At 70.9% G+C, this 57,250-nt stretch carries 53 protein-coding genes and 5 tRNA genes (2 of these 58 only partly in view); 10 read left to right on the top strand and 48 right to left on the bottom strand.

The window, feature by feature from the left end; genetic code table 11:
- From FHS13_RS05080 to FHS13_RS05065, 4 genes are all read right to left on the bottom strand, one after another.
- Positions 1-644, bottom strand: the start of a protein-coding gene (locus FHS13_RS05080) for an ATP-dependent DNA helicase (protein ID WP_343064909.1). 1,420 nt of this gene lie to the left of the window's left edge; 644 of the gene's 2,064 nt are visible here — the first part of the coding sequence; the start codon lies at positions 642-644; the stop codon falls past the left edge of the window.
- A gap of 92 nt (positions 645-736) precedes the next feature.
- Entirely contained in the window at positions 737-1,210 is a 474-nt protein-coding gene (locus tag FHS13_RS05075; protein ID WP_184288279.1) for an SRPBCC family protein, read from the bottom strand.
- Positions 1,203-1,574, bottom strand: coding sequence for an ArsR/SmtB family transcription factor (locus FHS13_RS05070; protein WP_184288276.1), 372 nt, complete (start codon positions 1,572-1,574; stop codon positions 1,203-1,205). Before FHS13_RS05070 ends, FHS13_RS05075 begins: the two co-directional genes overlap by 8 nt.
- 298 nt (positions 1,575-1,872) lie before the next feature.
- Positions 1,873-1,945: transfer RNA gene (locus tag FHS13_RS05065), tRNA-Ala, on the bottom strand.
- Positions 1,946-2,059: 114 nt separating this feature from the next.
- Here FHS13_RS05065 and FHS13_RS05060 point away from each other — a divergent pair.
- Positions 2,060-2,254: a hypothetical protein gene (locus FHS13_RS05060; RefSeq protein ID WP_184288273.1), complete on the top strand. Its 195-nt coding sequence runs from the start codon at positions 2,060-2,062 to the stop codon at positions 2,252-2,254.
- A gap of 230 nt (positions 2,255-2,484) precedes the next feature.
- Here the strand turns inward: FHS13_RS05060 and FHS13_RS05055 are convergent.
- Positions 2,485-2,557 (bottom strand) — tRNA-Ala (locus FHS13_RS05055).
- A gap of 201 nt (positions 2,558-2,758) precedes the next feature.
- On the opposite strand from FHS13_RS05055, the gene FHS13_RS05050 reads away from it, so the two are divergent.
- Positions 2,759-3,052, top strand: a complete 294-nt coding sequence (locus FHS13_RS05050; RefSeq protein WP_184289152.1) for a GroES family chaperonin — start codon at positions 2,759-2,761, stop codon at positions 3,050-3,052.
- Positions 3,053-3,215: 163 nt separating this feature from the next.
- Here the strand turns inward: FHS13_RS05050 and FHS13_RS05045 are convergent, their stop codons facing one another.
- The 8 genes from FHS13_RS05045 to nadD all read right to left on the bottom strand — a co-directional run bounded on the left by FHS13_RS05045 (position 3,216) and on the right by nadD (position 8,927).
- Positions 3,216-4,130, bottom strand: coding sequence for a carbohydrate ABC transporter permease (locus FHS13_RS05045; protein ID WP_184288270.1), 915 nt, complete (start codon positions 4,128-4,130; stop codon positions 3,216-3,218).
- A complete protein-coding gene (locus tag FHS13_RS05040) occupies positions 4,127-4,975 on the bottom strand; it encodes a carbohydrate ABC transporter permease (RefSeq protein ID WP_184289149.1) in 849 nt (282 codons plus the stop codon). The genes FHS13_RS05045 and FHS13_RS05040 overlap by 4 nt, the downstream gene beginning before the upstream one ends.
- Before the next feature lie 72 nt (positions 4,976-5,047).
- Positions 5,048-6,337 carry an ABC transporter substrate-binding protein gene (locus FHS13_RS05035; protein WP_184288267.1) on the bottom strand — a complete coding sequence of 430 codons (1,290 nt, stop codon included), beginning with the start codon at positions 6,335-6,337 and terminating at the stop codon, positions 5,048-5,050.
- 147 nt (positions 6,338-6,484) lie between these two features.
- Positions 6,485-6,709 (bottom strand): helix-turn-helix domain-containing protein, encoded by a 225-nt coding sequence (locus FHS13_RS05030; RefSeq protein ID WP_184288266.1) that lies wholly within the window; start codon positions 6,707-6,709, stop codon positions 6,485-6,487.
- Between the two features lie 311 nt (positions 6,710-7,020).
- A tRNA-Ala gene (locus FHS13_RS05025) sits at positions 7,021-7,093 on the bottom strand.
- Between the two features lie 88 nt (positions 7,094-7,181).
- A complete protein-coding gene (locus FHS13_RS05020) occupies positions 7,182-7,805 on the bottom strand; it encodes a histidine phosphatase family protein (protein WP_184288263.1) in 624 nt (207 codons plus the stop codon).
- A 55-nt stretch (positions 7,806-7,860) separates the two neighbouring features.
- On the bottom strand, positions 7,861-8,256 hold the full coding sequence (rsfS, locus tag FHS13_RS05015; protein ID WP_184288260.1) for a ribosome silencing factor: 396 nt from the start codon (positions 8,254-8,256) through the stop codon (positions 7,861-7,863).
- 17 nt (positions 8,257-8,273) lie between these two features.
- The gene (gene nadD, locus FHS13_RS05010; protein WP_420222270.1) at positions 8,274-8,927 is read right to left on the bottom strand and encodes a nicotinate-nucleotide adenylyltransferase; all 654 of its coding nucleotides are present in this window, start codon (positions 8,925-8,927) and stop codon (positions 8,274-8,276) included.
- A 215-nt stretch (positions 8,928-9,142) separates the two neighbouring features.
- On the opposite strand from nadD, the gene FHS13_RS05005 reads away from it, so the two are divergent.
- Complete coding sequence (locus tag FHS13_RS05005; RefSeq protein WP_184288258.1) at positions 9,143-10,192, top strand: M48 family metallopeptidase; 1,050 nt, start codon at positions 9,143-9,145, stop codon at positions 10,190-10,192.
- A 72-nt stretch (positions 10,193-10,264) separates the two neighbouring features.
- Here FHS13_RS05005 and FHS13_RS05000 read toward each other — a convergent pair whose 3' ends face one another.
- From FHS13_RS05000 to FHS13_RS04915, 18 genes are all read right to left on the bottom strand, one after another.
- Positions 10,265-11,236 (bottom strand): hypothetical protein, encoded by a 972-nt coding sequence (locus FHS13_RS05000; RefSeq protein ID WP_184288255.1) that lies wholly within the window; start codon positions 11,234-11,236, stop codon positions 10,265-10,267.
- Positions 11,237-11,473: 237 nt separating this feature from the next.
- Complete coding sequence (locus FHS13_RS04995) at positions 11,474-12,748, bottom strand: glutamate-5-semialdehyde dehydrogenase (protein WP_184288252.1); 1,275 nt, start codon at positions 12,746-12,748, stop codon at positions 11,474-11,476.
- Between the two features lie 153 nt (positions 12,749-12,901).
- Positions 12,902-13,345 (bottom strand): type II toxin-antitoxin system PemK/MazF family toxin, encoded by a 444-nt coding sequence (locus FHS13_RS04990; RefSeq protein WP_343064907.1) that lies wholly within the window; start codon positions 13,343-13,345, stop codon positions 12,902-12,904.
- Positions 13,346-13,442: 97 nt separating this feature from the next.
- The gene (proB, locus tag FHS13_RS04985; protein ID WP_184288246.1) at positions 13,443-14,600 is read right to left on the bottom strand and encodes a glutamate 5-kinase; all 1,158 of its coding nucleotides are present in this window, start codon (positions 14,598-14,600) and stop codon (positions 13,443-13,445) included.
- Positions 14,601-14,675: 75 nt separating this feature from the next.
- Complete coding sequence (obgE, locus tag FHS13_RS04980) at positions 14,676-16,040, bottom strand: GTPase ObgE (protein WP_184288243.1); 1,365 nt, start codon at positions 16,038-16,040, stop codon at positions 14,676-14,678.
- Positions 16,041-16,173: 133 nt separating this feature from the next.
- Entirely contained in the window at positions 16,174-16,431 is a 258-nt protein-coding gene (rpmA, locus tag FHS13_RS04975) for a 50S ribosomal protein L27 (RefSeq protein WP_184288240.1), read from the bottom strand.
- 12 nt (positions 16,432-16,443) lie between these two features.
- Positions 16,444-16,755, bottom strand: coding sequence for a 50S ribosomal protein L21 (gene rplU, locus FHS13_RS04970; RefSeq protein WP_184289143.1), 312 nt, complete (start codon positions 16,753-16,755; stop codon positions 16,444-16,446).
- Between the two features lie 356 nt (positions 16,756-17,111).
- The gene (locus tag FHS13_RS04965) at positions 17,112-20,090 is read right to left on the bottom strand and encodes an Rne/Rng family ribonuclease (RefSeq protein WP_184288237.1); all 2,979 of its coding nucleotides are present in this window, start codon (positions 20,088-20,090) and stop codon (positions 17,112-17,114) included.
- Positions 20,091-20,249: 159 nt separating this feature from the next.
- The gene (locus FHS13_RS04960; RefSeq protein ID WP_246404571.1) at positions 20,250-20,993 is read right to left on the bottom strand and encodes a TIGR03936 family radical SAM-associated protein; all 744 of its coding nucleotides are present in this window, start codon (positions 20,991-20,993) and stop codon (positions 20,250-20,252) included.
- 516 nt (positions 20,994-21,509) lie between these two features.
- Positions 21,510-23,447 (bottom strand): TIGR03960 family B12-binding radical SAM protein, encoded by a 1,938-nt coding sequence (locus FHS13_RS04955; protein WP_184288235.1) that lies wholly within the window; start codon positions 23,445-23,447, stop codon positions 21,510-21,512.
- 142 nt (positions 23,448-23,589) lie between these two features.
- A complete protein-coding gene (gene rodA, locus FHS13_RS04950; protein ID WP_184288232.1) occupies positions 23,590-24,762 on the bottom strand; it encodes a rod shape-determining protein RodA in 1,173 nt (390 codons plus the stop codon).
- Complete coding sequence (gene mrdA, locus FHS13_RS04945) at positions 24,762-26,870, bottom strand: penicillin-binding protein 2 (RefSeq protein ID WP_184288229.1); 2,109 nt, start codon at positions 26,868-26,870, stop codon at positions 24,762-24,764. The genes rodA and mrdA overlap by 1 nt, the downstream gene beginning before the upstream one ends.
- Complete coding sequence (gene mreD / locus FHS13_RS04940; protein ID WP_184288226.1) at positions 26,867-27,424, bottom strand: rod shape-determining protein MreD; 558 nt, start codon at positions 27,422-27,424, stop codon at positions 26,867-26,869. The genes mrdA and mreD overlap by 4 nt, the downstream gene beginning before the upstream one ends.
- The gene (gene mreC, locus FHS13_RS04935) at positions 27,421-28,317 is read right to left on the bottom strand and encodes a rod shape-determining protein MreC (protein WP_184288223.1); all 897 of its coding nucleotides are present in this window, start codon (positions 28,315-28,317) and stop codon (positions 27,421-27,423) included. The genes mreD and mreC overlap by 4 nt, the downstream gene beginning before the upstream one ends.
- Position 28,318: 1 nt before the next feature.
- The gene (mreB, locus tag FHS13_RS04930; protein WP_184288220.1) at positions 28,319-29,353 is read right to left on the bottom strand and encodes a rod shape-determining protein; all 1,035 of its coding nucleotides are present in this window, start codon (positions 29,351-29,353) and stop codon (positions 28,319-28,321) included.
- Positions 29,354-29,574: 221 nt separating this feature from the next.
- On the bottom strand, positions 29,575-29,979 hold the full coding sequence (gene ndk, locus FHS13_RS04925; RefSeq protein ID WP_184288217.1) for a nucleoside-diphosphate kinase: 405 nt from the start codon (positions 29,977-29,979) through the stop codon (positions 29,575-29,577).
- Between the two features lie 228 nt (positions 29,980-30,207).
- On the bottom strand, positions 30,208-30,564 hold the full coding sequence (locus tag FHS13_RS04920; protein ID WP_184288214.1) for a DUF4233 domain-containing protein: 357 nt from the start codon (positions 30,562-30,564) through the stop codon (positions 30,208-30,210).
- 36 nt (positions 30,565-30,600) lie between these two features.
- The gene (locus FHS13_RS04915; protein WP_184288211.1) at positions 30,601-31,953 is read right to left on the bottom strand and encodes a glutamate ligase domain-containing protein; all 1,353 of its coding nucleotides are present in this window, start codon (positions 31,951-31,953) and stop codon (positions 30,601-30,603) included.
- Positions 31,954-32,059: 106 nt separating this feature from the next.
- On the opposite strand from FHS13_RS04915, the gene FHS13_RS04910 reads away from it, so the two are divergent.
- Positions 32,060-33,307, top strand: coding sequence for a folylpolyglutamate synthase/dihydrofolate synthase family protein (locus FHS13_RS04910; RefSeq protein ID WP_184288208.1), 1,248 nt, complete (start codon positions 32,060-32,062; stop codon positions 33,305-33,307).
- 45 nt (positions 33,308-33,352) lie between these two features.
- Here FHS13_RS04910 and FHS13_RS04905 read toward each other — a convergent pair whose 3' ends face one another.
- Positions 33,353-34,756 carry an LVIVD repeat-containing protein gene (locus tag FHS13_RS04905; RefSeq protein ID WP_184288205.1) on the bottom strand — a complete coding sequence of 468 codons (1,404 nt, stop codon included), beginning with the start codon at positions 34,754-34,756 and terminating at the stop codon, positions 33,353-33,355.
- 278 nt (positions 34,757-35,034) lie between these two features.
- On the opposite strand from FHS13_RS04905, the gene FHS13_RS04900 reads away from it, so the two are divergent.
- Positions 35,035-35,730 (top strand): DUF305 domain-containing protein, encoded by a 696-nt coding sequence (locus FHS13_RS04900; protein WP_184288202.1) that lies wholly within the window; start codon positions 35,035-35,037, stop codon positions 35,728-35,730.
- Between the two features lie 63 nt (positions 35,731-35,793).
- Here FHS13_RS04900 and clpX read toward each other — a convergent pair whose 3' ends face one another.
- From clpX to FHS13_RS04875, 5 genes are all read right to left on the bottom strand, one after another.
- Entirely contained in the window at positions 35,794-37,068 is a 1,275-nt protein-coding gene (gene clpX / locus FHS13_RS04895) for an ATP-dependent Clp protease ATP-binding subunit ClpX (protein ID WP_184288199.1), read from the bottom strand.
- Positions 37,069-37,297: 229 nt separating this feature from the next.
- A complete protein-coding gene (locus tag FHS13_RS04890; RefSeq protein WP_184288196.1) occupies positions 37,298-37,957 on the bottom strand; it encodes an ATP-dependent Clp protease proteolytic subunit in 660 nt (219 codons plus the stop codon).
- A 90-nt stretch (positions 37,958-38,047) separates the two neighbouring features.
- A complete protein-coding gene (locus FHS13_RS04885; RefSeq protein WP_246404623.1) occupies positions 38,048-38,584 on the bottom strand; it encodes a ClpP family protease in 537 nt (178 codons plus the stop codon).
- 365 nt (positions 38,585-38,949) lie between these two features.
- Positions 38,950-40,374, bottom strand: coding sequence for a trigger factor (tig, locus tag FHS13_RS04880; RefSeq protein ID WP_184288193.1), 1,425 nt, complete (start codon positions 40,372-40,374; stop codon positions 38,950-38,952).
- A 225-nt stretch (positions 40,375-40,599) separates the two neighbouring features.
- Positions 40,600-40,674, bottom strand: a tRNA-Pro gene (locus FHS13_RS04875).
- Positions 40,675-40,829: 155 nt separating this feature from the next.
- On the opposite strand from FHS13_RS04875, the gene FHS13_RS04870 reads away from it, so the two are divergent.
- The 3 genes from FHS13_RS04870 (at position 40,830) to FHS13_RS04860 (ending at position 43,499) form a co-directional block, all read left to right on the top strand.
- Positions 40,830-40,900: transfer RNA gene (locus FHS13_RS04870), tRNA-Gly, on the top strand.
- Between the two features lie 207 nt (positions 40,901-41,107).
- Positions 41,108-41,593 carry an adenylyltransferase/cytidyltransferase family protein gene (locus FHS13_RS04865; RefSeq protein ID WP_184288190.1) on the top strand — a complete coding sequence of 162 codons (486 nt, stop codon included), beginning with the start codon at positions 41,108-41,110 and terminating at the stop codon, positions 41,591-41,593.
- Between the two features lie 43 nt (positions 41,594-41,636).
- Positions 41,637-43,499, top strand: a complete 1,863-nt coding sequence (locus FHS13_RS04860; protein ID WP_184289133.1) for an ABC transporter ATP-binding protein — start codon at positions 41,637-41,639, stop codon at positions 43,497-43,499.
- 16 nt (positions 43,500-43,515) lie between these two features.
- On the opposite strand, the gene FHS13_RS04855 is transcribed toward FHS13_RS04860, so the two are convergent.
- The 10 genes from FHS13_RS04855 to FHS13_RS04810 form a co-directional block, all read right to left on the bottom strand.
- Positions 43,516-44,115 (bottom strand): (2Fe-2S) ferredoxin domain-containing protein, encoded by a 600-nt coding sequence (locus tag FHS13_RS04855; protein WP_343064906.1) that lies wholly within the window; start codon positions 44,113-44,115, stop codon positions 43,516-43,518.
- A gap of 120 nt (positions 44,116-44,235) precedes the next feature.
- Entirely contained in the window at positions 44,236-45,096 is an 861-nt protein-coding gene (locus FHS13_RS04850) for a M23 family metallopeptidase (protein WP_184288187.1), read from the bottom strand.
- Between the two features lie 39 nt (positions 45,097-45,135).
- Positions 45,136-45,357 carry an antitoxin gene (locus FHS13_RS04845; RefSeq protein ID WP_184288185.1) on the bottom strand — a complete coding sequence of 74 codons (222 nt, stop codon included), beginning with the start codon at positions 45,355-45,357 and terminating at the stop codon, positions 45,136-45,138.
- Between the two features lie 89 nt (positions 45,358-45,446).
- Positions 45,447-46,790, bottom strand: coding sequence for a magnesium transporter (gene mgtE, locus FHS13_RS04840; RefSeq protein WP_184288182.1), 1,344 nt, complete (start codon positions 46,788-46,790; stop codon positions 45,447-45,449).
- A gap of 307 nt (positions 46,791-47,097) precedes the next feature.
- Entirely contained in the window at positions 47,098-48,201 is a 1,104-nt protein-coding gene (locus FHS13_RS04835; RefSeq protein ID WP_184288179.1) for a PP2C family protein-serine/threonine phosphatase, read from the bottom strand.
- A gap of 405 nt (positions 48,202-48,606) precedes the next feature.
- Positions 48,607-49,074 carry a ribose-5-phosphate isomerase gene (locus FHS13_RS04830; RefSeq protein WP_184288176.1) on the bottom strand — a complete coding sequence of 156 codons (468 nt, stop codon included), beginning with the start codon at positions 49,072-49,074 and terminating at the stop codon, positions 48,607-48,609.
- A gap of 96 nt (positions 49,075-49,170) precedes the next feature.
- Entirely contained in the window at positions 49,171-49,308 is a 138-nt protein-coding gene (locus FHS13_RS04825; RefSeq protein WP_184288173.1) for a hypothetical protein, read from the bottom strand.
- Positions 49,309-49,461: 153 nt separating this feature from the next.
- Positions 49,462-50,883, bottom strand: a complete 1,422-nt coding sequence (locus FHS13_RS04820; protein WP_184288170.1) for an aldehyde dehydrogenase family protein — start codon at positions 50,881-50,883, stop codon at positions 49,462-49,464.
- Positions 50,884-50,971: 88 nt separating this feature from the next.
- The gene (locus FHS13_RS04815) at positions 50,972-51,130 is read right to left on the bottom strand and encodes a hypothetical protein (RefSeq protein WP_184288167.1); all 159 of its coding nucleotides are present in this window, start codon (positions 51,128-51,130) and stop codon (positions 50,972-50,974) included.
- Positions 51,131-51,261: 131 nt separating this feature from the next.
- Positions 51,262-51,897, bottom strand: a complete 636-nt coding sequence (locus FHS13_RS04810; protein WP_184288164.1) for a mycothiol-dependent nitroreductase Rv2466c family protein — start codon at positions 51,895-51,897, stop codon at positions 51,262-51,264.
- Between the two features lie 231 nt (positions 51,898-52,128).
- On the opposite strand from FHS13_RS04810, the gene pepN reads away from it, so the two are divergent.
- Positions 52,129-54,669 carry an aminopeptidase N gene (pepN, locus tag FHS13_RS04805; protein WP_184288148.1) on the top strand — a complete coding sequence of 847 codons (2,541 nt, stop codon included), beginning with the start codon at positions 52,129-52,131 and terminating at the stop codon, positions 54,667-54,669.
- Positions 54,670-54,742: 73 nt separating this feature from the next.
- Here pepN and malQ read toward each other — a convergent pair whose 3' ends face one another.
- Positions 54,743-56,773 (bottom strand): 4-alpha-glucanotransferase, encoded by a 2,031-nt coding sequence (gene malQ / locus FHS13_RS04800; RefSeq protein WP_184288145.1) that lies wholly within the window; start codon positions 56,771-56,773, stop codon positions 54,743-54,745.
- Positions 56,774-56,962: 189 nt separating this feature from the next.
- Between malQ and FHS13_RS04795 the strand changes: the two genes are divergently transcribed.
- On the top strand, positions 56,963-57,250 hold the 5' end (the start) of the coding sequence (locus FHS13_RS04795; RefSeq protein ID WP_184288142.1) for an MFS transporter. Its footprint extends 951 nt past the window's final position; only the first 288 of its 1,239 coding nucleotides appear in the window; its start codon is at positions 56,963-56,965; its stop codon lies off the right edge, out of view.

Genomic DNA, 57,250 nt, shown 5'->3' with positions numbered 1-57,250 from the left:
TGGTTGGTGACCACCACGTCGACGCCCTGGGCGGCCTCGCGGGCGAACTCGGCGAAGCACTCCTGGCCGAAGGCGCAGACCCGGGCCCCCACGCACTCGTTCGCGCCCACGGACACCTGCCGCCAGGCCAGGTCGCCGACGCCGGGGACGAGCTCGTCCCGGTCGCCGGTGACCGTCTCCTCCGCCCACTCGTGCAGGCGGGCGACCTGTTTGCCGAGGGAGGAGAGCTGGCGGGGGTCGAAGAGTTCGGCCTCGTCGTGCTCGTCGCCGGCGCTCTCCAACCGGTTGCGGCACAGGTAGTTGCGGCGGCCCTTGAGCACGGCGAACGTGGGTTCGCGGGGCAGCAGGGGCGCGAGTGCCTTGGCCAGGCGCGGCAGGTCGCGTTCGACGAGCTGGGTCTGGAGCGCGATGGTCGCGGTGGAGACGACGACGGTGGTCTCCTTGTCCAAGGCGTGTCGAATGGCGGGCACGAGGTAGGCCAGGGACTTCCCGGTGCCGGTACCGGCCTGGACGACGAGGTGTTCGCGCTTCTGGACTGCCTCCGCCACCGCCTCGGCCATGGCGGACTGTCCCTCGCGGCGGTTGCCGCCGAGGGCCTTCACGGCCGTGTCGAGCATGGTCGGGACATCGGGGAGATCTGCCACGGGATCGACAGTACCGGCCGCGGGGGACATCGCGGCCGCTGTCCACAGGACCGGTCGGCCGGACCCGGGGGCCCGGCCGACCGCGGCAACGCTCAGGTCAGCGACCCGGCGAGCTCCTCCAGGGCGTCCAGGGACTGCCTCAGCCCGGTCTCCATCCCCGACCGCACCATGCCGTCGCGGTCCTCGACGCTCTGGAACACCGAGACCGAGGTGTAGCGGGTACGGCCTCCGTCCTCCTCCAGGGCGTGGGTCTCCATGGCCACGTGCCCCGGCATGCCCTCGTACTCGAAGGTCTGCACGAAGCGCTCGGGCGCGACGACGTCGTGGAACACACCGCGGAAGGCGTCCTCCCGGCCGTCGGGGCCCTTCTCCACGAACCGCCAGGTTCCGCCGGGGCGCAGCTCGAGCCGGTCGACGACCGTCTCGGTCTCGGCCAGGCCCCACCACCTGGCGAGGTGCTCGGGCTCGGTCATCGCCCGGAAGACGACGTCCCGTGGGGCGTCGAAGGTGCGCCGGACGACGATGTCCTGCCGGCCGGGCTCGACGATCACTTCGAGGTCACTCATTCTCGGTCTCTCCCTCTGTGGTTCCGGTGCTGCTCCGCTGTCCCCGCTGGATACGGCTGATCACCTCGTCGAGCCGGCCGAGGCGGTCCTCCCACTGGCGGCGGTGGCGGCCGATCCACTCCGACGCCTCCTCCAGCGGCTGCGTCTCCAGGCGGCAGGGCCGCCACTGGGCCTCCCTGCCCCGGCTGACGAGTCCCGCGCGTTCGAGGACCTTCAGGTGCCGGGAGACCGCCTGGAGACTGATGGGGAACGGCTCCGCGAGCTCGTTGACCGTGGCCTCACCCCTCGCCAGCCGGGCGAGCAGCGCCCGTCGGGTCGGATCCGCCAACGCGGCGAAGACGAGGCTCAGCGAGTCATCCGCCATCTCCTTGTTCAACCTCCTGGTTAATCAACCGACATGTTGATCATGGACCGGCGAAGCTCCCGGCGCAAGACCTGGAAGGCAAAATTCGGGGACGGAGCAGAACGACCCCGCGAGCAGGCGCGGCCGGCGGACAGGGCCGCCTCCGCGGAGCCCGGGCCCCGGAGGAAACGAAACGACCCTGGCCGCGAGCGGAGCTTGCGAGCAGGGTCGTTCTCAAGGGGGCCCGGGGGTCTTCCCCTGGAAGAAACAGAACAACCCCGCGAGCAAGCGGAGCTTGCGAGCAGGGTTGTTCTCGAGGTGGAGCTATGGGGATTCGAACCCCAGACCTCCTCCATGCCATGGAGGCGCGCTACCAACTGCGCCATAGCCCCGAGTCCTTCGGTTTCCCGAAGTCGTGGGACCAGTCTATCGGACCTGCGGGGGTGACTCGGCCACGGTGGTTCGCCCCCTGGCGACAACACGCGCGAAGGCGTAGAAAAGGGGCCATGGGAGATACGGATCCGGCCGGCGCCCTCCGCCGCTGGGAGGACCACGGCGGGACGTGGCGCGTGGTGGGCCGCTCCGAGGGACAGGTGACGGTGTCCCTGCGGCGCTGCGACGGCGGCGAGGAGGTGGAGCGCCTGGTCTCCGGCGACGCGGCCCTCCTGGACCACATCGGCACCCGCACCGAGGGGCCCTGACCGCGCCGTTCCGGGGAGAAACGGAACAACCCCGCCCGCAAGCCGAGCTCGCGGGCGGGGCCGTTGTCGAGGAGGCCCGGGGGTCTTCCCCCGGAAGAAACAGAACGACCCCGCGAGCAAGCAGAACTTGCGAGCAGGGTCGTTCCCGAGGGGGCCCGGGGGTCTCCCCCCGGAAGAAACAGAACGACCCCGCGAGCAAGCGGAGCTTGCGAGCAGGGTCGTTCCCAGGGTGGAGCTATGGGGATTCGAACCCCAGACCTCCTCCATGCCATGGAGGCGCGCTACCAACTGCGCCATAGCCCCTGGATTGCCGGTCGGTTTCCCCGAACGGCGATGGAAATACTGTACCGGAGGTGAAGAGGCGGTGAAGCCAACAGGGCGTCCACAGGGCACCCACGGAGTGTGTTGCGCGTCACCGTCGAGACCGGGGGAGGATGCGGGCCCTGGGTCGCGGTCCGGACGCAATATCCTGGAGGCGTGGCCGAATCAAAGCTTGAAATCCAGATGCTCCACGACCGCCTGCTCGTGAAGACGGTCGTGGACAAGAGCGAACGGCGCAGCAGCGCCGGCCTGGTCATCCCGGACACGGTGAAGCTGGCCACCAGGCTCGCCTGGGGCGAGGTCGTGGGTGCCGGAACCGGCGCCCGGCACGTGAAGACCGGTGACCGTGTGCTCTTCGACCCGGAGGAACAGGGCGAGGTCGAGTTGAACGGCGAACGCTACGTCATCCTGCGCGAGCGCGACGTGCACGCCATCGCCAAGGAGGCTCCCGAGCGGGGCACCGGGCTCTACCTCTGACCCCTGTCCGTCCGACACCCGCCGACCCGCCGGGCCCCGTGCCCGGCGGGTTCCGTGTCTCCGAGCCCCTCGCGGTCGCACACCCCGGTCCGGCCGTTCCGCCTCGCGGTACCGCCGTTCCTCCCCGTCCGGCCCTCCCCGCCGCCCGGGCGGGACGCCCCGCTCAGCCCTTGACCGCACCGGAGGTCAGTCCGGCGACGATGCGGCGCTGCAGGATCAGCGCGAAGGCGATGAGCGGGATCGACACCAGGACCGACGCGGCCATGACCTGGCCGATGGGGTTCTCGTACCCCACGCGCTGGAACGTACCGATGAAGACCGGGACGGTCTGCACGTTCAGGTCGCGCGGCGCGAACGAGAACGCCAGCAGGAATTCGTTGGTCGCGTACACGAAGGTGAGGATCGCGGCCGCACCCACGCCCGGGGCGGCCAGCGGCACCACCACCCTCCAGAAGGCCTGGAAGGGCGTGGCGCCGTCCACCTTCGCCGACTCCTCGATCTCCTTGGGGATGCCCGCGAAGAACGTGGTGAGGATGAAGACGGCCAGCGGCAGGGTCAGCGCCACGTACGGGATGACCATGCCCGCGTAGGAGTTGAGCAGGCTGATCCCCGTCCACTCGTCGATCCTCAGGTACATCTGGTACAGCGGGTTGACCAGTGCCACCGGCGGGAAGAGCGTCGCCACCAGGGTGACGGACAGGATGAGGAACTTGCCCGCCAGCGGCAGCCGTGCGAGCGCGTACCCCGCCAGGGACGCCACGGGGATGCAGATCAGCGTCGTCAGCGCCGCCACGACCAGCGAGTTGCGCAGCGCGAAGTGGAAGCCGAGGTCGACGACCTGCCGGTAGTTGTCGAGGTTGAACGGCCCCCGCAGGATGTTCGGGTCGGTGAGCGCGTCCGCCCCGGTGCGCAGACTCGTCATCGCCATCCACAGGAACGGGAACAGGCACCACAGCAGGACCACGGCCAGGCCCGCGATCTTGAGTGCGTTCGCCAGAGCGGGCGGCACCTTGCGGCGCGGCCGTCGGGCCCGGCCCACCACCCGGGCGATCTCGTTCCTCTCCGTCCTGCTCGTCATCGCTCTCCCTCCCCTGCTGCGTCTCCGACCATGTGCCTGCCCATCCGGCTGATGAAGGCCAGGCCGACGAGCATGACGACAACGAACGTGAGCGTGGACAGCGCGTTCGCGTAGCCGAGCCGCGGCTCGGCGATCAGGAACCGCTGGGCGTACACCGACAGGGTGGCCAGCGAGTTCGAGTAGCCGGAGAACACGTACGCGAAGTCGAACATGCGCAGCGCGTCCACCGTGCGGAACAGCAGCGCGACGACGATCGCCGGCCGCAGGAGCGGCAGGGTGATGGACCAGAACCGCTGGATCGGTCCCGCACCGTCGACCTCGGCCGCCTCGTAGTAGTCCCCCGGAATCGTCTGCAGCCCGGCGAGCAGCAGCAGTGCCACGAACGGCGCGGTCTTCCAGACGTCGGCGCCGATGATGGCGACCATCGACCACGCCGGATCGCGCAGCCAGTTGATCTCGGCGCCCAGCACCGCGTTCGCGAAGCCGGGGTTGTGGTCGAACATGTACCGCCACACCTGCGCGGCGACGGCGGTGGGGATCACCCACGGCACCAGGATGACCGCGCGGGTCAGGCCGCGGCCCACGAACGCCTGGTGCATGATCAGCGCGAACCCCATCCCGATGACGAACTCCAGCGTCACCGACGCGACCGTGAACACCAGGGTGTTGAGGACCGCGTTGTAGAAGTCGGGGTCCGTCAGCGCCTGCGCGTAGTTGCCGAGCCCGACGAACTCGCTGTTGAAGCCGCGCACGCGGTAGAGGCTCACCACCACGGCGTAGAACACCGGGAAGAGGGCGATGACGGCCATGAAGGCGAAGGACGGGGTCAGGAAGATCCTGCCCATCGCCCTCTCTCCCAGGCCGCGCCGCACACGTCCCTCCCGGCTCGTGCCCCTCGAAATCGTCGCCATGGCCGCCTACTCCTGTCCGAGTGCTTCGCCGGCTGCCCGGTCCACCGCTTCCAGCGCCTTCCGAGGGTCCTCGTGCCCCAGGTAGGCGGGATACACGTTGTCCTGAACGGCCAGCGACAGCGAGTTGTAGCCGGGTACCGGCGGCCTGGGATGCGCCTCGGTGAGGATCTCCCCGAGCAGCTGCACGTTCGGGTCCTCCGCCTCCTCGTAGATGCTGAGCATGGTCGGCGCGATGCTGTGCTCGATGAGCGCCTCCTGGGCTCCCGGGTCCGTCGCCGCCCACAGAACGAACTCGCGGGCCAGCTCCTTGCTGTCGCTCAGTGTGCTGACGGCGTTGTTGAGCCCGCCCAGCGCGCTGGTGGAGCCCTCGCCGTCGAAGGTGGGCAGCGGAGCGACCCCGAACTTCCCGGCGACCGCGCTCTCCTCCCCCGCCTCGCCCTCGAGGAGCGGGATCGCGTAGGGCCAGTTGCGCATGTAGACGGCCTCGCCCGCCTGGAACAGGGCACGGGCGTCGTCCTCGACCATGGAGTCGAAGCCCTCGGCGAAGAGACCGCCCTCGTGCGCCCGGGACATGAAGTCCAGTGAGCGCTCGGCGGCGTCGCCCTCCAGGAAGGTGCTCCGGGTCTGGTCCTCGTCGAACAGCTCGCCGCCGGCGGACCAGAACAGTTCCAGGTAGGTGACGACGAAGCCCTCGTACTGGTCACCCTGGCCGACGTAGCCGGAGATCCCGGCCTCCTCGGCGGCCGCGGTCCCCGTCTCGTAGAGTTCCTCCCAGGTCCGGGGCGGCTCGTCCACCAGGTCGGTGCGGTAGTAGAGGAAGGCGCCGTTGGACGAGTAGGGCAGGGCGTAGAGCTCGTCCTGCCACTGGGCGCTGTCGAGGGCCCCGGGCAGGCTGACGCCCTCGACCTCGGGTCTCAGGTCCTCCAGGCTCTCGACGTAGCCGAAGTCGGCGAACTCACCGGTCCAGATGACGTCGAGGCCCAGGACGTCGAAGTCGCCGGCCCGGCTCTGCAGGTCCTGGAACAGGGCCCGGCGCTGCTCGTCGGCGGTCGGGGCGAGGAAGTAGACCTCGACCTGGCGGTCGGGATTGTTCTCGTTCCACAGCCGCGCGACGGCCTCGTGCGCGGGGCGGTCGGCGCCGGTGACCGCCCACACGAACTTCGGGTCGTCGGCGAGGCCGCCGCTCCCCTCCGCCTCACCGGGCGGCGGTCCGCACCCGGCGACCAGTACCAGGGCGGCGACGGCGGCAGCCGGCCCGCGCCACCCCCCTGCCCCGCGGTGCGGCGGTTCGGCCATGAGTTCCCCTCCCCTGACACCGACGGGGATGTCGCGTGTCGGCTCGGTCCTTCTTGTGCTCCCCTCTCCACCCCTGGCCATGACCGGGGATGAGCGGGTAATCACCCCCAGTACCCAGGTCCCCGGTTCGTCAAGCCCGCAGGTCCGTCAGCGCTCTCCCGGCGTCCGGCTTCTGCCGTACTTCTTGTGCACCGCCTGCTTGGAGACACCCAGCACCGTGGCGATGGCGGCCCAGGTGACGCCGTCGTTGCGGGCCCGGCGCACCAGGACGGCCTTTCTGCGCTCCAGGTCCGCACACAGCTCCGCCAGGGCGGCGAGCTCGGTGATCGGGTCGCGGTCCCCGCCGTCGGCGAGGTCGGTGAACTTGTCCATGCTGTCAACTATCGTTGACACCCCTGGAAGCGTCAACCATGGTTGACACTCAGGCCGTCCCGGGGCCTCGGGAAAGCGGGAACCCTGGGGCTCCCGGAAAAACAGAACGACCCCGCGAGCAAGCCGAGCTCGCGGGCGGGGCCGTTGTCGAGGAGGTCCGGGGGTCTCTCCCCGGAAGAAACAGAACGACCCCGCGAGCAAGCAGGGCTTGCGAGCAGGGTCGTTCTCAAGGGGGTCCGGGGGTCTCCCCCCGGGAGAAACGAAACGACCCCGCGAGCAAGCAGAGCTTGCGAGCAGGGTCGTTCTCAAAGTGGAGCTATGGGGATTCGAACCCCAGACCTCCTCCATGCCATGGAGGCGCGCTACCAACTGCGCCATAGCCCCGTGTCGGGAGCCGATCGGTGGAACCGGCCGACTCCCCCAACAATAGCGGAATCCGGAGCGGACGTCGAAACGGACCCGAGGCGGCCGGTCAGGCGTCGTCGCTGAGCACCACCGGTTCGGGCAGACTCGCCGCGTTGTGCTCCATCAGGCGCCACATCCCCCTGTGCTGCCTGAGCACCGACCAGCAGCAGTTGCTGAGCGGTCCCAGGATCTCGCGCTGTTCGTCGGGGATCCCCAGCATGCGGGAGATCGCGACGCGCAGGGCGGCGCCGTGGCTGACCACCACGAGCAGTCCGCCGTCGGGGGTCCTGGCCAGCGCCCGGTCGACAGCGGCCTGCATGCGGTCGCCCACCTCGGAGATGGACTCCCCGTCGGGGATGTCCATGCGCGCGTGCTCGACCGGCCAGCGTTCGGCCAGCTCGACGCCGGTGAGTCCTTCCCAGGAGCCGCCGAAGCGCTCGCGCAGCCCCTTGTCGAACTCGATCCGCAGGCCGGTGGCCCGGCCGAGGTAGCCCGCCGTGTCCGCGGCGCGCCTGAGGTCGGAGGCCACGATGGCGTCGGGTTCCATCGTGGCGAGGAGCCGTCCGGCCCGGTCCGCCTGGGCGTGACCGGTCCTGTCGAGCTCGATGTCGGTCTGGCCCTGGAAACGGTTCTCCACGTTCCAGGCCGTGCGTCCGTGCCGCCAGAACAGCACACGACGGGTGTCGCTCACGTGATGTGTCTCTCCGCTCGGGGTGTCGCTGGGTGGGAGACCGGGCGCGGGAGCGCTACTGGTCCAGCGGCGTGCGCTCGGCGCCGCGCGAGCCCTCGGGGAGCTCGATCTCGGGGCAGTCCTTCCACAGCCGTTCGAGGCCGTAGTAGCCGCGCTCCTCCTCGTGCTGGATGTGCACGACGATGTCGACGTAGTCGAGCAGGACCCAGCGCCCGTCGCGCTCGCCCTCGCGCCGGACCGGCTTGGCGCCGGCCTTGATCCGCAGCTGGTCCTCGACCTCGTCGATGATCGAGCGGACCTGGCGGTCGTTGGGTGCCGAGCACAGGACGAAGGCCTCGGTGATGGCCAGCTGCTCGCTGACGTCGTAGGCGATGATCTCCTGGGCGAGCTTGTCGGAGGCGGCCTCTGCCGCGACCCTGACCAGCTCCACTGCCCTGTCTGTGGCTGTCACGTTGTGCTTGCTGCCTTTCAGCTCTCTCGGTAGAGCCCGGTCTTGTTGATGTAGCGGACGATGCCGTCGGGGACCAGGTACCAGATGGGTTCGCCCTTGCGGACCCGTTCCCGGCACTCGGTCGAGGAGATGGCCAGCGCGGGGACCTCCACCAGGGAGACCTTGCCCTCGGGCAGCCCGGAATCACTCAGATGGTGCCCGGGGCGGTTACAGCCTACGAAATGCGCGAGCTCGAAGAGTTCGTCCGCGTTCTGCCAGCCCAGGATGGCGCCGAGCGCGTCGGCCCCGGTGATGAAGAACAGTTCGACCTCGGGGCCGTACCTGGCGCGCATCTCGCGCAGTGTGTCGATGGTGTAGGTGGGGCCGGAGCGGTCGATCTCCATGCGGTCCACGCGGAACTGCGGGTTCTCGGCCGTGGCGATGACCGTCATGAGGTAGCGGTCCTCCGACGGCGTGACCTTGGCGGGGTCCTTCTGCCAGGGCCGCCCGGTGGGGACGAAGACGACCTCGTCGAGCCCGAAGAGGTGAGCGACCTCACTGGCCGCGACGAGGTGGCCGTGGTGGATGGGGTCGAAGGTACCGCCCATGATGCCGACCCTGCTCGGCCCGGCGTCGTCGCGTCGGACGGCAGGAACGCCTTCCTGGGGGGCTTCGCTCGCTTCGTGCACCACTGTGCGCTCCGTTCCACCGTGTTCGGACATCGCCGGAATCAGCCAACCGAGACTAGCCGACGGCGGCCGCGTCCTCTGCCGCACGGTCTCCACGTCCCCGGGAACAGGAACAACGGCCGGGCGTCCGGCACCCTTCCCGGCAGGTCCGCACATCACGTCATATCTCGAAGGCGGAAACCATGGCCAAGGGGGGACCCGGCGCATAGCATGCCGGTATGTCCAACTCACCGGATCGCGTCCGTGTCAGGCTCTCCGAGATCTCTTCCCGCGCCTACGAGCATCCCGCCGACCGCGGCGCCCTGGTGGCCCTGCGGTCGCTGCGCGGCTTCGACGAGGTCTTCAAGCGGCTGTCCGGGCTGTTCAACGAGCGTGCGCTGAGACTGATGTTCCTCTCCAGCGCCGTCCGCGTCGGCCCCACCCAGTTCCCGCACGTGCACGACCAGGTACGTGACGCCGCCTACGTCTTGGACCTGGACGAGGTGCCCGAGCTCTACATCCAGATGAACCCCCGGCCCAACGCCATGGCGATCGGCAGCCACCGCCCGTTCATCGTCATGACCACGGGGCTGTTCGACCTGCTGGACGCCGAGGAGCAGCGCTTCGTCATCGGCCACGAGGTCGGCCACATCCTCAGCGGCCACGCCGTCTACCGCACCATGCTGCTGGCCCTGATCCGCCTCGCCACCCGGGTGGCCTGGGTGCCGCTGGGCTACATCGGACTGCAGGCGATCGTGGCCGCTCTCGAGGAGTGGTACCGCAAGTCCGAACTCTCCTGCGACCGCGCCGGGGTCCTGGCCGGCCAGGACCCCGAGGCGGCCAAGCGCGCGCTGATGAAGCTGGCGGGCGGATCCCGGCTCGGCGAGATGAACCCGGACGCCTTCCTGGAGCAGGCCCGCGAGTACGAGAGCGGCGGAGACGCCCGCGACAGCCTGATCAAGCTGATGAGCCTGTCCGGACAGACCCATCCGTTCGCGGTGATCCGCCTGGCGGAGCTGGACCGCTGGATCGAGGACGGGTCCTACCGCCGCATCCTCGGCGGCGACTACCCGCGCCGTGCCTCCGACCGCGAGGCGAAGATCGGTGAGGAGGCGCGCAGCGCCGCACGCTCGTACAAGGAGGCGTGGGAGCGCAGCGGAGACCCCCTGCTGGGCACTCTGCGCGACGTCGCGGGCAGTGCGGCCAGCGCGGGAGGCAAGATCTTCGACACCGTCGCCGATCGCTGGCGGGGCGGCTCCCGCGGCAGCAGGGACGACAGCGGCAGCTGAGAATCGCGGCGCCGCAGTGCCCGGGGGCACTGCGGCGCCGTCAGGTCCGTCCGCCGTGACCGGCGGTCGGTGTCAGAACGCGGGGCCGGCGGCCAGCGCGGCCTCGACGGTCTCGCTGCGGGTCTCCTCGACCGCCTCCTCCAGCTCCTCCCCGTGGACCTCGAACTCCTCCGCCACGGCGGCGGAGAAGGTGCGCAGGGCCACCTCCTGGGTGAGGATGTCGCCGCGGACCCGGTTGTTCTCACCGATCTGGGCCGTCGGGCTGTTGCCCGAGGCGGACAGGTCCCCGCCGACGATGTTGTTGTCGATGTAGACGCCGCCGGAGACCCCGGTGACGCTCAGGTCGCCGTCGACGTAGTTGAGGGACTCGCAGAAGCCCTCCTGTTCGCCGGCGCCCACCGCGACCGGTCCGGAGCCGCCCGCGTAGGAGGCGTCGCCGATGACCTCGCTGTCGCAGAGGATGCCGCCGCCGGCCGCGCCGGTGACGCTCAGCGCACCGCGCACGACCGAGTTGTAGACGTCGGCGTACTCGACGCCGTCGGCCTTGAGCGCTCCGCCAACACGGGAGCCCTCGAGGTAGAGGGCCCCGGTCTCGGCGTTGATGTTGCGGACGCTGGAGTCCACGAGGTAGGCGAAGCCGCTCTCGTTGCCGCCGTCCACCTGGACGCTGCGCAGTGCGGCCCCGGCGGAGCTGTCCTCCAGGTACGTGCCGTAGGAGCCGCGGTTGACGATCTTGCCGCCGACGGAGGTGGCGGAGGCGTCGAAGTAGCCGTCCTGCTGGACGGTCACCTGGCCCTGGATCTCACCGCCGATGATGTGCAGGTTGCCGCCCTTGCGCACGGTGACGTCCCCCTGGACGACCGTGCCGTCCAGGTAGCAGTCCTTGTCGGCGGGAACGACGAGGTCGGTGGGCAGCGTGACGGCGCCGCCGTGGCCCGAGCAGAGGGTGACCAGGTCCGCCTGGGCGGGGGCGACCGCAAGCGTGACGCCGCCGACGGCCAGGACGGCTGTCGCAACGGAAGCGACCGTGCTGCGGAGCTTCATTCGGGGGGTTCCTTTCGTCATGACTGGGGGGGAGGGTGCTCATGGTGTGACCGAGCGGGGGAGGGAGCACCTCAGGCACCTAGAAGAACGTACCGATCACCCATCGCTTTGGGAATACGTCGCGGAGGAAGATTCGCTTCTGTCCAGGTTTCGGTCCGGGAAACACCCCGTCTGGCAAAGGTGCGCGTCCATCGCAGCGGCAGGGGGCCGTCCGTGCGGACGGCCCCCTGCCCCGGATCACCTCACGTGGCCGTCGCCGGTGACGACGTACTTGGTCGAGGTCATCTCCGTGAGCCCCATCGGCCCTCTGGCGTGCAGCTTCTGGGTGGAGATGCCGATCTCGGCACCGAAGCCGAACTCACCGCCGTCGGTGAAGCGCGTGGAGGCGTTGACCATGACCGCGGCGGAGTCCACCCGGGACACGAAGTACCGGGAGGCCTTCAGCGAGTCGGTGACGATCGCCTCGGTGTGGCGGGTGGAGTAACGGCGGATGTGCGCGATGGCCTCGTCGATGTGGGGCACCACCCGCACCGACAGGTCCATCGCCAGGTACTCGGTGGCCCAGTCCTCCTCGGTGGCGGGAACGACCGTGGCCCCGGTGTCGCGGGCGGCGGCGATCTCCAGCACCCGCTCGTCCCCGTGGACCGTCACCCCGGCCTCGGCCAGGGCGGGCAGGAGCCGCGCCAGGAACTCCTCGGCGGCGGCCTCGTGCACCAGCAGGGTCTCGGCGGAGTTGCACACCGAGCAGCGCTGCGCCTTGGCGTTGACGGCGATGTCCACCGCCTTGCCGAGGTCGGCGTCGGCGTCCACGTAGACGTGGCACAGGCCCTCGCCGGTCTCGATCACCGGGACCGTGGAGTCGCGGACGACGGCCTGGATGAGCGACCTGCCGCCCCGCGGGATGAGGACGTCGACGAGCCCGTGCGCCCGCATGAGGGCCTTCGAGGACTCGCGGGTGCGGCCGGGCACCATCTGGATGGCGTCGACCGGGACCCCGGTGCCCTCCAGCGCGTCGCGCAGCACGCCGATGAGGGCGGTGTTGGAGGAGTAGGCCGAGGAGGAGCCGCGCAGGAGGGCGGCGTTGCCGCTCTTGAGGCACAGGGCGGCGGCGTCGGCGGTGACGTTGGGCCGACCCTCGTAGACGATGCCGATGACACCGAGCGGAACCCGGATCTGGCGCACGTCCAGGCCGTTGGGGAGTACGTAGCCGCGCACCGCCTCGCCGACCGGGTCGGGCAGCTCGGCGACCGCGCGGACCGCGTCCGCGATGTCCTCGATCCGCCGGGGCGTCAGCGTGAGGCGGTCGATCATGGCCGGGCCGGTACCGGCCTCGCGGGCCCGCTCCACGTCCTCCGCGTTGGCCGCGGTGATCTCGTCGGACCGCTTGACCAGGGCGTCGGCGAGGGCGGCCAGGGCCGCGTCCTTCACCGCACGGCCGAGCGGGGCCAGCTCGGCCGCCGCGTCCCTGGCACGTTCGGCCACCGCACGGACCTCGCGCTCGATGTCACTCATGGCGTTCTCTCTCGGTCGGGAGGCCGCCCCGGTGCACCGGCCCCCGTCGAGTGGCGGGCAGCGGTCCGGGACGATTGCCTTCCAGCGTATAACCCCGCACCGCGGCGGGGCCGGAGTTGTCCACAGGCCGGACGGCCGGCGCGCGCCCGCCCCTCAGCTCCAGCCGTAGCGGCTGCGCAGGACGTCCGCGACCAGCCAGAACCGCTCCTCATCCATGACGGCGGCCTCGCGGCGGATGTCGTCCTCCTCGAAGTCGAAGAGGCGGTCCACCCGGAGGTAGGAGTCGCGGCCCCGCCGATCCCAGGGGCCCGAGCCGATGGGAAGCCAGTCCTGCCGCTCCCAGTGCTCGGGCCGCTGGGAGGACAGCATCAGCCCCTGCAGGCGGTGGCCTCGGCGGCCGATCACCAGGAGCGGCCGGTCCTTGCCCCGGGAGGGGTCCTCCTCGAAGGGCACCCACGTCCACACGATCTCGCCCGCGTCGGCCAGGCCGTCGCGCTCGGGGGCGTAGACGACCCTGGTCGCGCCCTGTCCGGTCGGGATCTCACGGACCTCGCCGTGCTGGGGGTGCCGTTCACCGCGCATCGTCTGTTCGCTCACGAGACGCATCCTAGGACGTGCGCCGGACCGGACCTGCGCCGGAGCCGCGCTCAGGCGCCCGGGGGGCGGGTGTCGCCGACCTCCGCGGTCATTGCACCTAGAGGACGACCAGGTCGTCGCGGTGGACGAGCTCGCGCTCGTAGGAGGGGCCCATCTCACGGGCCAGCCAGCGGGTGGAGCGGCCCATGAGGTCGGGCACCTCGGCCGCGTCGTAGTTGGTCAGGCCGCGCGCGACGACCGCACCGGCCTCGTCGCACAGGTCCACCGGGTCGCCCGCGCTGAACTCGCCCCTCACGGCGACCACCCCGGCCGGCAGGAGCGACGCCTTCTCCCGGACCACGGCGGCGACCGCCCCCGGGTCCAGGACCAGGCTGCCGCGCCCGGCGGTGGCGTGGGCCAGCCACAGCTGCCGGGCCGAGGGGCGGCGCCCCCCGCCGGCCGCGAAGAGGGTGCCCACGCGCTCCCCGGCGAGGGCGGCCCGTGCATTGGCGGCCGAGGTCAGGACCGTGTTCACACCCGCCTCGGTGGCGATGCGCGCCGAGGCCACCTTGGTGACCATGCCGCCGGTGCCCACCCCGCGGCTGCCGGCGCTGCCGATGTCGATGCCCTCCAGGTCGGCGGGGCCGCGTACCAGGCTCACCAGGGAGGAGGCCGGGTCGGCGGGGTTGCCGTCGTAGAGGGCGTCGACGTCCGACAGCAGGACCAGGGCGTCGGCGCGCAGCAGGTGCGCCACCAGGGCGGCGAGGCGGTCGTTGTCGCCGAAGCGCAGCTCGTGGGTGGCGACGGTGTCGTTCTCGTTGACGATCGGCAGGGCCCCGATGTCGAGCAGGCGGCGCAGGGTGCGCTGGGCGTTGCGGTGCTGCACCCGCCGCATCATGTCCTCGACTGTGAGCAGGACCTGGGCGGCGTTGATCCCGTAACGCGCCAGTTCACCGGTGTAGGAGGCCAGCAGCAGCCCCTGCCCGACACTGGCCGCGGCCTGCTGGGAGGCCAGGTCGCGGGGCCGGGTCCCCATGCCGAGCGGGGTCATGCCGGCCGCGACCGCGCCGGAGGAGACCAGGACGACCTCCTGGCCGCCCGCGCGCCGCGCCGCCAGCACCTCGACCAGGTCGCGGATGCGGCCGGCGTCGATCCGGCCGTCCCGCGTGGTCAGGGACGACGATCCCACCTTCACGACCACGCGGCGCGCCGCCGCGACGGCGGCGCGGCCGGCGGCCTCCTGCGAGTCGGTCTGTTCGATTTCTGCGCTGTGCACCCTGAGGGCTTTCCGTCCGTGGCGCGGAAGGGTCCGCGCGTCCTGGTTCGGCCGGGCCGGTGATCCCCGCGCGGGTCAGCCCAGCCGGGCGTCGGTTCCGCGCGGGCCGGAAGGTACGGCCTCGGCGTCCAGGGTCGGGTCCCAGTCGAACACCACGGAGTCCTCCTCGGTGCCGATCCGCACCTCGGCGCCGTCGGTCGCGCCCAGCTTGGCGAGCTGCTCCTCGATACCGAGCCGGTTGAGGCGCTCGGCGAGGTATCCGACGGCCTCGTCGTTGGAGAAGTCGGTCTGGCGCACCCAGCGGGCGGGCTTCTCGCCGCGCACCTCGAAGGTGTTGTTCCCCAGGGCCACGACCTCGAAGGGCATCTCGCCGATCATCTTGGGCCGGAGGACGACACGGGTGGGCTCGGGAGCCGGCGCGGCCGCCCGGGCCGCGGCGACCTGCTCGCCCAGGGCGTAGGACAGCTCGCGGAGCCCCTCGCGTGAGGCCGCGGAGACCTCCAGGACCTTGTAGCCGCGCTCGGTGAGCATCGGCCCGACCATCTCGGCGAGCTCACGTGCCTCGGGCACGTCGACCTTGTTGAGGGCGACGAGGCGCGGCCGGTCGGACAGGTCGACGCCGGCGCGCGAGCCGTAGGCCTCCAGCTCGGCCTCCAGGGCCTCCAGGTCGCTGACCGGGTCGCGGCCGGACTCGTAGGTGGCGCAGTCCAGGACGTGCAGGAGGGTGGAGCAGCGCTCGATGTGGCGCAGGAACTCCAGTCCGAGGCCCCGTCCCTCGTGGGCACCGGGGATGAGGCCGGGAACGTCGGCGATGACGTACTGGACCGCTCCCGCCTCCACGACGCCCAGGTTGGGGACGAGCGTGGTGAAGGGGTAGTCGGCGATCTTGGGGCGCGCGGCACTCATCGCCGCGATCAGCGAGGACTTGCCCGCGCTGGGGAATCCCACAAGGCCGACGTCGGCGATGGTCTTCATCTCCAGGCGCACGTCGAGCTCCTCGCCCTCCTCGCCCTTGAGGGCGAAGCCGGGCGCCTTGCGCTTCTTGGAGGCCAGCGCCGCGTTGCCGAGGCCGCCGCTGCCGCCCTTGGCCAGCACCAGGCGGGTGCCGTGCCCGACCAGGTCGGCGACGACCTCGCCGTCCAGGCGGGTGACCACGGTGCCGTCGGGCACCTTGAGCACCAGGTCCTCCCCGTTGGCGCCGGCGCGGTGGCCGCCCATACCCGGGGTGCCGTTCTGCGCGGAGCGGTGCGGGCGGTGCTTGAAGTCCAGCAGCGTGGCCGCCTGGGCGTCCACCTCCAGGACGACGTCGCCGCCCTTGCCGCCGTTGCCCCCGTCGGGGCCGCCGAGCGGCTTGAACTTCTCACGGTGCACGGAGGCGCAGCCGTGCCCGCCGTTCCCGGCCCTGATGTGCAGGACCGCCTCGTCGACGAAGTCGGGCATAGCTCTCCCCCATGCTCTCTGCCGACCGCAAGGGAGCGGTCCGGCGAAAAAATGCGTCACACAGTGACAACACGGAAGGCGGGCCAGTGTTTCCTGGCCCGCCCCCGAAGAATCACAGCGTCCGTTCGCGGCCCTACTGGGCGGCAGGAACGATGTTCACGGCCTTGCGGCCGCGGTAGTTGCCGAACTTGACCTCGCCTGCGACGAGGGCGAACAGCGTGTCGTCACCGCCGCGGCCGACGTTGGCGCCCGGGTGGAACCGGGTGCCGCGCTGACGGATCAGGATCTCGCCGGCCTGGACGGCCTGGCCGCCGAAACGCTTGACACCGAGCCGCTTGGCGTTCGAGTCGCGCCCGTTCTTGCTGGACGAAGCGCCCTTCTTGCTTGCCATTGTCCAGGCCTCCTACTTCGCCGAGATGCCGGTGATACGCACCTGGGTGTGCTTCTGGCGGTGACCCATGCGCTTCTTGTAACCGGTCTTGTTCTTGTACTTGAGGATATTGATCTTGGGGCCCTTGGTCTCGCCGAGGACCTCGGCGGTGACCGTGTAGCCGCTCAACTTGTCCGCGTCACTGACGACACCGCCGTCCTCGACGACGAGGATGGGCTGCCACGTGATGGTGGCACCGGTCTCCTCGGAGACCCTGTCGATGTTCAGGACGTCGTCGACAGACACCTTCTCCTGTCGGCCGCCCGCTCGCACGATCGCGTACACCGGGTAACTCTCTTCCTGCTCGCTCAACGAATAATGCTCGGGACCATCCCCGAGACGTGAGTCCGGGGTCCGGGTCCGGCCCTGCCCGCGACGGGGTACGGCCGGGAGGAGCGGCCCCGTGTGGGAGTGGGGCGCCCTCGTTCCACGATCCACTGTTGCCTGTAGCGGGGCGCGGGGATCTGAGGGAAACAAACCCTGCGTGGAGAGCACTTTCGGTGTCGGGGCGCGCGATCACGTGGAGCGCGCCGACGCACCATTCCTCAGATTACCATCGCCCTGCCGTGGGCCCGCACACCTGACGCCGTCCGGACCGGGCCGAAACCCGGTCCGGACCTGTCAGATGTCCCGCCTCCGGCTCAGCCGGCGTCCACCGCGGTGGACGTGGCCGCCTTGGTGGTGCGCCGGGTGCGGCGCCGCTTGGGCCGCTCGGCGGCCTCCTCGTCGCCTTCGGCCGGCACGGGGTTCTCGGTGGCGGCGGCCGGGTCGGCCTCCTCACCGCCGGATGCCGCACGCGCGGTCCTGCGGGTGCCGGTGCGCCGGGTGCGGCGGGCCGGTGCGGACTTCTCCGCGTCGGCTTCCTCCGCGTCCGCCTCCTCGGCGCCCTCGGGCTCCTGCGCGACGACCTCCAAGGGCTCGTCCGCCGCCTCCTCCAGGGGTGCAGACCCGGCCTCGGCGGCGTCCTCGACCGGCGCGACCTCCACGGCCTCCGCAGCCTCCTCGGCGGCCTTGTCCTCGGCGCTCTTGCGGCTGCGCGAGGTGCGCTTGCGGGTCCGCTTGGCGGGCTCCTGCGGCTCCTCGGCCGCAGGCTGCCCGGCCTTCTCCGCCTTCTCCGCCTTCTCGGCCTTCTCGGCCTTGCCGTCCTTCTCCGCCTTCTCGGGCTTGTCGGCCTTCTCCGCGGACTGGTCGGACTCGGACCTGGACTTCTTCTTCTTGCGGCCGTTGCCGCCGCCCTTGCCCTCCATCAGCTCGTTGGAGATCGTCAGGCCCCGGCCGCTGCAGTGCTCGCAGGTGGAGGAGAACGCCTCCAGCAGTCCCTGGCCGACCCGCTTGCGCGTCATCTGCACCAGGCCGAGCGAGGTGACCTCGGCCACCTGGTGCTTGGTGCGGTCCCGCGACAGGCACTCCAGCATGCGCCGCAGCACCAGGTCGCGGTTGGACTCCAGCACCATGTCGATGAAGTCGATGACGATGATGCCGCCGATGTCGCGCAGCCGGAGCTGGCGGACGATCTCCTCCGCCGCCTCCAGGTTGTTCTTGGTGACCGTCTCCTCGAGGTTCCCGCCCTGACCGGTGAACTTGCCCGTGTTGACGTCCACGACGGTCATGGCCTCGGTGCGGTCGATGACCAGCGAACCGCCGCTGGGCAGCCACACCTTGCGCTCGAGGGCCTTGTTGATCTGCTCGTCGATCCGGTAGGCGGCGAAGACGTCGCGGTCCTCGGTCCAGTGGGACAGCCGCTCGGAGAGGTTGGGCGCCACGTGGTCGACGTACTCGTGGACGGTGTCCCACGCCTCGTCGCCGGAGACCACCAGGCTGGAGAAGTCCTCGTTGAACACGTCCCGCACGACCTTGATGGTCAGGTCGGGCTCGCTGTTGAGCAGCGAGGGCGCGCTCGCCGACCTCGACTTGCGCTTGATGGACTCCCACTGGTTGGCCAGGCGGGAGATGTCGCGCTCCAGCTCCTCCTCGCTGGCGCCCTCGGCGGCCGTGCGCACGATCACGCCGGCGCCGCTGGGCATCACCTTCTTGAGGATCTGCTTGAGGCGGGCGCGCTCCTTGTCGGGGAGCTTGCGGCTGATGCCGGTCATCGAGCCGCCGGGAACGTACACCAGGTAGCGGCCGGGCAGGCTGATCTGGCTGGTCAGGCGGGCGCCCTTGTGGCCGATCGGGTCCTTGGTGACCTGCACCAGGACCGACTGGCCGGACTTGAGCACCGACTCGATGCGCTTGGGCTGGCCCTCCAGGCCGAAGGAGTCCCAGTTGACCTCGCCCGCGTACAGGACGGCGTTGCGCCCCTTGCCGATGTCGACGAACGCGGCCTCCATGGACGGCAGCACGTTCTGCACCCGGCCCAGGTACACGTTGCCCACGTAGGAGCGGTGGGTGGCGCGGTCGACGTAGTGCTCGACGAGGATGTCGTCCTCGAGGACCGCGATCTGGGTGCGGTCCCCGGTACGGCGGATCACCAGGTCGCGCTTGACCGCCTCACGGCGGGCGAGGAACTCCGACTCGGTGACGATGGGGGCGCGGCGGCGTCCCTGCTCGCGGCCCTCCCGGCGGCGCTGCTTCTTGGCCTCCAGCCGGGTGGAGCCGCGCACCGACTGGACCTCGTCCTCGATGGGCTTCTCCTGGCGCGGCTCGCGCACCTTGACAACGGTGTTCGGCGGGTCGTCGGAGGAGGCCTCGGCGTCTCCGCCCGAACGGCGGCGCCGGCGGCGGCGACGGCGGCTGCCGCGCTCGGACTCCTCTGCTCCGTCGTCGAAGGAGTCGGCGGCGGAGCCGTCGTCCTCCGCGGAGGCGGAGGTCTCCTCCCCGGCCCCGTTCTCCTCGTCGTCGGTCTCCCCGTCCTGGCGGGTCCGGCCCCGTCCGCGGCCTCCGCGGCGGCGGCGACGGCGGCTGGGGCGCTCGTCGGTGCCGTCGTCTGCGCCGGTGGACTCCGCGTCGGCCTCGTCCCCGGCCTCCTCGTCCTCGCCGTCCTCGTCGGGAGCCTCGACCGCGGTCTGCGCGGCCACCGGAACGGAGGCGGCCGCGACCGGGGGCTGGAAGAGCATGGCGGGTGCCTGGAAGACGGCCCCGGCTGCCGACGCGGGCTGCTCCTCGGCGGACTCGTCCTGCTTCTCGGCCGGCTCCGCGGCTTTGGGAGCCGCCTGCGTACGCGCGCGCGTGCGTGTGCGGCGGCCGGCCCCGCCTCCCCGCGTGTCGTCGGAGACGGCCTCGGCGGCGTCCTGCGCCTCGTCGTCCGCCGCGACCGCTGTCCCGGCTGCGGCCGCAGCGGTCCTGGTGGCCCTCGTACGGCTGCGGCGCGGGGCCGTCTCCTCGTCGGGACGGCCGGCGGCGCGCACGGTGCGCCTGCGCGGCGCGGAGGGGGCCACCTCGGTCTTCACCGTGCCGCCCTCACCCGAGCCGGCGAGGCTCGTGACAGGCACGGAGGGACGTGTGAGGTCCTCCTCCGGTTCGGGGGGTGGTCCTGCCGCGCGGCGAACGCCCTTGGCGGGCGCGGGCGTGGTCACCCGCACCTCGCCGCCCCCCGCGGGGGGCGCCGCCGCCTTCGTTTCGTCTGTTTCGGTTGTACCCGCGGTGCCGTCGGCACCGCTGCTGGGCTCGTTGTCGAGCATCCGGGCGGTCTCCCGTCAAAGTTCCCGGGCGCACCGCGACCTCTCGGTCTGCGGCGCGGCGCACGAGAACTGTCGTCGCTGTGTCAGCGCCGACGGCGCCGGGGCGCCGTCGGGGCAAAGTCCTGTGGTTTCGCCCATGCTTCCCCGTATCGGGTCCGCTTATCCGCGCGAATCCTGCACGGGCGTCGACGGCTGTGGTGCGCGCGCTTCGGCGTCGTCCGCCGCGGTTCGATCCGCGGCGAGCGGGTCAGCGATCGCACCTGTCGTCTCGTCCAGCGGCCCCTGCGCCAGCCGGGTCATCACGGGTGATGACGGCGGCGCGAGGTCGGCCACGTGGCGCAGGCCGGTCAGCACGTCGTCGGGTCGCACAGCGGGTGTGGTGTGCCGTACGACCATCCGAAGTATGGCATATGCCGCGTCCTTCTCACCGGGGGCGCACCCGCCGGCGCCGGAGGACACGTCGATGCCGACCACTGCCGGCCGGGTGTCGAAGCGGCGACGTCCCTTCTTCGTCATCCGCTCCACCTCGACGCTGTCGGCGGCCATGTAGGCGGCCACCGCCCTGGCGGCGTCGTCGGGGTCGACGCCCGCCATCTCCACACGCCATTCGGAAGCCTGCAGCCGGTCGGCGAGCCCGGGTCGGCGGGCCTCGACGACCTCGAGGACGTCGACACCCTCGGGCATGGCCGCGTCGATACCGGCCCTGACCTGCTGGGGCGGCCGTTCCTCGGCCAGGGTGATCTCAAGGTACTCCGCCTCGCTGGCGACCCCTGTGGGGGCCGCGCCGGTGTAGGAGACCTTGGGGTGGGGCGAGAAGCCGGCGGAGAACGCGACGGGCACGTTCGCCCTGCGCAGAGCGCGTTCGAGCGCCCGGGCGATGTCGCGATGGCTGGCAAATCTCATGCGTCCGCGCTTGGCGTAGCGGACGCGAAGCCGTTGACCGGTTCCGGCGGTGGAGGGTGAGGTGGTGCCCTCTGTTGCGGGGGGCAGCTCAACTCCTTTCCTCGTGCCCCCTGGGACGACCGCCGACGAGGCGGCCGGAAGGGGCTGTTCCTGTCCTGTTCAGCGTACGGTGCGCGCCGGTGCACATTCGCCAACGGGCGGGCACCTTCCGTGCACGTGCGCCTACGAGGACCACGTACACGGGTATCTCCCCCGCTGACCTGCACTCGAAAAGTCTCACAGGGTCACGAACAGGGTCCGCACGGAGAGCGCACAGGTGTTCACCGCCAGAACGCGGGCCCCTCGGAAAAAAATCCCGAGAAAATCCTGAACCCGTGGCAACCTCCGGCGCACCCTCGGAGTCCTATTACATGTACGGCCCGGCGCGAGCGGGGCGCCGGGCCGTACACCTTCTTCCGGGATCTCCCCCGACGGGGTCGAGGCCGAAGCCCGGAACCCTGCCATGTTACCGACGGGTCAAACCACCGTGAGCGGCAGCATCGGCCGCCCCTCGGCAGGCACGTTGATCTGGATCTCCGTCCCCATACTGGGGCACACCCCGCAGTCGTAGCAGGGGTTCCAGCGGCAGTCGTCGACCTCCAGCGACTCCTCCCCGTGCAGCGAGTCCTGCCAGTCCTGCCACAGCCACGAGCGGTCCAGGCCCGCGTCCAGGTGGTCCCACGGCAGGACCTCGTCCTCGTCGCGCTCGCGCGTGGTGTACCAGTCCACGTCCACGGGGTGGTCCGCCAGCGCGGTTTCGGCCGCCTTCGTCCACCGCTCGAAGGAGAAGTGCTCGCTCCAGCCGTCGAACCGGCCCCCCGCGCGCCACACCTCCTCGATGACGCGGCCCACCCGGCGGTCGCCCCGGGAGAGCAGCCCCTCGATGACGGAGGGCCGGCCCTCGTGGTAGCGCAGGCCGATGGACCTGCCGTAGCGGCGGTCCTGGCGGAGCCGGTCGCGCAGCTTGCGCAACCGGTCGTCGACGACCTCGTACGAGGTCTGCCCCGCCCACTGGAAGGGCGTCTGCGGCTTGGGCACGAACCCGCCGATCGACACCGTGCAGCGGATGTCCTTGCGACCGGTCACCTCCCGGCCGGTGCGGATGACCTCGGCGGCCAGGTCCGCGATCGCCAGCACGTCCTCGTCCTGCTCCGTGGGCAGACCGCACATGAAGTACAGCTTGACCTGGCGCCACCCGGCGGCGTAGGCCGCGGTGACGGTACGGATGAGGTCGGCCTCGGTGACCATCTTGTTGATGACCCGCCGCATGCGCTCGCTGCCGCCCTCGGGCGCGAAGGTCAGCCCGGAGCGGCGCCCGTTGCGGGTGAGCTCGTTGGCGAGGTCGATGTTGAAGGCGTCCACCCGGGTCGAGGGCAGGGACAGTCCGGTGTTGGTGCCCTCGTAGCTGTCGGCCAGGCCCTTGGCGATGTCCTTGATCTCGCTGTGGTCGGCGCTGGAGAGGGAGAGCAGGCCCACCTCCTGGAAGCCCGAGTTGCGCACCCCCTCCTCGACCATCCTCTGGACGGTCCCCGAGCTGCGCTCGCGCACGGGCCGGGTGATCATCCCCGCCTGGCAGAACCGGCAGCCGCGGGTGCACCCGCGGAAGATCTCCACGCTGTAGCGCTCGTGCACCGACTCCGCGGTGGGCACGATCGGCCTCTTGGGATAGGGCCACTCGTCCAGGTTCATCACGGTGTGCTTCTGCACCACGGCGGGCACGCCGGGCCGGTTGGGCGTACAGGAGGCGATCCGGCCGTCCTCGTGGTAGGCCACGTCGAAGAACCGCGGGACGTACACCCCGCCGGTCGCAGCCAGGCGCAGCAGCAGGCCGTCGCGGCCCCCCGGCTCGCCCTCCTCCTTGAACTCGCGGACGATCGCGGTGACGGCGAGGGCGATCTCCTCCCCGTCCCCGAGCACCACGGCGTCCAGGAAGTCCGCGACCGGCTCCGGGTTGAACATCGTGTGGCCGCCGGCCAGCACGACCGGGTGCTCATCGGTGCGGTCCTCCGCGTGCAGCGGGATCCCGGCCAGGTCCAGCGCGGTGAGCAGGTTGGTGTAGCCCATCTCGCTGGGGAAGCTCACCCCGAACACGTCGAACGCGGCCAGGGGCCGGTGCCCGTCCACCGTGAACTGGGGGACACCGTGCTCGCGCATGAGCTTCTCCATGTCCGGCCACACCGCGTACGCGCGTTCGGCCAGGACGTCCTCCTGCTCGTTGAGGACCTCGTAGAGGATCTGCACCCCCTGGTTGGGCACGCCGACCTCGTAGGCGTCGGGGTACATGAGAGCCCAGCGCACCCGGGCGGCGTCCCAGTCCTTGACCACGGAGTTGAGCTCACCGCCGACGTACTGGATCGGCTTGCTCACCTGTGCCAGCAGTGGTTCCAGTCGCGGGAAGAGGCTTTCGACGGTCATAGTGCGGACTTTCGCTCGGCGGACATCGGGTCCCCCGCCCTGGCGGGGGCGTGACCGGGGCCTGTGGTGCTGATGGCCCTGGCCGTCGCTTTCCTCCCAGGCTACCGGCGGGCCCCCGGCCCGACCTGCCTGTCGGAGACCCCTACTCGAAGCCCCGGTCCCTCGCGCTGATACCGAGTACCAGCCCGAGCGCGAACAGGTTGGCCAGCAGCGCCGTGCCGCCGTAGGAGACGAAGGGCAGCGGCAGGCCGGTCACGGGGACGACCCCCATACCCATCCCGATGTTGATGAAGGCCTGGAAGCCGAACCAGGCCGCCACCCCCACGCACAGCAGCCGGGGGCAGAGCTGGTCGCATCCGCGCGCGACACCGAGGATCCGCCAGATGACGACCGTGAAGAGCGCGATGACCAGGGCCGCCCCGAGGAAGCCCAGTTCCTCCGCCGCCACCGTGAAGACGAAGTCGGTGTGCTGCTCGGGTACGAACCGCCCGTGCGTCTGCTCTCCCTGGAACAGGCCCGTACCGTGCACCCCGCCCGAGCCCACGGCGATCAGCGCCTGGTTGGAGTTGTACCCGGCACCCTGCGGGTCCACCGTGGGATCGACCATCGTCGCGAGTCGGGCCACCTGGTAGGGCTCCAGCATGTCGAACCACCACACGCAGAACCCGGCGGCCGCACCGCACGCCAGCATGCCCACCACCCAGAACACGGGTGCCCCCGACAGCGTCAGCATGCCGAGGAAGATGACGCCGAGCACCAGTGTCGTGCCCAGGTCCGGCTGGGCGAGCACCAGGCCGAGCGGCAGGGCGAGCACCAGCAGGCCGAACAGCACGTCCCTGGTCATCGGCCGGCTCTCGCCGTCGCGCGGCTCCCCCAGCAGAGTGGCCAGGGCCAGGACGAGGCCGACCTTGGCCAGCTCCGCGGGCTGGAACTGGAAGGCACCGACGACGATCCACCCGCGCGAGCCGTTGATCACCGCGCCCAGCGGCGTGAGCACCAGGACGAGTGCCGCGGTCGTCGCCGCGTAGACGACGGGCGCGTACGCCCGGACCGTCCGGTGGTCCACCGACGCCACCGCCAGGCACACCGCCCACCCGACCAGCAGGTGGAGAAGGTGGCGCCGCAGGTGGCCGGTGGAGTCCAGCGGGCTGCTGCCGTCGCCGGGCAGCGTCGCCGACCACACCAGCAGTGCGCCGACGGCGCACAGGAGCGCCGCCGCGCCGAGCAGGACGGGGTCCGCCCTGCGTGCCGCCCCCGCCGCGGTGCGGCCGATGCCCGCCCCTCGCAGGAGAGCGGTCCCCGTGTGCGTGCTCATCACCGCTCCAGGACGTCGATGGATCCGTCGCTGCGCACGACGGGCAGTTCGTCGCGCGGTACCCCGCCGGGCAGGGCGGGTTCGTCGAAGTCACCGAACCCGTAGATCCCCTCGTAGATCGTGCGGGCGATCGGCGCCGAGGTCATGCCGCCGGTACCGCCCTGGGAGACGAAGACGGCGATGGCGAACTGCGGGTCGTCGGCGGGCGCGTAGGACGCGAACCAGGCCGACACCTGCCGGTTCTGGGCGTCGGCGCTGCCGGTCTTGCCCGCGACCGACACCTTGTCCTGCGGAAACCCGGCGAAGGCACCGCGCGCCGTGCCGGCCTTGGGTACCTCCGTCAGGGCCTTCTGGAGGTACGTGAGGGTCGTGTCGCTCACCGGGACCTTCCCCGCGACGACAGGCTCGATCTCCCTGGTCTCGCTGCCGTCGGCCGAGACGAGGGCGCGGGCCACACGGGGCTCGTACAGTGTTCCGCCGTTGGCGATGGCCGCGTAGGCGCGGGCCAGCTGCAGCGGGCTGACCAGCACGTCACCCTGGCCGATGGAGAAGTTGACCGCCTCGTTGGCCCGCCAGAGGAACCCCTCCACGCACTGCTCGTAGGCGAGCCGCTTGAGGTAGGAGGCGTGGGACGGGTTGGTCCGGGCGATGTCGGGATAGCCGCGCTCGCCGCGCTCGCAGTTGGTCTCGCGGGTCTCCTCCCAGAAGTTCCTCTTCCACTCCCGATCGGGGATGCGGCCACTGGTCTCGTAGGGCAGGTCGATACCGGTCGGCGAGCCGAAGCCGTAGCCGCGCGCCATCTCGGCCATGGCCTCCTCGGGCTCCCCCTCGGGGTGGAGGCCTCCGTCGCGCTTCCACAGCTGGTAGCCGAACTTGTAGAAGACGGTGTTGCACGAGACCACGATCGCCTTGTGCAGGTCGATGGTGCCGTGCCCGCCGCCCTCGTAGTTCTCGTAGTTCTGCCCGGCGAGGTTGACCGAGCCGGGGCAGGCGTAGGTGCTGCGCAGCGAGAACCCGTTCTCGACCGCGGCGGACAGGGACGAGATCTTGAACGTGGAGCCGGGCGGATACTGGCCCTGTACGGCGCGGGAGAGCAGGGGTTCGCCCGCCTCCTCGCTGAGCATCTCGTCGAAGGCCTTCTGGTCGATACCGCCCTGCCAGACACCGGGGTCGTAGGTGGGCAGGCTGGCCATCGCGACGATGCCTCCGGTGTTCACGTCCAGGACGACGGCGGCCCCCGAGTCGGCCTTGTACCTGGGCCGGGCGGCGGCCATGCCCTCGGCCAGCGCCTTCTCGGCGATCTTCTGCACGCGCAGGTCCAGGTGGGTGACCAGGTGGCTGCCGGGCACAGGGCGCTCGTCGGAGACGACCTCCATGACCTCGCCGTGGTTGTTGACGGCCAGGGTGCGCACGCCCGCGGTACCGCGGAGCTCGGTGTCGTAGACGGCCTCGACGCCGTCGCGTCCCACCTGATCGATCCCGGTGAACTGGGTGCGCAGCTCCTCGCGGGCGTCCAGCTCCTCCTGGGTGACCGGTTGCAGGTAGCCGAGGACCTGTCCGGCGGTGGCACCGTGGGGGTAGTCCCGGACGGCGTGCGCCTGGGCGGTGATACCGGGGAAGTCGTCTCCGCTCTCCATGATCTGGAGGGCGACGGAGGGCTCGATGTCGTCGGCGAGGGTGACGGGCTGGTAGGGCGAGCCAGGCCAGCAGGGGCGTTCCACGGTGGGGCCGCACAGGCGCATGCGCTGCTGGAGCTCCTCGACGGGCACGTCGAGGACCTCCGCCAGGTCGGTGAGGACCGCGAGCCCCCCGTCCTCCATCCCCACGAGCTCGTGGTAGTCGGCGGAGACGATCAGTTCGGTCCGGTTGCTGACCAGGGAGCGGCCGGCGGAGTCGAGGATGCGCCCCCGGGTGGCGGGGACGACGAGCTGCTGGTGGTGGTTGGCGACGGCGAGCTCGCGGTAGTGGTCGCCCCTGGGGATCTGGAGGTACCAGAGCCGTACGCCCAGGGCGGCGAACAGCACCAGGACCAGGATCTGGACGGCGAGGATCCCCGCGCGCCGGGAACGGGTCCGGCCGGGGGCCGGATGGGGCTCGTACACGTTCACCACCCCTCCGGGGACGTGGGCCCCTGCACGGTGGCGAACTCCTCGTCGGTGAAGGCGGTGCGCACGCGCAGGAGCGGCAGGGTGACCAGCGGCGAGACCAGCGCGGTCAAGAGCGTGCCGACGCAGGTGTTGAGCACCGCGGAGACCAGCCCGATCCGCGGGTCCCCCACCGCCAGGCCGAGGAACGCGTGGCCCAGGCCGACACCGAAGGCGGTCGCGGCGACGGCGCCCACCACCGTGGGAAGGGAGGAGGACGACTCCCCCGCGAAGGCCCCGGTGTTGCGCTTGAACAGGGACAGCAGGTAGGCGGCCAGGCACAGGATCAGAGCGCCCCGGCCCAGCTCGTGCGCGGCCGGCGGCAGGGCGTCCAGGGCGAGTCCGGCCGCGAACCCGCATCCCGCCGCGGCGGCGGGTCCGGCGGTCAGGGCGACGGCGACCACGGCCGCGAGCACAAGGTCGGGTCCGGGGCCCCAGTCGAGTGGGAGGCGGTTGACGACCGCCGCCTGGAGGAGCACGGCGACGGCCAGCAGGACCAGGGTGACGGCGGTTCTCACTTCTCCTCCGTCTCTTCGGGGACAGGCGGGAGCACCGAGTCCCGGGGGTCCTCCGCGGGCCCGGCGACGACGACGCCCACGACGTCCAGGGACGCGAAGTCGACGGCCGGGGTGATGCTCGCGATGCGGCTGAGTGCTCCGGGCGAGGCCTCCACCTTCTCGACGGTGCCGATGGGCACGCCGGGAACGAAGGGCGCTCCCTCGTGCGAGCCGAGTGTGACGACCCGGTCGCCGGCCTCCAGGGGCGCGTCCATGTCGAACAGCTCCAGGGAGAGGTCGGCCGAGGGGCCGCCGGGGACACCGCCGCCGTTGACCACGCCGATCTTGCCGGTCTCCTCCATCCGGGCCCCGACCGCGGAGGTGGTGTCGGTGGCGAGCAGGACCGTGGCGGTGCTCGGCCCCGCCTCGACGACGTGGCCCACCAGGCCGGAGCCGTTGACGACGGTCATGTCGGGCCTGACTCCGGACTCTGTGCCGGCGTCGATGGTGGCCACGCGCGCGTAGCCGCGCGGCGTGGTGCGGGTGACCGCCTGGGCGGCGACGATCTCGTAACCGCCCCGGCCGGACAGGTGCAGGAGCCGGTCGAGCTGGTCGGCGCGGCTCTCGTCGAGCCGGGCGGCCTGCAGCTGGGAGCTCAGGTCGGCGTTGGCCTCCTCCAGTTCGGCGATCCGCTCGGCGGCCGATCCCTGGCTGAGCCTCTCGTAGAGGTCGGTGACGGGCGAGGCCGCCGTGCCGACCCCCGCGGCGACCGGGGCGAAGACGGACTCCCCCACCGCCCGGGAGGCGGAGGCGACCGGGTCCTGGTCGGACCGGGCGTCCAGGAGCAGCAGGACGGCGGCCGCGGTGACGAGGAGGGCGAGCGCCGCCCGGGATCTTGTCGTGTCTCGGAACATGTCAGCGCCGCCGTTCGGGGACGAGGACCTGGTGGAGCCGCTCGTAGTTCTCCACGCAGGTGCCGGATCCGACGGCGACGGAGTCGAGCGCGTTCTCGGCGATGTGGACGGGCATGCCCGTCTCGTGCAGCAGGCGCTCGTCCATGCCTCTCAGCAGGGCACCGCCGCCGGTGACGGCGATGCCGCGGTCCATGATGTCGCCGGACAGCTCGGGCGGGCACTTGTCGAGACTGGTGCGGACCGCGTCGACGATGGCGTTGACGGGCTCCTCGATGGCCTGGCGGACGTCGGACTCGGTCATGACGATCGTCTTCGGCAGGCCGCTGACGAGGTCCCGGCCCCGGACCTCGGCGCGGAGCTCCTCCTGCCCGGTCGGGTGGACCGACCCGATGGCGATCTTGAGTTCCTCGGCGGTGCGCTCCCCGATCATCAGGGAGTGCTCCTTCTTGACGTAGGTCATGACCGCCTGGTCGAGCTCGTCCCCGCCGACGCGCAGGGACTGCGAGGTGACGATGCCGCCCATGGAGATGACCGCGACCTCGGTGGTGCCGCCTCCGATGTCGACGACCATGTTGCCGGTGGGCTCGTGCACCGGCAGGCCCGCGCCGATGGCGGCGGCCATGGGTTCCTCGATGATGAAGACCCTGCGGGCACCCGCCTGGTAGCCCGCCTCCTTGACCGCGCGGTGCTCGACCGAGGTGATCCCGCTGGGAACCGCGACGATGATGCGCGGTTTGGCGAAGTGGCGGCGCCGGTGGACCTTCTGGATGAAGTAGCGCAGCATCCGCTCGGTGATCTCGAAGTCGGCGATGACGCCGTCCTTCAGGGGGCGGACGGCGGTGATGTCGTTCGGTGTGCGGCCGATCATCTGCTTGGCCTCGATGCCGACCGCGACGATCTTGCCGGTGGAGGTGTCGAGCGCGACCACGGAGGGCTCGTTCAGGACGATGCCGCGGCCGCGTACGTACACGAGCGTGTTGGCGGTTCCCAGGTCGACGGCCATGTCCCGGCCGAGAAAAGCAAGGTTGTTCGGCATGTGACGTCCTCGAAGGCGCCGTGGTGACACGGTCGCGCATTGGTGCTATGCGTATCCGTTCCCGTGCTGTACGTGTACGGTTCTCCGCACGGTAGCCCTGGGTGATTTCCCAGCTGCGCAAACACACCGGCCCGCGCCCCCTCTTGACCTGGAAATGACAGAACCGCGGGCCCTGGGTCAGGGCCCGCGGTCCGCGTCCCCCTGGACAGGGGGAGGCTCCCCTACAGGTCGGGGAAGAAGAGCTTGATCTCGCGCTCGGCGGAGTAGGTGGAGTCCGAACCGTGCACGATGTTCTGCTGGACCTCCAGCGCGAAGTCGCCGCGGATGGTCCCCGGCGCAGCGGTGACCGGGTCGGTGGCTCCGGCCAGGGCCCGGAAGGCCTCCACCGAGCGGTCGCCCTCGACCACCATGGCCACCAGCGGGCCACCGGTGATGAACTCCACGAGGGAGCCGAAGAACGGACGCTCCGCGTGCTCCTCGTAGTGGGTCTTCGCGGTCTCGGCGTCGAGGGTGCGCAGCTCCATGGCGACGATCTTCAGGCCCTTGCGCTCGATGCGCGAGACGACCTCGCCGATGATGCCGCGGCGGACGCCGTCCGGCTTGATGAGAACGAGAGTGCGCTCCACGTGCGGTTCAACTCCTCACTGAAGGCTCCGCGCGGCCCGCTCGGGACTCACCCGCGGCGGTGCCGGCGACGGAGGGAAAGGGGTGCGGGATCCGGGCCCCGGCACGGGGCGCGGGGAGGCGTCGCCCTCCCCGGCCGCGGCGGCCGGGCCTGCGTCACACTATCGCGTTTGCGGACGCCGCACCTTCGGAAGCCGGGGCGGCGGGCCCGGTGGACGCCCGCCCCGCGGTTAGCCGGCCGCCGCCTCCTCCTCGGCCGCGCGGGCGGCGTGGGCCGCCTTCATCTCGTCGGTGCGGCGCCCCAGGATCACACCCGCGACCCACAGGGACACGAACACCACCGAGACCAGCAGCGCGCCCGAGACCGTGAACGAGGTGAACAGGAACGCGGCCTGGAGCAGCCAGGCGGCGTAGTGCGCCCAGGTGTACCTCTGCAGTGCGGCGAGCACCACGGCCGCGGCGGCCATGCCTCCCCACATCCCGCCGGCCAGGGCGGCGTCCATCCCCTCCAGCGCGATCGCGACGGGGATGAACAGGCCCAGGACGACGGCCTCGAAGACCAGGACGACTGCGCAGACTACGCGCACGGCGGTTCTCCCTTCGTGGTGGGCCGCCCCACCCGCTCACTCACCGGAGCCCCGCAGCAGGTGGACGGCGTCACCGGCGGTGACGACCGATCCCGTGACCAGCACACCGGCGCCGCCGAACTCGGTGCCGTCCTCGGCCAGGCCCACGGCCCGGTCGATCGCGTCATCGAGCCTGGGCGCCACGTGTACGCGGTCCTCCCCGAAGATCCGCGCGGCCAGTTCGGCCAGGCGGTCGGGGTCGAGGGATCGCGGTGAGGAGTTGCGGGTGACGACGACCTCGTCGAGCAGTGGTTCCAGGGGATCCAGGATCCCCTCGACGTCTTTGTCGGCCATGATCGCGACCACGCCCACCAGCTTGGAGAAGGAGAAGGCCTCCTCCATCGCGGCGACGGTCGCGGCCATTCCGGCCGGGTTGTGCGCGGCGTCGGCCACGACGGTCGGGCTGGTGCGCACGACCTCCAGCCGCCCGGGCGAGTCCACCCCGGCCAGGGCCTCGCCGACGATGGCGGGGTCCAGGCCCGTGTCGTCCTCGCCGACGGCGGCGAACGCCTCGACGGCGGCGAGCGCGACGGCGGCGTTACCCGCCTGGTGGGCGCCGAACAGGGGCAGGAAGAGGTTCTCGTAGGTACCGGTGAGGCCCTTCACGGCGAACTGCTGGCCGCCGACCGCCACGTCGCGGGAGAGGACTCCGAACTCCATGCCCTCCCGTGCGACACGGGCGCCCGTGTCGGCCGCGCTGCGCATCAGCACCTCGGCCGCCGCGAGCGGCTGCTGGGCCAGGACCGCCACGGAGCCGGGCTTGATGATGCCCGCCTTCTCCTCGGCGATGCCCTCCACGGTGTCGGGCAGGTACTCGGTGTGGTCGATGCCGATGGGCGTCACCACGGCGACGTCGCCGTCGACGACGTTGGTGGCGTCCCAGCGTCCGCCCATGCCGACCTCCACGACCGCCACATCGACCGGGGCGTCGGCGAAGACCGTGTAGGCCATGACGGTGAGGATCTCGAAGAACGACAGCGGGGCGTCGTTCATCTCGTCGGCCATGGCGATGTAGGGGCGGATGTCGTCGTAAGCGGCGACGAAGCGCTCCTGGGACACGGGTTGTCCGTCGACGACGATGCGCTCGCGCACGGTGCGCAGGTGCGGGCTCGTGTAGCGGCCCACGCGCAGACCGCGGGCGCGCACGAGCGCGTCGATCATACGGGCGGTGGAGGTCTTGCCGTTCGTGCCGGTGACGTGGATCACCCGGAAGTTCCGGTGCGGGTCGCCCAGCAGGTCCAGCAGGGTGCGGACGCGGTCCAGGCGGGGATCGATGTCGGTCTCGGGCGCGCGGGCCAGGATCTCCGCGGTCACCTCGGCGTAGCGCTCGTCGGCGCCCGCCTCGCTCACGGCTTGTCAGTGGTCGGGATGTACACGGCGTCAGTGTACGCGCCCCCACCTGCGTGCCCGCCCCGGGACTCGGACCTCCGGCCCCGGGCGCGCGATACTTGGGGACATGCCACGCCTCGACCCGTTCTTCTCCGAGTGGAACAGCCGCCGCCCAGGCCTGTCCCGCAGCCTGGAGCGCGCCCGGTCCCTGATGCGCGCCCTGGACCTGGACGGTGACCGGCCGCCGGTGCTGGGGGTGGTGGGTTCCAAGGGGAAGGGCACCACGGCGACCACCGCCGCGGCGGCGCTGGCCTCGGCGGGGCTGCGCACCGTCCTGGTCACGGGCCCGAGCTTCCGCTCCTACCGGGAGCGGGTGCGGGTGGACGGCGCCGCGGTCTCCGACGCCGAGCTCGACGCCCTCGGCGAGCGGATCGAGGAGGCCCGCCGCGCTCTGCCCCCGGTGGAGGAGGACGGCGGCTATCTCGCGCCGAGCGGCCTGTTCCTGTTCGCGGGGCTTCTCCGGGCCCGCGACACGGGCGCCGACGTGTGCGTCCTGGAGGCGGGGATGGGCGGGCGCCGCGACGAGCTGCGCCTGGTCGGGCCGGAGGTGGTCGCCCTCGGGAAGGTCTTCGCCGAGCACGTGGGCGTCCTGGGGGACACCGTCCCCGAGATCGCCCGCGAGAAGGCGCTGGTGGCCGGGGCGCGCACCCGCGCCCTGGTGAGCCTGCCCCAGGAACCGGAGGTGGAGGCCGCGGTCGGCGCCGCCCTGGACGAGGCCACCGGGGGCCGGGTGGTCGCCGAGACCGCCGATCCCGACCGGCCCGGCGCGGAGCCGCCGCCGGAGCTGCGCCCGCCCGGCCTGTCGGCGGCCTCGGGGGTCCTGGGCACGGCCGCCGCGGCCCGGATGCTGGAACACCTGGGCCGCGCACCGCTCGAACCGGGGCCCCTGCACCGGGTGCTGGGAACCCTGGTCCTGCCCGCGCGCCTGTCCCGCCACCCGGTCCCCGGGCACAGCGGGGCCGAGGTGCTCGTGGACTCGGCCATCGACCGCGTCGGTACGGCCGCGGCACTGGCCCGCGCCCGTGCCCTGTGGGGCGGGGTCGACCACGTCCTGCTCTGCCTGCCCGACCACAAGGACGTGTCCGGCGCGGTGGCGGTGCTGGAGGGCCTGCCCGTGACCGCCGTCCGCCTGCCCGAGACGCACCTGCGGTTCGAGCACGGCCTGCCCGCCGGTTGGGGCCGGATGGAGGCCGCCGACCTCTCCCCCGCGGCGATCGCCGCCCTGGGCCACCGGGTCCTGGCGCTGGGAACGGTCTACTTCACCGGCCGCGTCCTCGACGCGCTGGACGCCCCCACCGACCGGCTGTTCGGCTGACGGCCCGCAGGGGCGGCGCCGGGAGCGCCGCCCCTGCGGACGGAATCAGCGGCCGTGGCCTCGGCCGGGCCGGTACTCGGGCTGGGACTGGGGGTTGAACTCGTCCATGTGGACCTGCTCGGCCACGCGGAACCGGTTGTCCTCCAGCTTGATGACGTCCAGGCCTCGGGTGATGTCCGAGGAGTAGACGTAGCCGTTGTAGTAGTAGGCCGACCAGGAGCCGCCGAGCACGAGGCGGTCCTCGTCGATCGGGGCGCGGTCGAAGTAGCCGATCTCGCGGACCCTCTTCGGGTTGTTGAAGTCGAGCACCGACACACCGCCCTGGTACCAGGCCTGGACGAAGTAGTCGCGGCCCGGGACGGGGATGAGCGAGCCGTTGTGGGCGACGCAGTTCTCGGTGGTGCCCTGGTGGCGCGGGAGCTTGTAGTAGCCCTCGAACTCGAGCTCGGGGTCGCTGCCCGGGCCGTCGATCGTGTAGATCGCGTTGGCGCCGCGCTGGGGACCGATCTCCTCGGTGCAGACGGCGCCGCCGCCACCGCCGAGCTCGTCGGTGAACAGGACGGTCCTGCCGTCGTTGGTGAAGGTCGCCGAGTGCCAGAAGGCGAAGTTCTCGTCGCGCACCACGTCGGTGACGACCGGCGCGGCCGGGTCGGAGATGTCCATCAGGATCCCGTCACCCATGCACGCGCCCGCGGCGATGTCGTGCTTGGGGTAGACGGTGATGTCGTGGCAACCGCTGGTCCTGATGTTGCCGCCGTCGGGGAAGAGGACCGGGGTGTCGACGACCTCGGCCGAGGCGGGGTCGTCGAGCGGGACCTCGATGACGGAGATCTTGTCGTGCGGCGGTTGGCAGTTGGGGAAGTTCGCCGAGGGAGAGTAGGACGAGACGTAGACGTACTCGTGCTCCCCGTCCTTGCCGGGGACCAGGGTGTTGGTGTGCGAACCGCAGTCGGTGCGTACCGCGGCCACGTACTGCGGGTTGGCCTTGTCGGAGATGTCGAAGATCCGGATGCCCTCGAACCCGTCCGGGTCGGCGGCGCTCGTGGACGGGGCGCCGCACTCGGTGCCGGCCCTCGGGTATTCGACGGAGAAGTACACCAGGTCGCCGCTCACCGAGAGGTCGCCCTGACCGCCGGGGCAGAGCACCTCGGAGACGATGCGGGGCTCCTCCGGTTCGGAGATGTCGTAGATGACAAATCCGTTGTAGTTTCCGCCGATGGCGTAGTCGCCGGTGAAGGCCAGGTCGGAGTTGAAGTCGCTCATCGTCTCCGTCTTGGGGACGTTGGCGACGTGGGTGAGGTTGTCACTGGTCACCGCGTCGCTGACGAAGGTGTCGGCTGCGGCGGGGGTGAGGAGTCCGAGGACCAGGGAGGCCGCGCCGGCGAGGGCGAGGGCTCCCCTCCCCGCGGCTCTCTTCCATAGGCGTGGGGGTGCGGGGGGTGACGCCATGCGTACTCCTGTTCAGCTGCGGCGCAGAAACAGGGAAAAAGTACACACTTCAACACCTATCTGTATAGGGGGGAACCACAGAAAGTGTCTGGTCGACACATTGTGCACGCGGCGCGCCCTGACCGGACACAGCGCCAAGGGACACAGCGCCAAGGGTGGACAAGGCACACGGGGACTGAGTAGAAACCCTCCAGGGCACCGCCCGGGCCGGACCCGCCAGCCGGGGCCGCGAGAAGCCCCGGGTGCGCCCGCACCCCCGTTCTCTGGAGGATCCCCTCGTGCGTCGCCTGGCACTCGTCACCGGAACCGCTCTCACACTGCTCTGCACCTCGGCCTGCACCGGGGAGGAGGAACCGCAGGAGGCGGCCAACGTCATCGCCCCCGGCGCTCCCGGCGAGTCGTCCTCCCCCGCGACCTCGGAGCAGATCGCGGCCCTGGCCGAGGAACAGGGCCACAACGAGGCCGACGTCACCTATCTCGTGCTGATGATCGAGCACCACGGGCAGGCCCTGGAGATGGCCGAGCTCGCTCCCGAACGCCACGAGCGCGAGGACATCGGGCGCATCGCGGACAGGATCGCCGCCGCCCAGGGCCCCGAGATCACCGTCATGGAGGGATGGCTGGAGACGAACGTCTTCGGGCCGGCCCGGGAGAACCCCGCCTACGAGAACTTCTGCGGGCTGGAGGGCGGCGGCCACCACGGCGGGGACGGCGGGTGCGACCTGGGTGTGGACCACGGGGACATGCCCGGCATGGCCTCTCCGGAGGACATGGAGCGGTTGGAGGCCGCCGAGGGGGACGAGTTCGACCAGCTGTTCGTCGAGTTGATGACCGCCCACCACGAGGGTGCGGTCACCATGGCGGAGGAGGCCATGGAGAACGGCGAGGACCAGGAGGTGCTGCGGATGGCCAACGACGTCATCGCCGAGCAGAACGCCGAGATCGAGCGGATGCGCCAGGCCCTCGAGAGCTGAGGAGGGGAGAAGACGCCGAGAGGCGCCCCGAGGGGCGCCTCTCGGCGTTCGTGTCCGGTCGGCTCAGGCGGACTTCTCCTCGGAGTCCGAGGGCAGCTGGGTCCTGGGCACGATCGTGGGATTGACGTTGTCGATCACCGTCTCCCGCGTAATGATCACCTGACCCACATCCTTACGCGAAGGCACCTCATACATCACCGACAACAACACCTCCTCAATAATCGCCCGCAACCCGCGCGCACCCGTCCCCCGCATGATCCCCTGCTCAGCCACCGCCTCCAAAGCATCCGGCGTGAACTCCAACTCCACACCGTCCAACTCGAACAACCGCTGATACTGCTTCACCAACGCATTGCGCGGCTCCGTCAGAATCCGGATCAACGCCTCCCGATCCAGATCCCCCACACTCGTGATCACCGGCAACCGCCCGATGAACTCCGGAATCATCCCGAACTTCAACAGATCCTCGGGCATCACCTCACCCAGCAGCGCCGCACCACCACGCTCCGACTCCGGCCGCAGCACCGCATTGAAACCCATCCCCTGACGGCCCGTGCGCGACTCCACGATCTGCTCCAGACCCGCGAACGCCCCACCGCAGATGAACAGCACATTGGTCGTGTCGATCTGGATGAACTCCTGATGCGGATGCTTGCGCCCACCCTGGGGCGGCACACTCGCCGTCGTCCCCTCCAAGATCTTCAACAGCGCCTGCTGCACACCCTCACCCGACACATCACGCGTGATCGACGGATTCTCGCTCTTGCGCGCCACCTTGTCGACCTCGTCGATGTAGATGATCCCCGTCTCGGCCTTCTTCACGTCGTAATCGGCCGCCTGGATCAACTTGAGCAGGATGTTCTCCACATCCTCACCCACATACCCCGCCTCGGTCAGCGCCGTGGCATCGGCAATCGCAAAAGGCACATTCAAAATCCGCGCCAGCGTCTGCGCCAGCAGCGTCTTGCCCGACCCCGTCGGACCCAGCAGCAAGATGTTGGACTTGGCGATCTCCACGTCCTCGCCGCCAGGACGCTCCGACTCCGACCGCACCCGCTTGTAGTGGTTGTACACCGCCACCGACAGCGCCTTCTTGGCCTGCTCCTGCCCGATCACGTACGAGTCCAGGAACTCGTAGATCTCCCGCGGCTTGGGCAGCGACTCCCACGACAGCTCGGTGGCGTCGGCGAGTTCTTCCTCGATGATCTCGTTGCACAGGTCGATGCACTCATCGCAGATGTACACGCCGGGGCCGGCGATGAGCTTCTTCACCTGCTTCTGGCTCTTACCGCAGAACGAGCACTTCAGCAGGTCCCCGCCGTCACCGATGCGTGCCACCCAGCCACTCCTCAAAACTAAGGCCGCCCCGCCGGTACCGCTGCGCGCGGATGGCCCGGGAGTTCGGCTCCCGCACCCGCCCGTCCCCGGAAGGGGCGATCTGTGTGTCGCTCTTGGCCAGAGTAAGCGAAGAACCGGACCGGCTTCGCCATCGGGCTCCGGGCACGATGTGCACCGGTCCGGCCGACGCCCTGGGTGCCGGGTCCCGGGGCGGGACCCGGCTCCTGTCTCACCCCTGCTTGAGGGACGCCTTGCGGTACGGCAGCACGAAGTCGATGATGCCGTAGTCGACGGCCTCCTCCGCGGTGAGGATCTTGTCCCGCTCGATGTCCTTGGACACCTGCTCCGGGGTCCGGCCGGTGTGCCGGGCCAGCGTGGTCTCCAGCTGGGCCCGGATCCGGGTGATCTCGTTGGCCTGGATCTCGATGTCGCTGGCCTGGCCGTGCATGCCCTCGGTGGCCGGCTGGTGGATCAGGATCCGGGAGTTGGGCAGCGCGCCCCGCTTGCCCTTGGTACCGCCCGCCAGCAGGATCGCGGCGGCGGAGGCGGCCTGACCGATGCAGACCGTCTGGATGTCCGGGCGGACGAACTGCATGGTGTCGTAGATCGCCATCAGGGACGTGAACGAACCGCCGGGCGAGTTGATGTACATCTGGATGTCGCGCTCGGAGTCGAGCTGCTCCAGAGTGATGAGCTGCGCCATCAGGTCGTTGGCCGACGTGTCGTCGATCTGCACGCCGACGAAGATGATCCGCTCCTCGAAGAGCTTGTTGTACGGATTCATCTCCTTCACGCCGTAGGACGTCCGCTCGACGTAGGACGGCAGGACGTAGCGGCTCTGCGGCGCCATCGGTGCCGTTCCGCCGATAAAGGGGTTGAATTCGGTCATTTCACGCCTTCCACGCTTCCATGCGCCGCGCCGGGCTCGGGGACGGGCCGGGCGAAGCCACTGGGCCGGTTCCGGGGTGCGCTGCCCCCGCTACTGGTTCCGCTCCCGGGCCACGTCGAGCGTGCCCTCCAGGACCTCGTCGATGAAGCCGTACTCCTTGGACTCCTGGGCGGTGAACCAGCGGTCGCGGTCGGCGTCCTTCTCGATCTGTTCGACCGTCTGACCGGTGTGCTCGGAGATCTTCTCGATGAACATCTTCTTCACGTAGAGCAGCTGGTCCGCCAGGATCCGGATGTCGGAGGCGGTACCGCCGATGCCACCGGAGGGCTGGTGCATCATGACGCGGGTGTGCGGCAAGGCGTAGCGCTTGCCGGGGGCACCGGCGCACAGGAGCATCTGGCCCATGGAAGCGGCCATACCGATACCCACCGTGCGCACGTCGTTGGGGATGTACTGCATGACGTCGTAGATCGCCATGCCGGCCGTCACCGAACCGCCGGGCGAGTTGATGTACATGGTGATGTCCCGCTGGCGGTCCTCGGCGGACAGCAGCAGGAGTTCACCGACAAGGCGGTTGGCGATCTCGTCGTCGACCTGTTGGCCGAGGAAAACGATTCGCTGGCGCAGCAGGCGCTGAGGCGTCTGCTCGAGAAAAGGGGAAAGCTGCGGGTCCGACGTACGTGCGTCGAATCGCGGGGACTCATCAAAGGTCGGCGGCAATCTCGTCACCTGCTCCGGAATCGAAACGGTTGCGATACAGCGACACTAACGCCGACAGACACCGGGCTCGCACCGATCACGTCCCTGTTCGCTTTGAGCGCAGGGTGGTGCAAGCCCGGCAGGTCGCCTTCCTCCGAAGGCGAACAGAAATGCCCCGCCGACCGGGAACAAGGAGGGGCCGGCCGGAAATGGGCGCGGCCGACAGCAAGGCCCCGGAGGATCCTGGGATCCTCCGGGGCCCGGCGTGCCCCCTCCTGGGAGAGGGCCGGGTGCTACTTGTCCTCGTCGGTCTTCTCGACGGCCTCGGCCTCGGCCTCGGCAGCCTTCTCCTCGACGGTTTCGAGAGCCTCGGCAGCCGCGACGGCAGCGGCCTTGGCGGCCTTCTCCTCGTCGGTCTCCTGCTCGATGACGTTGCCGTCCTCGTCGGTGATCTTGGCGCCGGCCAGGACCAGGTCCATGGCCTTGCCGCGGACGACCTCGGTGAAGGCCACGCGGATCTGGTTGGACTGGACCAGGTGCTGGGCCAGCTGGTCGGGGCTGACGCCCATGCGCTGGGCCTGCTCGAAGACGTACTGGCTGAGCTCGCCCTGGTCGGCGCTCAGGTCCTCCTGGATGGCCAGCTGGTCGAGGATGAAACCGGCCTTGACCGCCGAACGGGCGCCGGTGGTCAGCTCCTCCTCGAACTCCTCCTCGGTCTTCTCCTGCGACTCGAGGTAGGCCTCCTTGGTCAGACCGCTCTGGGCGAGCTGCTGCTCGAGGCTCTGGCGGCGGCGCTGGATCTCCTCCTCGACGACCGCCTCGGGCAGCGGGACGTCGATGGAGTCGATCAGCTTCTCCAGGGCCTTGTCGCGGGCCGAGGAGACCTGCTGGAGGCGGCGCATCTCGGTCATGCGCTTGCGCACGTCCTCGCGCAGCTCGTCGATGGTGTCGAACTCGCTGGCCAGCTGGGCGAACTCGTCGTCGAGCTCGGGGAGCTCCTTGACCTTCACGCTGTGCACGGTGACGGTGACCTCCGCCTCCTTGCCCTCGTGCTCGCCACCCACCAGGGTGGTCGTGAAGGTGGCCTCGCCGCCGGCCTCCATGCCGCGCAGGGTCTCGTCGAGGCCCTCGAGCATGGCGTTGGTGCCGACCTCGTAGGAGTAGCCGCTGACCGCGACGTCCTCGAGCTTCTCACCGTCGATCGCGGCGGACAGGTCGATGGACAGCTGGTCGCCGTCCTCGACGGGGCGCTCGACGCCGGCCAGGGTGGCGAAGCGCTCACGCAGGAAGCCGATCTGCTCGTCGACCTGCTCCTCGGTGACCTCGGCGTTGTCGACGGTCACCTCGATGCCCTTGTAGTTCTCGACCTCGAACTTGGGGCGGATGTCGACCTCGGCGGTGAAGGCGAGCTCCTCGTTGTCCTCCAGCTTGGTGACCTCCACGTCGGGCTGGCCGAGCGCGAAGATCTCCTCCTTCTGGATGGCCTCGTTGTAGAGCTCCGGAACGGCGTGGTTGACCGCTTCGCTGATCACCGCACCGCGGCCGACGTAACGGTCGATCAGCCGCGCCGGCGCCTTGCCCGGGCGGAAGCCCTTGATCCGGACCTGCTTGGCGAGCGACTTGTAGGTCACGTCGAAAGCGTGATCGAGCTCCTCGAAGGGCACCTCGATGGTCAGCTTGACCCGGGTGGGGCTCAGCTCCTCGACAACGGTCTTCACGGGGCGGTACTCCTAGGTTTGCCGGCTGGTGTCCGCGTCGGCCCGCAGGCGCACCACACAACGGCGAATGCACGAGCGCACCCCGGCACGGCCTGGCGACCACTGCTTCCGAGGTGCCCTGCGACGGGCTGGGACTTACAGTTTCCTGCTGATCGCACCAAGTCTAGGGCAGATACACAGGGGGCCATCGCGCGCGGCCACTGGCCGCCGCAACGGTTGGTTTCGTCGGGGTGGCGGGATTCGAACCCGCGGCCTCATGCTCCCAAAGCATGCGCGCTAACCAAGCTGCGCCACACCCCGTGGCCCGGTGCCTTGTCGGGACCGGTCCCGGCACTGCGCCGGACACGCGGATCGTACGCTTCCGGGGGGAAGTGTGCGACCAACGCCCTGGAGACTGTACTCTTGTCTCCGTCGGCTCCACGAGTCTAGAGGAAACTCAAGGGCTCCGATGCCACGCGGGCGTAGTTCAATGGTAGAACCCCAGCCTTCCAAGCTGGTCATGCGAGTTCGATTCTCGTCGCCCGCTCCTGACGGCGGCGGGCCGGTGCCTGAGGCACCGGCCCGCCGCCTTTTCGTGTCCGCCCCGGGGAGAGCGTCCTCACACAGGCGGCCGGCGGTCGGGGGCCGCCTGCCGGAGCTCGGAATACCCCTGGCGCGTGGGTACGTTGACCCTTCGGGGCGGGCCCGTCGTCGCGGACCCGGAGCGGGCGCCCTCGACGAGGCGGGTGGATGGATGACTGAGCCGGGTACTTCCCTGAGCGCGCGCTGGTTCGAGCAGCCCGAGGGGCTGACGAGGCCGGCCGTCGTCACCGGGGTGTTCGACGTACTCCACGTGGGCCACGTCCGCTTTCTCCGGGCCATCGCCGCCCGCGGCCTCCCCGTCGCCGTCGGCATCGAGTCCGACGAGCGCGTGCGCTCCTGGAAGGGACCCGGACGGCCGGTCAACCCCGCGGAGGAGCGCGCCGAGACCGTCGCCGCCCTGGCGTGCGTCGCCGGCGCCTTCGTCATCGAGGGCCCGCCCGAGGTGGCCGACTGGTCCGCCTATGCCGAGCTCCTGCGCCCCCTGGCACCCGCGGCCCTGGCCTACACGGCCGGCGACCGCTACACCCGGGCCAAGATCCGCGGCGCCGACGCCCTCGGCGCGCAGTCCTGGGAGATGCCCTTCACCCCCGGGCGCTCCACCACCGCAGCCCTGGGCCGCCTCGCGCACTCCCTCTAGAGGCCGCCCCCGAAGTGAGACGAGAACGATACCGCCCATGGCCATGATGTCCGGAAGGCCCTCCTACAGGGCCCTGGTCAACGACGGAAGCGCCCGGGGACAGAAGCTTCCGCCCGGGATCACCCGCAGGGTCGCCTCCTACGCGAAGCCGCACCGGCGGCTGATCGTGTACTTCCTCCTGACCACCTCGGTGGGTGCCGCGATCGTGGTCGCCAACCCCCTGCTGCTCAAGGCCGTCATCGACCACGGCATCATCCCGGGCGACTCGCGGCTCGTGGTCGCCCTGGCCCTGGCCGCCGGCGCCCTGGCCCTCCTGGAGGGCGGGCTCAACCTGCTCAGCCGGTGGCTGTCGGCCCGGATCGGCGAGGGGGTCATCTACCTTCTGCGCACACAGGTGTTCACCCACGTGCAGCGGATGCCGATGGCGTTCTTCACCCGCACCCAGACCGGTTCCCTGGTGAGCCGCCTGAACACCGACGTGGTGGGGGCGCAGCGGGCGATCACCTCCGTGCTCCAGTCGGTGGTGTCCAACCTCATCAGCGCCACCGCCGTGCTCGTCACCATGCTCGCCCTGTCGTGGCAGGTGACCCTGGTGGCACTGTTCCTGGTTCCGCTCTTCCTCGTCCCGGCCAAGCTCATCGGGCGCAAGCTGGCCGGCATCTCGCGGGACGCGATGGACACCAACGCCGACATGAGCTCGCTGATGACCGAGCGCTTCAACGTCGGCGGCGCCATGCTCGTCAAGCTCTACGGGCGCCCCGAGGAGGAGACCGCGGGTTTCTCCCGGCGGGCGGGCCGGGTCCGCGACCTGGGCGTGCGCCAGGCGGTGTTCGGCGCGCTGCTGTTCAGCATGCTGGGCACGCTCACGGCACTGGCCACGGCGATGGTGTACGGCATCGGCGGACTGCTCTCGATCGGCGGCGCCTTCGAGGTGGGCACCCTGGTGGCGCTGGCCACGCTGATGGCACGCCTGTACGGCCCCGTGACCAGTCTGTCGAACGTGCACGTGGAGATCATGACCGCGCTGGTCTCGTTCGACCGCGTCTTCGAGGTCCTGGACGTGGAGCCGCGGATCAAGGAGGCCCCGGATGCCCGTCCGCTGCCCGAGGGTCCTCTGAGCGTGGAGTTCGACGGGGTGTCGTTCCGCTACCCCGGTGCCGAGGAGGTGTCGGTGGCGTCGCTGGAGGCGGCTCCGCAGGCGCAGTCCGGCGGTGACACCCAGGTACTGAGCGAGGTGTCCTTCCGCGCCGAGCCCGGGACGATGGTGGCCCTGGTGGGGCCCTCGGGCGCGGGGAAGACGACACTGACCCATCTGGTGTCGCGCCTGTACGACCCGACCGGGGGCTCGGTGTCCATCGGCGGGCTGGACCTGCGCGAGGTCTCCATGGACTCGCTGCGCGAGACCGTGGGCGTGGTCACCCAGGACACCCAGCTGTTCCACGACACCGTGGGCGCCAACCTGCGCTACGCGCGGCCCGAGGCGACCGACGAGGAGATGGAGGAGGCGCTGCGGATGGCACGCCTGGGGCCGCTGCTGGAGCAGCTCCCCGACGGCCTGGACACAATGGTGGGCGACCGCGGGTACCGGCTCTCGGGCGGTGAGAAGCAGCGCCTGGCGATCGCCCGCCTGCTGCTGCGCGCGCCGTCCGTGGTGGTACTGGACGAGGCCACGGCGCACCTGGACTCGGAGTCCGAGGCCGCGGTGCAGGAGGCGCTGGCGGCGGCCCTGGCCGGGCGCACGTCCCTGGTCATCGCGCACCGCCTGGCCACCGTCCGCGAGGCGGACCAGATCCTGGTGCTGGAGGACGGCCGGATCCTGGAGCGCGGAACACACGAGGAGCTGCTCGGCCAGGGCGGGCTCTACACGGCCCTGTACCGCACGCAGTTCGCCCCGCAGGGGCGCTGAGACCGATGGGCGGCGGCTATCCCTTGCCGCCGCCCTTCCTCCCGGACTTCCTGTCCTTCTTGGACTTCTTGTCCTTCTTGGACTTCTTGTCCTTCTTGGACTTCTCGTCCCTGTTGGACTTCTTGTCCTTCTTGGACTTCCCCGGCCCCCGGGGCTTCTCGGACTTCTTCCGCTTCTTGTCCTTCTCGAGCTTCTCGAGCTTTTTCGGCTTCTTGAGCTTCTTCGGCTTCTTGGGCTTCTTCGGCTTCTTGGCGTCCTTGGAGGTGACGTGGTCGGCCAGGGCCTCGGGCAGGGGGGCCAGGCCGGGGCCGCCCGCGGAGATCCAGTCGTCGACGGCCTCGAGGTGCTCGTCCTCCGTGATCCGGCCGAGCCACACCGGGCGCCCGCCCGCGGCACGGCCCTCCCGGGAGGGCTGGACGACCACGACGTCGGCCTGGAAGCAGATGCCCAGGCACTTGCTGGTCCGGACCGGGACCGAGCGGCCGAGGTGGTCCTCGACGGCGCTCAGCCGGGCGAGCTGGGCCTTGTGGTCGACACCGGGGACCTTCTTCCTCGTACCGCAGCAGCAGCCGCGGCAGACCGTCAGCCGGCAGGGGCCTGCGTCCGCTCCGCCCACGTCGGCCTCCCGAGATCTGTCGCTCCTTCCCGGCCCAGGCTAGGTCGTGTTCTCGGATGCTCTCGCCCTGTCGGCGGAGCCGATCCCCCGGCGAACGGCCGAGACGATCCGAAGAACGGCCTAGTCTCTCCCGCCGGCGTCCCGGCCGATGCCGGCCTCCTCACCTGCGGTGAAGGGCCGCCAGGTCTCGGGAAGGCCCGGGGCGCGGCCCGAGCCGTCCCACCCCTCGGCCCACAGCATGGGGAGCCCCGCGGCCACGAGCGGGTGCCGATGGTCCATCAGCTGCACCCGCACCTGCGGTTCGAGGCACGCGCCCGAGCTGCCGCACCGGGCGATCGGCCGGCCCGCGCGGACGCGTTCCCCCGGGCGGACCAGCAGAGAACCCCGCTGGAGGTGGCCCAGGAGCAGATACGCGCCGCCGATGTCGATCACCACGTGGTTGCCGAGCAGCCCGGCGGGGCCGAGCAGTTCCCGAAGGGCGTTCTCCAGGACCGTTCCGAACAGCCACGGCCAGGAGTTGCGGCTGCGGTGGTCCCTGCGGCGGTCGTGCACGGCCACCACCGTCCCGTCGGCGGGCGCGTACACGGGTTGCCCGAAGGCCGGGAAGTCCTCGGGGGGACGGCTCAGGGGCCGCCAGCCGATGTCGGGGCGCGATCCGTCGGCCGGTTCGGCGACCAGACCGAGGGCGTAGGTCTGCCCGTAGGCGTGCATGCCCTGGCTGGGTACGGCGTCCACCGGGCTGGTGAGCGCCATCCAGCGGCCCCGCACGGGAGGCCGCAGGATCCGCGGCTCGCACCGCGGCGTGCCCAGGCGCAGGTACACGGCCAGGGCGGCGGCCAGCAGGGTCCAGCCGATCCACCAGGGGACCCCCGCGTATCCGGCGAGGAGAACCAGGCCCGCGATCCACACGAGGGGGACGCGGACGCGGGCGAGGACGACGGCCGTGCGGGAGGGCGAGGTGCGCGGGGCGGAGGCGGGCATGCTCCATTGTGACGCCCGCCCCCGCCCCCGGTGCACCTCCTACCGCGGTCCCTCCTCGCCGGACCCGCTCTCGTTGCGGCCGGACTGCCTGCGCAGGTAGTCCGTCGCGCTGTCGCTTCCCTTGTCGATGTGCTCGTCGTACTTTCCGCCCGTGGCCTTCTTGGCCCTCTCGGCGGCCTGGTCGACGAACTTCTCGGCCTTCTCGGGGTTGTCCCGGGCCGCCTTCTTCAGGCGGTCGAACATGTCTCCGGCACCGGCCATGGCTCCCCCTCGTACGGCGCTGCCCTGTCTCCACTGGCGCGATACCCCGTCCCTTCCGGGTCCATGCCCCGGAAGGCGGTCCCGTGCGGTCAGATCCCCAGGACGAGCGAGGCGATGGAGAAGTAGATGAGCAGGCCGGTGGCGTCCACCAGGGTGGCCACCATGGGGGAGGAGACCACTGCGGGGTCCACACCGACCCTGCGGGCGAGCAGGGGCATCGACGAGCCGATGACCGCCGCCCACACGCACACGGCGATCACGGAGAGCCCCACCACCAGGGCGACGTCGACTCCGACCAGCAGTGTCCCGATGACCATCGCCAGCGCGGCCAGCAGCACACCGAGGAGCAGGCCGACCCGGGCCTCCTTCCAGATCACCCGGGGCAGGTCGCGCAGGCGCACCTCGCCGACGGCGAGCGCGCGCACGATCGCGGTGGCCGACTGGGCACCGACGTTGCCGCCCGTGCCGATGAGCATCGGGACGAACAGCGCCAGGGCGGTCACGGCGTCCAGCGCGGACTCGAAGGCCTGCATGACGTTGACGGTGAGTGTGGAGGCCACGATGAGCAGCATCAGCCACACCACCCGGGCACCGACCAGGCGCAGGACACCGACGGACGCGTAGTGGCCGCCGACGGGGGCGGCGCCGGACTGGCGGGCCATGTCCTCGGTGTCGGCGGCCTCGATGACCTCCAGGGCGTCGTCGAAGGTCAGCAGACCGACGAAGCGGTCCTCGGAGTCCACGACCGGCAGGGAGACGAGGTTGGCCTCCTGCATGAGGCGGGCGGCGTCCTCGACGGGCTCGTAGGCCTTCACCCTGGGGGCGAACAGGTCGACGATGTCCTTGAGCAGGCGGCTGTCGTCGTTGACGACGAGGTCGCTCAGGGCGACGGTGCCGACGAGGCGGCGGCCGTCGCTGACCACGGGAAGGGTGTAGATGCTCTCGGCCTCGGCGCCCTTGGCCCGCACGACCTCCAGGGCACGGCCGACCGTGAGGTCGCGGTGCAGGACGACCGTCTCGGGGGTCATGTACCGGCCGACGGAGTCCTCGGGATATCCCAGCAGTTCGGCGGTCATCCGCCGCTCGGCGGGGCTGAGCCCGGCCAGGGCCCGCGTGGCGATCTTGGCGGGGGCCTCGCCGATGAGCCGGGCCCGGTCGTCGGGTTCCATCTCCTCGAGGAGCTCGTGGAAGGCGGTGTCCCGCAAGCCGAGCAGGACGGCCTGCTGCTGGCCGGGGTCGAGTTCCTCGAAGACCTCCAGTTCCCGGTCCTTGTCCAGGAGCCGGAAGGGAACGATCGCCTCGGTGCTCGTCATGCGGACCAGTTCGTCGGCGATCTCGTAGGGCCTGTGCTCGGCCAACCAGAGCCGGATACCGGTCAGGTCGTTCCTGTGGACCAGATCGATGAGTTCTTCAGCGCGCTCGCCTTCTGACATGCGAAGCACCCCCTCGCGTCTCCTCTGCCCGGCGGGGCGCACCCGCGGGCGACACCGGATTTCGGCCGGGCGCCGCCCGTTCGCGAAGCGGAGGGCGGTACTCGGCGGGGTGGGCACGGGGCCCCGCTCCGGGTCCCGCCGTCACTGGTGTGGTGGGCCGTGCGGGGCCTGCGCCGGAGGTGGGGAGAAGGGCGCGCACGGGTTGTCCGGGAACGTGTACGGGCGGACGGCCGTACGCGGGACGGGGAGCACAACGACCCTACCGGCCGCGGGTCGCCGGCGGGCGCTGCGGCACCCCGGCGGGATGTCAGTCCCGCCAGAGGACGACCAGCGCGCAGTCGTCGTTCTTGTCCTTGCTGAGGGTGTCCACGATCTCTCCGGCGCCTGTGGCGAAGCCTCGGTGGACGAGGGCCTCGGCGGCGCCGAGCAGGCGGTCGATCCCGGCGTCGAGGTCCTCTCCGGGGGTCTCGATGAGCCCGTCGGTGCACAGCATGATGGCGTCACCTGGCCGGATCCTGCCGCTGACGGAGGTGTAGGTCATCTCGGGGATGACGCCGAGGACCACGCCTTTGGCCTCGGTGGTGCTCCACTCGCCCTTGCCCCGGTCGTAGTGCAGAGCGGGCGGGTGGCCGGCGGAGGCGATCTCGTACGCGCCGCTGCCGAGGTCCACGCTCACATGGACGGCAGTGACGAATCCCTCACCGCTGCTGTTGCGCATGAGGTAGTCGTTGCAGTGGGCGAGGAAGTCCCGGGCGGGCACGGCCCCGATGAGACCGCTGAAGGCGCCCGAGAGCAGCAGCGCCCGGGTGCCGGCGTCCACGCCCTTGCCCGAGACGTCGACGACGGCGACGTCGAGCCGCTCGCCGTCGCAGTGGGAGACGACGAAGTCGCCGCCGAAGGAGGAGCCGCCCGCCTGGCGCAGGACCGCGGTGCGGCCCCATCCGTCGGGGAGCCGGGGAAGCCTGCCCTGCTGGCGGAGCCGGTCGCGCAGGTCCAGGAGCATCATCTCGCCGCTGAGCCCCTGCACGCCGAGGCGCTCGCGCACGCCCGACAGCAGGTAGGACAGGACGGCCGTCACGCCGATGGTGACGAGCAGGCCGGGACCGACCTGGCCGAAGTCGAGCATGTAGCCGACGAAGACCAGGACCGCGGCGACGACGGCGAGCAGGAAGGCCAGGCTCTTGCGCTTGAGGAGCAGGCCGCCGGCCAGGACCGTGAGGATGGTGGAGCTGGGCGGGAACCATCCGGTGGGTCCCCAGACGGCGCCGACCCCGATGCCGACGGCGATCGTGACGAGGGTGATGAGGACGAGCCTGTAGCGAAACAGCACCTTGCGCTGGAGCACCGAGAGGAACCGCTGCGCGGAGGAGCGCAGCAGCCGGGTGGTCTTGGCGGTCGGTGTGGGCTTCATAGGACCTCTGGATAGGCACGACCCGCTCACCCGCGGGCGTCGGAAAATCGGTCGGCTCGGAGGGCCGCGTGGCGGCGTCGGCACGGCCGAGCGGCTCGGCCGCGTCCTCGGCTCCGGACGCTCCGGTCGGCTGGGGGCGGGTGTGTGGGGCCACGCCCCGGTCGTGGTTGGCGGATGACGCCGTCTCGGGCACCGCCGCGCGGCGGATGGTGCACACCAGCCGCTGTTCACGAACTGTAGCGCGGGGGATGTGGTACTGGCACGTGCAACCTACGGGGTTGCTCCCCATAACCGCAGGTTTGGGTTCAGCCAAAACCGGGCGACCGGGAAGGCGCGCGGGGCCCGGCGGGGTCGGGAGGGGGAAGGGCCCCCGCGCGACGCGGGCGCGGGGGCGCGGGTCGGGTCCTAGGGGAGGGGCGGCAGCTCGCCGGTGTTCTCGTACTCCGTCAGCATGGCGATGCGGCGGGTGTGCCGCTCCTCCTCGCTGTACGGGGTGGAGAGGAAGACCTCCACGAAGCGGGTGGCCTCCTCGAGGGTGTGCATCCGACCGCCGATGCTGAGCACGTTGGCGTCGTTGTGCTCGCGTGCCAGCCGGGCGGTCTCCTCGCTCCAGGCCAGGGCCGCACGGACGCCCTTGACCTTGTTGGCGGCGATCTGCTCGCCGTTGCCCGAACCTCCGATGACGATGCCCAGGGAGCCCGCGTCGGAGGCCGTGCCCTCCGCGGCCCTCAGGACGAAGGGCGGGTAGTCGTCGACGGCGTCGTAGACGTTGGGCCCGGCATCGACGACGTCGTGCCCGTGCTCCTTCAGCCAGGAGACGAGGTGTTCTTTGAGCTCGTAGCCCGCATGATCTGATCCAAGGTAAACACGCACGTGTCCAGTCTGGCAGGTCGTGCGGGGGAAAGGGCACGGCGCCCCGCCCGCGCCGGAGGCGCGTGCGGGGCGCCGGTACGTTCTCTGCGGCTCCCGTCAGACCGCGGCGGCCACGCTCAGGCCGATGGCGGCGAAGAGGACCAGGGACAGGATCGAGATCAGGTTGACCACCAGGATGATCTTGATGTCCTTGCCGATGGGGCCTGCCTTGGAGACCGCGGGCTTGCTGCTCAACTCACACCTCTATTGGCTGGGTCCAGGGGATAACCGAACAGAATTTTTCCACACCCCACAACGCGCTTCCCACCGGGTCCGATTCCGGAAGGAAGCGCTCGGGAGGCGTGAGTCCGCACACAGCGCGCCGGGCGGGCCCCACGGCACCGGACCTCAGAGCTGGACGGACTTGACCTCGCAGAACTCCTCCAGGCCCGGGAGGCCGGCCTCTCGGCCGTTGCCGGAGCGCTTGTAGCCGCCGAAGGGCGCGCGGGGGTTGTACGCGCCGCCGTTGAGCTCGATCTGCCCGGCCCGCAGGCGCCGGGCGACGGCCAGGCCCTGCTCGGCGTCACCGGCCCAGACGGCGGCGTTGAGGCCGTACACCGTGTCGTTGGCGATGGCGACCGCCTCGTCCTCGGTGCCGTAGGGGATGAGGACCAGCACCGGACCGAAGATCTCCTCCTGGGCGATGCGCATGTCGTTGCGGACATCGGCGAAGACCGTGGGGGCGACGTAGTAGCCGCGGTCCCGGCCCTCGACCGGCTCCGCCCCGCCGGCGACCAGGCGGGCCCCCTCCTCGACGCCGAGCCCGATGTAGGAGCGCACCCGCTCCAGCTGCGCGGCCGAGACGAGGGGGCCCATGCGGGTGGTCTCGTCGGCCGGGTCCCCCGGCGCGTACTTGGCGGCGGCCTGCGCCGCCAGGGCGACGGCCTCCTCGTAGGAGTCGCGGTGGACCAGCATCCGGGTGAGGGCGTTGCAGCTCTGCCCGGTGTTGCGCATGACGTCGGCGACACCGCGCTTGACCGCCTGGACCAGGTCCGCACCGGGCAGGATCACGTTGGGCGACTTGCCGCCCAGTTCCAGGGCGACCTTCTTGACGGTCTCGGCGGCGACCTGGCTGACCCGGACCCCGGCGCGGGTGGAACCGGTGAAGGACACCATGTCCACACGGGGGTGGGCCGCAAGGGCCTCGCCGACGACCGGGCCCGTGCCCGACACGAGGTTGAACACGCCCGGGGGCAGTCCCGCCTCGTGGAACACCTCGGCGAGCGCGTAGGCGCTCAGCGGGGCGACCTCGCTCGGCTTGAGGACGACGGTGTTCCCCGCGAGCAGGGCCGGGACGACCTTGAGCACGATCTGGTGCAGCGGGTAGTTCCAGGGGGTGATGGCGCCGACCACACCGATGGGCTCGCGGACGACGAGCGAGTTGCCGAGCCGGGTGCCGCCGAAGAGCTCTTCCCCGGACTCCTCGACGAGGTCGATGTAGGTCTTGAACATGAGGGCGGGCAGACCGGCCTGGACCTTGCGGGAGAACACCGCGGGGGCTCCCATGTCCCGGGTGAGGATCCCGGCGATCTCCTCCAGCCGAGCGGAGAACAGCTCGTGGGCCTTGGACAGGTGGGTGACGCGCTGCCCCGGTGTGAGCCCCGCCCACGCCGCGAAGGCGGCGGCCGCGGCCTCCACCGCGGCGTCCACGTCCTCGGGCGATCCGGCCGGCACGGTGTCGATGACCTGCTCGGTCGCCGGATCGATCACGTCCAGGGCCTCGTCGGAGGCGGAGTCGCGCCAGGCGCCGTCGATGTAAAGGGATCTCATGGCCCCACTGTCGCAGAACGGGATTCGGTTTGACCAGGGGCGGCAGGCCCTGCCGGTGGATCCGCCGACGGCGCGGGGCCGCCCGCCGTCAGTCCCAGTGGGGCGGGCGCTCGTCGAGCAGGCGGGCCGTGGAGTCGTCGTCGGGGTCGTCGCCCCATCCCAGGGCGCGCTCGTCACCGGTGGTGTCGGGAAGGATCTCCAGATCGTCGAGGAAGTCGACCCTGCGCTCGTCGTCGGGTCCCCACACGGCTGCCGTCCTCTCTGCGTCTCGGCGGGACGTCCCCGCCGCCTCTTCCACGACTCCAGTGTGCCGTGCCCGGCCGACCCCTCCCGCCGTTTCCCGGCCGGCGGGGCGGCGAGCGCCGCCCCGCCTCCCGGTCAGTCGAAGACCGGACCGCGCGTGCGGGTGCGCTTGAGCTCGAAGAAACCGTCGGTTCCGGCGACCAGGCGTACGCCGTCCCACAGCTTCCCGGCCTCCTCGCCGCGCGGGATCGGGGAGACGACCGGCCCGAAGAAGGCGACGTCCTCGACCTGGATGACGGGGGTGCCCACGTCCTCCCCGACCAGCTTCATCGCCTCGCCGTGGGAGGCGCGCAGAGCCTCGTCGTACTGCGTGGAGCCTGCGGCCTCGATCAGGTCCTCGGGCAGCCCGGCGTCGGCCAGGGCGGCGCGGATCGTCTCCTCCGTCTGGGGCTCACCGCTGTTGTGGAAGCGGGTGCCCAGAGCGGTGTAGAGGCCGGCCAGGACCTCGTTTCCGAAGCGCTGCTCGGCGGCGATGCACACGCGCACCGCGGCCCACGCGTGCACCAGGAAGTCCCGGTACTCCTGGGGCAGGTCGCGGCCCTCGTTGAGCACGGCCAGGCTCATCACGTGCCAGCGCACCCGCACCGGGCGCACCTTCTCCACCTCCAGCAGCCAACGCGAGGTCATCCACGCCCACGGGCACGCCGGGTCGAACCACATGTCCGCGGTGACGTTCTCCTGCTCGCCGGTCGCTTCGGCGGTCTGTGTCATCTGTACTCCTCGGTGAGTCATACCGCTGCCCTGGGGGCACTGTTCGTGGCAACCCGCTTTTCCGGTTGCGCATTCCGTCCCCGGGCGTGGCAGGATCGGAGCCGAGTGAAGACCCATTTACCTCCGGCTCCGACGACACCCCTGACCAGAGGGCACGACCGCTCTGGCCCGGAGTCGCCGGGCCGGCGACGATCCGGCCGGCGACGACGGCGGCCGTGGAGGGAGCGTGGCGTGGCAGGGAACCTGACCCGGGACGAGGCACGGGAGCGGGCGCGCATCCTCGATGTCGACTCCTACCGCGTGGAGCTGGATCTCACCACCGGGGACGAGACCTTCCGGTCCACCACCGTGGTCCGCTTCTCCAGCTCGGAGCCGGGCGCCCGCACGTTCGTCGAGCTGGCCGCCCCCCGGGTGCTGTCGGCGACCCTCAACGGCGCGGAGCTGGACCCGGCCGAGCTGTTCGACGGCGAACGCCTGGTGCTGCCGGAGGTGGCGGCGGAGAACGAGCTGACCGTGGTGGCCGACGCCGCGTACATGCGCACGGGCGAGGGTCTGCACCGGTTCGTCGACCCGGTGGACGACGCGGTGTACCTGTACAGCCAGTTCGAGACCGCCGACGCGCACCGCATGTTCACGTGCTTCGACCAGCCCGACCTCAAGGCGACCTTCGAGCTGACGGTGTTCGCACCGCCCTCGTGGGAGGTCGTCTCCAACAGCGCTCCCGACGTCGAGCGCGAGGCCGCAGGCGAGGGCCGGGTGCGCTGGCACTTCCCGGCCACGAAGCGGATGTCCACCTACATCACCGCGCTGATCGCCGGCCCCTACCACGTGGTCCGCGACGAGCACGACGGCATTCCGCTGGGACTGTACTGCCGGGCCTCGCTCGCCGAGCACCTGGACTCCGACGCCCTGTTCGAGGTCACCAAGCAGGGTTTCGACTTCTTCCACCGGCTGTTCGGGGTGCGCTACCAGTTCGGCAAGTACGACCAGCTGTTCGTGCCCGAGTTCAACGCGGGCGCCATGGAGAACGCGGGCGCGGTCACGTTCCTGGAGGACTACGTCTTCCGCTCGCGCGTCACCGACGCCCGCTACGAGCGCCGCGCCGAGACGCTCCTGCACGAGATGGCGCACATGTGGTTCGGCGACCTGGTCACCATGCGCTGGTGGGACGACCTGTGGCTGAACGAGTCGTTCGCGACCTACGCCAGCGTGTACTGCCAGGCCAACGCCACCAGGTGGACCGACGCCTGGACCACGTTCGCCAACGTGGAGAAGGCGTGGGCGGTGCGCCAGGACCAGCTGCCCTCCACCCACCCGATCGCCGCCGACATGGTCGACATCCAGGCGGTCGAGGTCAACTTCGACGGCATCACCTACGCCAAGGGCGCCTCGGTGCTCAAGCAGCTGGCGGCGTACGTGGGCGTGGACGCGTTCTTCGCGGGCGTGCGCGCCTACTTCGAGGAGTTCGCCTACGGCAACACCGAGCTCAAGGACCTGCTCAAGCACCTGGAGGCGGCTTCCGGGCGCGACCTGGCCGAGTGGTCGCGCCAGTGGCTGGAGACCACGGGCGTCAACACCATGCGCCCGGACTTCGAGGTCGCCGCCGACGGCACCTTCACGTCCTTCGCGGTGCTGCAGGAGGCCGAGGCCGAGCACCCGACACTGCGCTCGCACCGCCTGGCGGTGGGTCTGTACGACCGCACCGACAAGGGCATCGTGCGCCGCCGCAGGGTGGAGCTGGACGTCAGCGGCGCCCGCACCGAGGTGCCGGAGCTGGTGGGCGAGGCCCGTCCCGACCTGGTGCTGATCAACGACGACGACCTGACCTTCACCAAGATCCGCCTGGACGAGCGCTCCCTGCGCACCATCGTGGAGTCCGTCGGCGAGATCCGCGAGTCGCTGCCGCGCGCGCTGGCTTTCAGCGCCGCCTGGGACATGACGCGCGACGGTGAGATGGCCGCCCGCGACTACGTCGCCCTGGTGGTCTCCGGTATCAGCGGTGTCAGCGACGTGATGGTCGCCCAGACCCTGCTGCGCCAGGCGGTGTCGGCCCTGCACAACTACGCCGACCCCGCGTGGCGGCCGTTCGGGTTCGACCAGCTCGCCGAGCGGCTGCGCGAGCTGCTCACCTCGGCCGAGCCGGGCAGCGACCTGCAGCTGGCCTACGCCAACGCGCTGGCGTCCGCCGCCCACGGCGATGCCCACCTGTCCCTGGTCCAGGGCCTCCTGGACGGCGCGATCACGGTGGACGGCCTGGTCGTGGACACCGAGCTGCGCTGGACGCTTCTGCGCCGCCTGGTGGCGGCCGGCAAGGCGGGCGAGGCCGAGATCGCCGCCGAGCTGGAGGCCGACCCGACGGCCGCCGGGCAGCGGCACGCCGCCGGTGCCCGCGCCGCGATCCCGACCGCCGAGGCCAAGGCCGCGGCGTGGGAGCGCATCGTCGGCGAGGAACTGGCCAACGCCGAGTTCCGTGCCGTGCTCCTGGGCTTCACCGAGCCGGGCCAGGCCGAGCTGTACCGGCCCTACACGGAGAAGTACTTCGCCCAGCTGGCCCCGGCCTGGGAGAAGTGGACCGGCGAGTTCGCCCAGACCTTCGCCGAGTTCATGTACCCGAACGGTCTGGTGGAGGAGGAGACGCTCCGGCGCACCGACGCCTACCTTGCCGAGGAGTCGCCGGCCCCGGCGCTGCGCCGCCTTCTGATCGAGGGCCGGGCCGGTGTGCAGCGCGCGCTGCGCGCCCGCGCCACCGACATCGCGGCGGGCCAGAGGTAGTCCCCCCGACGCGCGGGCGCGGCCCCGGAGTCCTCTCCGGGGCCGCGCCCGTGCATGCGGTCCTCCCCCCGGTTCACAGGGTGCGACCGCCGCCCTCCCCGACGGACCCCAGGGTGCGGCGTACGCGCGCCACCATGCGCGGGTCGGCGAACAGCTCGTCCACGAGAACGGGCTCGCCCTCGCCGTTGGTGAGCGGAATGCGCCAGTTGGGGTACTCGGTTCCGGTCCCCGGCTGGTTCTGCATGCGCCTCTCCCCCACCACGTCGGTGAGTGCCACGCCGATCATCCGGGCGGGGGTCCGCCCCAGGTAGGCGTGCAGGGCGGCCACCACGGCGGCCGGGTCGGCCACCGGGTCCACCTCCTCGTCCAGCAGGCCCAGCTCGGTCAGGAGGCGGCACCAGTTCGCCACCCTGGCCTCGGCCTCGGCCCTCTCCTCGTCCACCGGGCGACCCAGCAGTCCGAGGCGGTCGCGCAGCTCGACGTGCTCGGTGGACAGGAGGGAGGCGACCGGCGGCAGGTCGTGGGTGGCCACGGTGGCCAGGCAGTCGGAGCGCCACCGATCCGGGGCGCGGGGCGTGCCGTCGCGCTCCTGCTCGAACCACAGCACCGAGGTGCCCAGCAGGCCGCGGTCGGAGAGGTGGTCGCGCACCCACGGCTCCACCGTGCCCAGGTCCTCGCCGACGACCACGGCGTCGGCCCGGTGGGCGGCCAGGGCGAGCGTGCCCACCGTTCCCTCGTGGTCGAACCTGAGGTAGGTGCCCTGGTCGGGCGGGGCGCCCTCGGGCACGCACCACAGCCGGAACAGTCCCATGACGTGGTCGACCCGCACTCCTCCGGCGTGCCGCATCGCCTGTCCGAAGACCTGGCGCAGCGGGCCGTAGCCGAGTTCGGCCAGGCGGTGCGGGTGCCAGGGCGGCTGGCCCCAGTCCTGCCCCTTCCGGTTGAACTCGTCGGGGGGTGCGCCCACGTGCAGACCCTGCACCAGGGCGTCACCGAACATCCACGCGTCCGCGCCGCCGGCCTGGACGCCGATCGCGAGGTCGTGCACGACGCCCACACCCATGCCGCCCGCCTCGGCGGTGGCCTGCGCCTGGGCGAGCTGTTCGTCCAGGATCCACTGGATCCAGCGGTGGAACTCCACCTCCGGCCACCGGCGCAGCGCCTCCCTGCCGACGGCGTCCGCGCCGACGTCGCGCAGACGGGCGGGCCAGGTCCGGTAGTCGGTGCCGTACTCCTCGGCCAGCGCCGACCAGGTGGCGAACTCGACCAGGGGCTGCCCCTGGCGTTCGAGGTAGGCGTGCAGGGCGGCCTCGCGGCCGGGAGGCCTCGGCACCCGGAACAGGATCTCCAGGGCCGCGCGCTTGGCCGCCCACACGGCGTCGCGGTCGAGCAGGTCGGCGGTGCGCCCGCGTTCGCGCAGGGGGCGGGCCAGCCGCTGGATGCCCTCGCGCTGGGCGGGGTCGAGCCGGGTGTACTCGGGGATGTCCTCGACGCGGATGTAGAGGGGGCTGGCGAAGCGGCGGCTGACGGGCAGATAGGGCGAGGCGTGCAACGGGGGCACGGGCTCGGTGGCGTGCACGGGGTTGATCAGGGTGAAGTCGGCACCGAGGTCGCGGGCGCACCAGTCGACGAGTTCGGAGAGGTCGCGCAGGTCACCGGTGCCCCAGGAAGCGCGTGAGCGGACACTGTAGAGCTGGGCCATCACCCCCCACAGTCGTCTGTCGCCGCGCAGGGCCGAGGGCTCGATCCGGTCGGGGACCACGAGCAGGGGCGCGGTGTGCTCGGCACCGCCCGCGGTGACGCGCAGGGTGTGCACGCCGAGGGGCAGATCGGGCCCCAGGGCCGACAGGGAGCCGTCGGAGGCCTCCACGGTGGCGTGCGCGCCCTCGGGAAGCACCAGGCCGGGGGCCTTGCCCTCCCGTGTGACCACCGCGGGCGGGAGCAGGCGGGCCGCCGGCGGCGGCGCGTCGGGGTCCGCGCCCAGGGCGGCCAGGACATGGCGGATGGTGTCGGGGCCGACGGGGACCCTGCGCCCCCGCCAGTCCTCGTAGCTCGTCGCGACTCCGTACTGCTCGGCCACGCGGTCCAGCTGAACGTCCCTCACAGGATCCGATCATGCCCCAACAGGTGCTCCGTACACCGGAGGACGGACCGGCGTGGGGCCGCGAACCCGGGAACCTCCGGGAGCGTCTGCCGCAGCAGGAGTGCGACACGGTGCGACACGGAGGCAGAAACGCTGGTCAGAGTGTAAATCCTGTCGCCGTTTGTCCTCTCTTTGCGCATAATCTTTGATGTGCTCTCCAACTACCGCCGGCTCTTCGCCGTGCCCCATGTGCTGTCCCTCCTGGTGTGGTCCCTGATCGCACGCTTCTACACTCCGGGGCTGATGATCGCCGTCACCTTCCTGGTGGAGGACTGGACCGGCTCGTACTCGCTGGCGGGGTTGGTCGCGGGCGCGTTCACACTGGGCATGGCGCTGGTGGGGCCGCTGCGCGGACGGATGGCCGACCGCGGAGGCACCGACACACTGGTGCTGGTGTGCGGCGTGGTGTTCACTGCGGGGTTGCTGGTATTGGCGTGG

Source organism: Nocardiopsis algeriensis (assembly GCF_014203695.1).
In the GTDB taxonomy this organism is placed as follows: domain Bacteria; phylum Actinomycetota; class Actinomycetes; order Streptosporangiales; family Streptosporangiaceae; genus Nocardiopsis; species Nocardiopsis algeriensis.
This window is presented reverse-complemented; position numbering and strand designations above follow the sequence as displayed.

Coding starts and splice junctions, on each gene's coding strand:
- FHS13_RS05040 (WP_184289149.1), bottom strand. CDS start 4,975: ATGGGCAGGATCTTCCTGACCCCGTCCTTCGCCTTCATGGCCGTCATC.
- FHS13_RS04965 (WP_184288237.1), bottom strand. CDS start 20,090: ATGCTCGACAACGAGCCCAGCAGCGGTGCCGACGGCACCGCGGGTACA.
- FHS13_RS05030 (WP_184288266.1), bottom strand. CDS start 6,709: ATGGACAAGTTCACCGACCTCGCCGACGGCGGGGACCGCGACCCGATC.
- mreB (WP_184288220.1), bottom strand. CDS start 29,353: ATGCCGAACAACCTTGCTTTTCTCGGCCGGGACATGGCCGTCGACCTG.
- FHS13_RS04995 (WP_184288252.1), bottom strand. CDS start 12,748: ATGAGTGACATCGAGCGCGAGGTCCGTGCGGTGGCCGAACGTGCCAGG.
- FHS13_RS05035 (WP_184288267.1), bottom strand. CDS start 6,337: ATGGCCGAACCGCCGCACCGCGGGGCAGGGGGGTGGCGCGGGCCGGCT.
- FHS13_RS04890 (WP_184288196.1), bottom strand. CDS start 37,957: ATGACCGAATTCAACCCCTTTATCGGCGGAACGGCACCGATGGCGCCG.
- rpmA (WP_184288240.1), bottom strand. CDS start 16,431: ATGGCAAGCAAGAAGGGCGCTTCGTCCAGCAAGAACGGGCGCGACTCG.
- FHS13_RS04905 (WP_184288205.1), bottom strand. CDS start 34,756: ATGGCGTCACCCCCCGCACCCCCACGCCTATGGAAGAGAGCCGCGGGG.
- FHS13_RS05070 (WP_184288276.1), bottom strand. CDS start 1,574: ATGGCGGATGACTCGCTGAGCCTCGTCTTCGCCGCGTTGGCGGATCCG.
- FHS13_RS04960 (WP_246404571.1), bottom strand. CDS start 20,993: ATGAGATTTGCCAGCCATCGCGACATCGCCCGGGCGCTCGAACGCGCT.
- FHS13_RS04955 (WP_184288235.1), bottom strand. CDS start 23,447: ATGACCGTCGAAAGCCTCTTCCCGCGACTGGAACCACTGCTGGCACAG.
- FHS13_RS04865 (WP_184288190.1), top strand. CDS start 41,108: ATGACTGAGCCGGGTACTTCCCTGAGCGCGCGCTGGTTCGAGCAGCCC.
- obgE (WP_184288243.1), bottom strand. CDS start 16,040: ATGCCCGACTTCGTCGACGAGGCGGTCCTGCACATCAGGGCCGGGAAC.
- FHS13_RS04820 (WP_184288170.1), bottom strand. CDS start 50,883: ATGAGATCCCTTTACATCGACGGCGCCTGGCGCGACTCCGCCTCCGAC.
- FHS13_RS05075 (WP_184288279.1), bottom strand. CDS start 1,210: ATGAGTGACCTCGAAGTGATCGTCGAGCCCGGCCGGCAGGACATCGTC.
- FHS13_RS04810 (WP_184288164.1), bottom strand. CDS start 51,897: ATGACACAGACCGCCGAAGCGACCGGCGAGCAGGAGAACGTCACCGCG.
- FHS13_RS04835 (WP_184288179.1), bottom strand. CDS start 48,201: ATGAAGCCCACACCGACCGCCAAGACCACCCGGCTGCTGCGCTCCTCC.
- FHS13_RS04910 (WP_184288208.1), top strand. CDS start 32,060: ATGCCACGCCTCGACCCGTTCTTCTCCGAGTGGAACAGCCGCCGCCCA.
- mreC (WP_184288223.1), bottom strand. CDS start 28,317: ATGTTCCGAGACACGACAAGATCCCGGGCGGCGCTCGCCCTCCTCGTC.
- mgtE (WP_184288182.1), bottom strand. CDS start 46,790: ATGTCAGAAGGCGAGCGCGCTGAAGAACTCATCGATCTGGTCCACAGG.
- FHS13_RS04850 (WP_184288187.1), bottom strand. CDS start 45,096: ATGCCCGCCTCCGCCCCGCGCACCTCGCCCTCCCGCACGGCCGTCGTC.
- FHS13_RS05045 (WP_184288270.1), bottom strand. CDS start 4,130: ATGACGAGCAGGACGGAGAGGAACGAGATCGCCCGGGTGGTGGGCCGG.
- FHS13_RS04860 (WP_184289133.1), top strand. CDS start 41,637: ATGATGTCCGGAAGGCCCTCCTACAGGGCCCTGGTCAACGACGGAAGC.
- FHS13_RS05060 (WP_184288273.1), top strand. CDS start 2,060: ATGGGAGATACGGATCCGGCCGGCGCCCTCCGCCGCTGGGAGGACCAC.
- FHS13_RS04845 (WP_184288185.1), bottom strand. CDS start 45,357: ATGGCCGGTGCCGGAGACATGTTCGACCGCCTGAAGAAGGCGGCCCGG.
- FHS13_RS05000 (WP_184288255.1), bottom strand. CDS start 11,236: ATGAAGCTCCGCAGCACGGTCGCTTCCGTTGCGACAGCCGTCCTGGCC.
- rodA (WP_184288232.1), bottom strand. CDS start 24,762: ATGAGCACGCACACGGGGACCGCTCTCCTGCGAGGGGCGGGCATCGGC.
- FHS13_RS05005 (WP_184288258.1), top strand. CDS start 9,143: ATGTCCAACTCACCGGATCGCGTCCGTGTCAGGCTCTCCGAGATCTCT.
- FHS13_RS05050 (WP_184289152.1), top strand. CDS start 2,759: ATGCTCCACGACCGCCTGCTCGTGAAGACGGTCGTGGACAAGAGCGAA.